The sequence below is a fragment of the Kribbella sp. NPDC104740 genome, assembly GCF_055583505.1.
Map to the genome: position 1 here is coordinate 169212 of NZ_JBVJNV010000007.1, position 54561 is coordinate 223772.

At 69.8% G+C, this 54561-nt stretch carries 56 protein-coding genes (2 of these 56 running past the window's edge); 33 read left to right on the forward strand and 23 right to left on the reverse strand.

Features of this window, described 5'->3' with window-relative positions:
* Together ACZ6Z4_RS31260 and ACZ6Z4_RS31265 are read left to right on the forward strand one after the other, a co-directional pair.
* Positions 1 to 939 carry the 3' portion of a nitronate monooxygenase gene (locus ACZ6Z4_RS31260; RefSeq protein WP_465572416.1) on the forward strand. Its footprint begins 78 nt before the window's first position, so 939 of the gene's 1017 nt are visible here — the last part of the coding sequence; its start codon lies off the left edge, out of view; its stop codon occupies positions 937 to 939.
* A 47-nt stretch (positions 940 to 986) separates the two neighbouring features.
* Entirely contained in the window at positions 987 to 1913 is a 927-nt protein-coding gene (locus ACZ6Z4_RS31265; RefSeq protein WP_465572419.1) for a pyridoxal-phosphate dependent enzyme, read from the forward strand.
* A gap of 84 nt (positions 1914 to 1997) precedes the next feature.
* Here the strand turns inward: ACZ6Z4_RS31265 and ACZ6Z4_RS31270 are convergent, their stop codons facing one another.
* Together ACZ6Z4_RS31270 and ACZ6Z4_RS31275 are read right to left on the reverse strand one after the other, a co-directional pair.
* A complete protein-coding gene (locus tag ACZ6Z4_RS31270; protein WP_465572422.1) occupies positions 1998 to 2942 on the reverse strand; it encodes a hypothetical protein in 945 nt (314 codons plus the stop codon).
* A gap of 42 nt (positions 2943 to 2984) precedes the next feature.
* Positions 2985 to 3494, reverse strand: a complete 510-nt coding sequence (locus tag ACZ6Z4_RS31275; protein WP_465572425.1) for a hypothetical protein — start codon at positions 3492 to 3494, stop codon at positions 2985 to 2987.
* 131 nt (positions 3495 to 3625) lie between these two features.
* Between ACZ6Z4_RS31275 and ACZ6Z4_RS31280 the strand changes: the two genes are divergently transcribed.
* Positions 3626 to 4600, forward strand: a complete 975-nt coding sequence (locus tag ACZ6Z4_RS31280) for a helix-turn-helix transcriptional regulator (RefSeq protein WP_465572428.1) — start codon at positions 3626 to 3628, stop codon at positions 4598 to 4600.
* On the opposite strand, the gene ACZ6Z4_RS31285 is transcribed toward ACZ6Z4_RS31280, so the two are convergent.
* Positions 4551 to 5537 (reverse strand): P1 family peptidase, encoded by a 987-nt coding sequence (locus ACZ6Z4_RS31285; RefSeq protein ID WP_465572432.1) that lies wholly within the window; start codon positions 5535 to 5537, stop codon positions 4551 to 4553. The two genes, ACZ6Z4_RS31280 and ACZ6Z4_RS31285, sit on opposite strands and share 50 nt — an antisense overlap.
* A gap of 19 nt (positions 5538 to 5556) precedes the next feature.
* On the opposite strand from ACZ6Z4_RS31285, the gene ACZ6Z4_RS31290 reads away from it, so the two are divergent.
* Positions 5557 to 6237, forward strand: a complete 681-nt coding sequence (locus ACZ6Z4_RS31290) for an MBL fold metallo-hydrolase (RefSeq protein ID WP_465572438.1) — start codon at positions 5557 to 5559, stop codon at positions 6235 to 6237.
* A gap of 2 nt (positions 6238 to 6239) precedes the next feature.
* Here the strand turns inward: ACZ6Z4_RS31290 and ACZ6Z4_RS31295 are convergent, their stop codons facing one another.
* Positions 6240 to 6854, reverse strand: coding sequence for a hypothetical protein (locus tag ACZ6Z4_RS31295; protein WP_465572441.1), 615 nt, complete (start codon positions 6852 to 6854; stop codon positions 6240 to 6242).
* Between the two features lie 55 nt (positions 6855 to 6909).
* On the opposite strand from ACZ6Z4_RS31295, the gene ACZ6Z4_RS31300 reads away from it, so the two are divergent.
* Complete coding sequence (locus ACZ6Z4_RS31300) at positions 6910 to 7347, forward strand: cupin domain-containing protein (protein WP_465572445.1); 438 nt, start codon at positions 6910 to 6912, stop codon at positions 7345 to 7347.
* A 3-nt stretch (positions 7348 to 7350) separates the two neighbouring features.
* Here ACZ6Z4_RS31300 and ACZ6Z4_RS31305 read toward each other — a convergent pair whose 3' ends face one another.
* Together ACZ6Z4_RS31305 and ACZ6Z4_RS31310 are read right to left on the reverse strand one after the other, a co-directional pair.
* Complete coding sequence (locus ACZ6Z4_RS31305) at positions 7351 to 8181, reverse strand: LLM class F420-dependent oxidoreductase (RefSeq protein WP_465572448.1); 831 nt, start codon at positions 8179 to 8181, stop codon at positions 7351 to 7353.
* 132 nt (positions 8182 to 8313) lie between these two features.
* Positions 8314 to 9183, reverse strand: a complete 870-nt coding sequence (locus ACZ6Z4_RS31310; RefSeq protein WP_465572451.1) for an alpha/beta fold hydrolase — start codon at positions 9181 to 9183, stop codon at positions 8314 to 8316.
* A gap of 243 nt (positions 9184 to 9426) precedes the next feature.
* Between ACZ6Z4_RS31310 and ald the strand changes: the two genes are divergently transcribed.
* The 8 genes from ald (at position 9427) to ACZ6Z4_RS31350 (ending at position 16759) form a co-directional block, all read left to right on the forward strand.
* Entirely contained in the window at positions 9427 to 10542 is a 1116-nt protein-coding gene (gene ald / locus ACZ6Z4_RS31315; protein ID WP_363664820.1) for an alanine dehydrogenase, read from the forward strand.
* Positions 10543 to 10564: 22 nt separating this feature from the next.
* A complete protein-coding gene (gene xerD / locus ACZ6Z4_RS31320) occupies positions 10565 to 11494 on the forward strand; it encodes a site-specific tyrosine recombinase XerD (protein ID WP_465572454.1) in 930 nt (309 codons plus the stop codon).
* A gap of 463 nt (positions 11495 to 11957) precedes the next feature.
* The gene (locus tag ACZ6Z4_RS31325; protein WP_363666180.1) at positions 11958 to 12833 is read left to right on the forward strand and encodes a ParA family protein; all 876 of its coding nucleotides are present in this window, start codon (positions 11958 to 11960) and stop codon (positions 12831 to 12833) included.
* On the forward strand, positions 12818 to 13201 hold the full coding sequence (locus ACZ6Z4_RS31330) for a hypothetical protein (protein WP_363664818.1): 384 nt from the start codon (positions 12818 to 12820) through the stop codon (positions 13199 to 13201). The genes ACZ6Z4_RS31325 and ACZ6Z4_RS31330 overlap by 16 nt, the downstream gene beginning before the upstream one ends.
* A 6-nt stretch (positions 13202 to 13207) precedes the next feature.
* Positions 13208 to 14218, forward strand: a complete 1011-nt coding sequence (locus ACZ6Z4_RS31335; protein WP_465572458.1) for a segregation and condensation protein A — start codon at positions 13208 to 13210, stop codon at positions 14216 to 14218.
* Positions 14215 to 15681: an SMC-Scp complex subunit ScpB gene (gene scpB, locus ACZ6Z4_RS31340; protein WP_465572461.1), complete on the forward strand. Its 1467-nt coding sequence runs from the start codon at positions 14215 to 14217 to the stop codon at positions 15679 to 15681. Before ACZ6Z4_RS31335 ends, scpB begins: the two co-directional genes overlap by 4 nt.
* The gene (locus ACZ6Z4_RS31345; protein ID WP_363664815.1) at positions 15674 to 16408 is read left to right on the forward strand and encodes a pseudouridine synthase; all 735 of its coding nucleotides are present in this window, start codon (positions 15674 to 15676) and stop codon (positions 16406 to 16408) included. Before scpB ends, ACZ6Z4_RS31345 begins: the two co-directional genes overlap by 8 nt.
* 27 nt (positions 16409 to 16435) lie before the next feature.
* A complete protein-coding gene (locus tag ACZ6Z4_RS31350) occupies positions 16436 to 16759 on the forward strand; it encodes a hypothetical protein (protein ID WP_465572465.1) in 324 nt (107 codons plus the stop codon).
* Here the strand turns inward: ACZ6Z4_RS31350 and ACZ6Z4_RS31355 are convergent.
* Positions 16756 to 17895: an alpha/beta hydrolase family protein gene (locus ACZ6Z4_RS31355; RefSeq protein ID WP_465572468.1), complete on the reverse strand. Its 1140-nt coding sequence runs from the start codon at positions 17893 to 17895 to the stop codon at positions 16756 to 16758. The genes ACZ6Z4_RS31350 and ACZ6Z4_RS31355 overlap by 4 nt on opposite strands.
* A gap of 184 nt (positions 17896 to 18079) precedes the next feature.
* On the opposite strand from ACZ6Z4_RS31355, the gene pafA reads away from it, so the two are divergent.
* Entirely contained in the window at positions 18080 to 19441 is a 1362-nt protein-coding gene (gene pafA / locus ACZ6Z4_RS31360) for a Pup--protein ligase (RefSeq protein WP_012922680.1), read from the forward strand.
* Positions 19442 to 19493: 52 nt separating this feature from the next.
* On the forward strand, positions 19494 to 19877 hold the full coding sequence (locus ACZ6Z4_RS31365; protein WP_465572475.1) for a VOC family protein: 384 nt from the start codon (positions 19494 to 19496) through the stop codon (positions 19875 to 19877).
* 42 nt (positions 19878 to 19919) lie between these two features.
* On the opposite strand, the gene ACZ6Z4_RS31370 is transcribed toward ACZ6Z4_RS31365, so the two are convergent.
* The 7 genes from ACZ6Z4_RS31370 to ACZ6Z4_RS31400 form a co-directional block, all read right to left on the reverse strand.
* Positions 19920 to 21647 (reverse strand): ATP-binding cassette domain-containing protein, encoded by a 1728-nt coding sequence (locus ACZ6Z4_RS31370; protein WP_465572478.1) that lies wholly within the window; start codon positions 21645 to 21647, stop codon positions 19920 to 19922.
* Positions 21648 to 21716: 69 nt separating this feature from the next.
* On the reverse strand, positions 21717 to 21935 hold the full coding sequence (locus ACZ6Z4_RS31375) for a hypothetical protein (protein WP_465572481.1): 219 nt from the start codon (positions 21933 to 21935) through the stop codon (positions 21717 to 21719).
* Positions 21932 to 22954: an ABC transporter ATP-binding protein gene (locus tag ACZ6Z4_RS31380; RefSeq protein WP_465572484.1), complete on the reverse strand. Its 1023-nt coding sequence runs from the start codon at positions 22952 to 22954 to the stop codon at positions 21932 to 21934. Before ACZ6Z4_RS31380 ends, ACZ6Z4_RS31375 begins: the two co-directional genes overlap by 4 nt.
* The gene (locus ACZ6Z4_RS31385; protein ID WP_465572487.1) at positions 22951 to 23970 is read right to left on the reverse strand and encodes an ABC transporter ATP-binding protein; all 1020 of its coding nucleotides are present in this window, start codon (positions 23968 to 23970) and stop codon (positions 22951 to 22953) included. The genes ACZ6Z4_RS31380 and ACZ6Z4_RS31385 overlap by 4 nt, the downstream gene beginning before the upstream one ends.
* A 5-nt stretch (positions 23971 to 23975) precedes the next feature.
* On the reverse strand, positions 23976 to 24827 hold the full coding sequence (locus ACZ6Z4_RS31390; protein WP_465572491.1) for an ABC transporter permease: 852 nt from the start codon (positions 24825 to 24827) through the stop codon (positions 23976 to 23978).
* Complete coding sequence (locus tag ACZ6Z4_RS31395; RefSeq protein ID WP_465572493.1) at positions 24824 to 25891, reverse strand: ABC transporter permease; 1068 nt, start codon at positions 25889 to 25891, stop codon at positions 24824 to 24826. Before ACZ6Z4_RS31395 ends, ACZ6Z4_RS31390 begins: the two co-directional genes overlap by 4 nt.
* A gap of 70 nt (positions 25892 to 25961) precedes the next feature.
* Positions 25962 to 27851: an ABC transporter substrate-binding protein gene (locus tag ACZ6Z4_RS31400; protein ID WP_465572496.1), complete on the reverse strand. Its 1890-nt coding sequence runs from the start codon at positions 27849 to 27851 to the stop codon at positions 25962 to 25964.
* 294 nt (positions 27852 to 28145) lie between these two features.
* Here ACZ6Z4_RS31400 and ACZ6Z4_RS31405 point away from each other — a divergent pair, with 294 nt between their 5' ends.
* Positions 28146 to 29096 carry an FKBP-type peptidyl-prolyl cis-trans isomerase gene (locus ACZ6Z4_RS31405; protein ID WP_465572499.1) on the forward strand — a complete coding sequence of 317 codons (951 nt, stop codon included), beginning with the start codon at positions 28146 to 28148 and terminating at the stop codon, positions 29094 to 29096.
* Between the two features lie 44 nt (positions 29097 to 29140).
* Here the strand turns inward: ACZ6Z4_RS31405 and ACZ6Z4_RS31410 are convergent, their stop codons facing one another.
* Together ACZ6Z4_RS31410 and ACZ6Z4_RS31415 are read right to left on the reverse strand one after the other, a co-directional pair.
* Positions 29141 to 29587, reverse strand: coding sequence for a hypothetical protein (locus ACZ6Z4_RS31410; RefSeq protein WP_465572501.1), 447 nt, complete (start codon positions 29585 to 29587; stop codon positions 29141 to 29143).
* Positions 29588 to 29618: 31 nt separating this feature from the next.
* Complete coding sequence (locus ACZ6Z4_RS31415) at positions 29619 to 30650, reverse strand: DUF3866 family protein (RefSeq protein WP_465572503.1); 1032 nt, start codon at positions 30648 to 30650, stop codon at positions 29619 to 29621.
* Between the two features lie 181 nt (positions 30651 to 30831).
* Between ACZ6Z4_RS31415 and ACZ6Z4_RS31420 the strand changes: the two genes are divergently transcribed.
* Positions 30832 to 31791, forward strand: a complete 960-nt coding sequence (locus tag ACZ6Z4_RS31420) for a helix-turn-helix transcriptional regulator (RefSeq protein ID WP_465572508.1) — start codon at positions 30832 to 30834, stop codon at positions 31789 to 31791.
* Between the two features lie 76 nt (positions 31792 to 31867).
* The gene (locus ACZ6Z4_RS31425) at positions 31868 to 32845 is read left to right on the forward strand and encodes a helix-turn-helix transcriptional regulator (RefSeq protein ID WP_465572511.1); all 978 of its coding nucleotides are present in this window, start codon (positions 31868 to 31870) and stop codon (positions 32843 to 32845) included.
* A 1-nt stretch (position 32846) separates the two neighbouring features.
* On the opposite strand, the gene ACZ6Z4_RS31430 is transcribed toward ACZ6Z4_RS31425, so the two are convergent.
* Entirely contained in the window at positions 32847 to 33218 is a 372-nt protein-coding gene (locus ACZ6Z4_RS31430; protein WP_465572514.1) for a nuclear transport factor 2 family protein, read from the reverse strand.
* A 636-nt stretch (positions 33219 to 33854) separates the two neighbouring features.
* Positions 33855 to 34943 carry a winged helix DNA-binding domain-containing protein gene (locus ACZ6Z4_RS31435; RefSeq protein WP_465572517.1) on the reverse strand — a complete coding sequence of 363 codons (1089 nt, stop codon included), beginning with the start codon at positions 34941 to 34943 and terminating at the stop codon, positions 33855 to 33857.
* A 218-nt stretch (positions 34944 to 35161) separates the two neighbouring features.
* On the opposite strand from ACZ6Z4_RS31435, the gene ACZ6Z4_RS31440 reads away from it, so the two are divergent.
* The 6 genes from ACZ6Z4_RS31440 (at position 35162) to ACZ6Z4_RS31465 (ending at position 41318) form a co-directional block, all read left to right on the forward strand.
* Positions 35162 to 35350, forward strand: a complete 189-nt coding sequence (locus ACZ6Z4_RS31440) for a hypothetical protein (protein WP_363664799.1) — start codon at positions 35162 to 35164, stop codon at positions 35348 to 35350.
* Between the two features lie 72 nt (positions 35351 to 35422).
* A complete protein-coding gene (locus ACZ6Z4_RS31445) occupies positions 35423 to 35707 on the forward strand; it encodes a twin-arginine translocase TatA/TatE family subunit (protein WP_465572523.1) in 285 nt (94 codons plus the stop codon).
* 76 nt (positions 35708 to 35783) lie between these two features.
* A complete protein-coding gene (gene tatC / locus ACZ6Z4_RS31450) occupies positions 35784 to 36545 on the forward strand; it encodes a twin-arginine translocase subunit TatC (RefSeq protein ID WP_465572526.1) in 762 nt (253 codons plus the stop codon).
* On the forward strand, positions 36545 to 37417 hold the full coding sequence (locus ACZ6Z4_RS31455) for a diacylglycerol/lipid kinase family protein (RefSeq protein ID WP_465572531.1): 873 nt from the start codon (positions 36545 to 36547) through the stop codon (positions 37415 to 37417). The genes tatC and ACZ6Z4_RS31455 overlap by 1 nt, the downstream gene beginning before the upstream one ends.
* Positions 37418 to 37524: 107 nt before the next feature.
* Positions 37525 to 38391, forward strand: a complete 867-nt coding sequence (locus ACZ6Z4_RS31460; RefSeq protein WP_465572534.1) for a chitosanase — start codon at positions 37525 to 37527, stop codon at positions 38389 to 38391.
* A 74-nt stretch (positions 38392 to 38465) separates the two neighbouring features.
* Positions 38466 to 41318 (forward strand): DEAD/DEAH box helicase, encoded by a 2853-nt coding sequence (locus ACZ6Z4_RS31465; protein WP_465572537.1) that lies wholly within the window; start codon positions 38466 to 38468, stop codon positions 41316 to 41318.
* Here the strand turns inward: ACZ6Z4_RS31465 and ACZ6Z4_RS31470 are convergent.
* Positions 41315 to 42601, reverse strand: a complete 1287-nt coding sequence (locus ACZ6Z4_RS31470) for a glycoside hydrolase domain-containing protein (RefSeq protein ID WP_465572542.1) — start codon at positions 42599 to 42601, stop codon at positions 41315 to 41317. The two genes, ACZ6Z4_RS31465 and ACZ6Z4_RS31470, sit on opposite strands and share 4 nt — an antisense overlap.
* Before the next feature lie 52 nt (positions 42602 to 42653).
* Complete coding sequence (locus tag ACZ6Z4_RS31475) at positions 42654 to 43166, reverse strand: SbtR family transcriptional regulator (protein ID WP_465572545.1); 513 nt, start codon at positions 43164 to 43166, stop codon at positions 42654 to 42656.
* 86 nt (positions 43167 to 43252) lie between these two features.
* On the opposite strand from ACZ6Z4_RS31475, the gene ACZ6Z4_RS31480 reads away from it, so the two are divergent.
* From ACZ6Z4_RS31480 to ACZ6Z4_RS31495, 4 genes are read left to right on the forward strand one after another with little or no spacing between them, the layout of a single operon-like run.
* A complete protein-coding gene (locus ACZ6Z4_RS31480; RefSeq protein ID WP_465572549.1) occupies positions 43253 to 43645 on the forward strand; it encodes a nuclear transport factor 2 family protein in 393 nt (130 codons plus the stop codon).
* A 25-nt stretch (positions 43646 to 43670) separates the two neighbouring features.
* Positions 43671 to 44144 carry a GyrI-like domain-containing protein gene (locus ACZ6Z4_RS31485; protein WP_465572552.1) on the forward strand — a complete coding sequence of 158 codons (474 nt, stop codon included), beginning with the start codon at positions 43671 to 43673 and terminating at the stop codon, positions 44142 to 44144.
* The gene (locus ACZ6Z4_RS31490) at positions 44145 to 45200 is read left to right on the forward strand and encodes an ArsR/SmtB family transcription factor (RefSeq protein ID WP_465572555.1); all 1056 of its coding nucleotides are present in this window, start codon (positions 44145 to 44147) and stop codon (positions 45198 to 45200) included.
* A 54-nt stretch (positions 45201 to 45254) separates the two neighbouring features.
* Positions 45255 to 46466 carry an MFS transporter gene (locus ACZ6Z4_RS31495; protein ID WP_465572558.1) on the forward strand — a complete coding sequence of 404 codons (1212 nt, stop codon included), beginning with the start codon at positions 45255 to 45257 and terminating at the stop codon, positions 46464 to 46466.
* On the opposite strand, the gene ACZ6Z4_RS31500 is transcribed toward ACZ6Z4_RS31495, so the two are convergent.
* Entirely contained in the window at positions 46405 to 47508 is a 1104-nt protein-coding gene (locus ACZ6Z4_RS31500) for an FAD-dependent oxidoreductase (protein ID WP_465572561.1), read from the reverse strand. The genes ACZ6Z4_RS31495 and ACZ6Z4_RS31500 overlap by 62 nt on opposite strands.
* Before the next feature lie 51 nt (positions 47509 to 47559).
* On the opposite strand from ACZ6Z4_RS31500, the gene ACZ6Z4_RS31505 reads away from it, so the two are divergent.
* Positions 47560 to 48456 carry a LysR family transcriptional regulator gene (locus tag ACZ6Z4_RS31505; protein ID WP_465572564.1) on the forward strand — a complete coding sequence of 299 codons (897 nt, stop codon included), beginning with the start codon at positions 47560 to 47562 and terminating at the stop codon, positions 48454 to 48456.
* Positions 48457 to 48465: 9 nt separating this feature from the next.
* Here the strand turns inward: ACZ6Z4_RS31505 and ACZ6Z4_RS31510 are convergent, their stop codons facing one another.
* Positions 48466 to 49221, reverse strand: a complete 756-nt coding sequence (locus tag ACZ6Z4_RS31510) for an SDR family NAD(P)-dependent oxidoreductase (protein WP_465572567.1) — start codon at positions 49219 to 49221, stop codon at positions 48466 to 48468.
* Positions 49218 to 49979, reverse strand: a complete 762-nt coding sequence (locus tag ACZ6Z4_RS31515; protein WP_465572570.1) for a VOC family protein — start codon at positions 49977 to 49979, stop codon at positions 49218 to 49220. The genes ACZ6Z4_RS31510 and ACZ6Z4_RS31515 overlap by 4 nt, the downstream gene beginning before the upstream one ends.
* Before the next feature lie 156 nt (positions 49980 to 50135).
* On the opposite strand from ACZ6Z4_RS31515, the gene ACZ6Z4_RS31520 reads away from it, so the two are divergent.
* The 4 genes in view from ACZ6Z4_RS31520 to ACZ6Z4_RS31535 are tightly spaced (at most 24 nt apart) and all read left to right on the forward strand, a layout consistent with a single transcriptional unit that may run on beyond the window.
* The gene (locus ACZ6Z4_RS31520; RefSeq protein ID WP_465572573.1) at positions 50136 to 51476 is read left to right on the forward strand and encodes a type 2 periplasmic-binding domain-containing protein; all 1341 of its coding nucleotides are present in this window, start codon (positions 50136 to 50138) and stop codon (positions 51474 to 51476) included.
* Position 51477: 1 nt separating this feature from the next.
* A complete protein-coding gene (locus tag ACZ6Z4_RS31525; RefSeq protein ID WP_465572576.1) occupies positions 51478 to 52398 on the forward strand; it encodes a carbohydrate ABC transporter permease in 921 nt (306 codons plus the stop codon).
* Positions 52395 to 53288, forward strand: a complete 894-nt coding sequence (locus ACZ6Z4_RS31530; RefSeq protein ID WP_465572579.1) for a carbohydrate ABC transporter permease — start codon at positions 52395 to 52397, stop codon at positions 53286 to 53288. The genes ACZ6Z4_RS31525 and ACZ6Z4_RS31530 overlap by 4 nt, the downstream gene beginning before the upstream one ends.
* 24 nt (positions 53289 to 53312) lie before the next feature.
* On the forward strand, positions 53313 to 54561 hold the 5' portion of the coding sequence (locus ACZ6Z4_RS31535; RefSeq protein ID WP_465572582.1) for a GH1 family beta-glucosidase. The gene runs 101 nt beyond the window's last position; 1249 of the gene's 1350 nt are visible here — the first part of the coding sequence; the start codon lies at positions 53313 to 53315; its stop codon lies beyond the right edge, outside the window.

A 54561-nucleotide genomic window follows, 5' to 3' on the forward strand; every position in this document is an offset into this window, starting at 1 on the left:
GTCGCGGCGGTCTCGGCCGCGGGTGGGTTCGGGTTTCTCGCCGGGGGTTACAAGACGCCTGAGACACTGGGTGCTGAGATGGCCTCCGTTGATGTGCCGTTCGGGGTGAACCTGTTCGTGCCGGGGCGGTCGGGGCTGACCGAGGCCGCGTTCCGGCGGTATGCGGAGGAGCTGGCGCCGGAGGGGTCGGCGTACGGGCTGGATCTGGCGGCGGCGCCGATGGTGGCGGACGACGATGATCACTGGGCGGCGAAGATCGCGCTGCTGGTGGAGCGGCCGGTGGAGTTCGTGAGCTTCACGTTCGGGTTGCCCAGCGCTGAGGTGGTGGGGGCGCTGACCGGGGTTGGGACGCAGGTGCTGGCGACAGTCACGTCGGTTGACGAGGCTCGGGCGGCAGTGCAGCTGGGGGTGCACGGATTGATTGCCCAGGGCACAGAAGCCGGCGGCCACAGCGGGACCCACACCCCGGAGAAGCCGGCCGTCGTCTCGCTGCGGGCGCTGGTCGAGCAGGTAGTTGCGGAAACCACAGTGCCGGTCATCGCGGCAGGCGGAATCTCCAAGTCCTCGCAGGTGCGTGACCTGTTGGACCTCGGATCCTCAGCCGTTGCCGTCGGCACCGTCCTGTTGCGGACCGACGAGAGCGGCGCGAGCGCCGTCCACAAGGACGCGCTCGCAGCGGCCGGGGCTGATCGGACCGTCATCACGCGGGCGTTCACCGGGCGGCCGGCGCGGGGGATCCGGAACGGCTTCATCGAGCGGCACGAGGCGGGGGCGCCGCTCGGGTATCCGGAGATTCATCACCTGACCCGGCCGTTGCGCGCTGCTGCCGCTGCCGCTGGGGAGCCGGATCAGGTGCATCTGTGGGCGGGGACGGGCTATGCCGACGCGCGGACTGGACCGGCCGGCGACGTCATCGCAGCACTCGCGGCCGGCGCCTAGGGCGGGTCGCGGATGACCTTGTCCGAGCGAGCTGTGGAGGAGAACGCATGAAGGTTTCACTCGGGACCTGGCCGACGCCGCTCGAGCACGCGCCGCGACTTGCCGCTGCGATCGGGCTGACCGATCTGTGGCTGAAGCGCGACGACCTCGGCGGGTTGGGGGCTGGGGGCAACAAAACCCGGAAGCTGGAGTGGACGCTCGGCGCGGCGCTCGCTGAAGGTGCGCAGACGGTGGTCACGACGGGAGCGCCGCAGAGCAACCATGCCCGGCTGACCGCCGCGGCGGCGGCGCGGCTCGGGCTGCGCGCCGTACTGGTGTTTCCTGGTGAAGCCGGTGCGTCGCGGTCGGGCAATCTCGCGCTGGACGGGTTGTTCGGGGCGCGGGTCGTGTGGGCGGGGGAGCGCGATCGGGCGGAGGTCGCGGCGGAGATCGTCGCCGAGTCGGCGACGACCGCGCTGATCCCGTTCGGCGGATCCAATGCGTTGGGGGCGCAGGGGTACGTCGAGTGCGGGCAGGAGCTGAAGCAGCAGTTGCCGGAGTTCACGACGGCGGTCGTCGCGCTGGGCTCCGGCGGGACGATGGCTGGCTTGGTCGCCGAGCTGGGGCCGGAGCGGGTGCTCGGCGTCGACACCGGCGCGCTGGCCGATCCGGTCGCGGTGGTCGCGGAACTGGCGAGCGAGGTCTCCGGCCGGACGATCGCCCCTGACGAGTTGCGCGTACGCCGGGAGCAGGTCGGCCTCGGCTACCCGCACTTCACCAAGGAGTCCGCGGCCGCGCTGACCGTTGCCGCGCGCACCGAAGGTGTCGTGCTCGACCCGATCTACACCGGGCGCGCGATGGCCGGGCTGATCGCCGCGGTCGAGGACGGGACGCTGCGGCCGGGCGACCGGCCGGTGTTCGTGCACACCGGCGGCCTCCCGGGCTTCTTCGGCAACGCCGACGCCGTCGCGTACGCGGAGTCGCACCTCAACTAGGCGGACCGGCTTGTTCGACCCGAGCCCGCGGGCAGCGGGCTCCCCGGCGCCCTCTCGGCGGGCTGACGCGTCGCGACGCCGCCGCTAGCTGGTGCGGGTGTGCGTCATCTCCCAGTTCGGCACCCACGTCTCCCCGCCGTCCGTCGAGAACGACTGCTGCCAGCTCGCCTGCTGATCGCCCGGCGTCCACCGGAAGCGCACGTCGATCTCCTGCCCCTCCCACACGTCCGGCCCCTCGAAGATCCCGACGCCGTCGGTGAACGAACCCACCACCGGAGTCTCCAGCTGCCCACGCTGGCTGTTGACCCAGTAGATCGACCACTGACCAGTCGCCGGGTTGAAGACGCGGAACGTCGCCCCCTGGAAGTTCAGCGACGGGAACCACCCCTCGTCGAAGCTGATCGCGCCGTCGAAGTACGACCAGACCTGCATCTTCGACTCCAGCTCGTACCACTCGGCCGGCTCCCCGAGCGCGGGCCGGCGCCGGCGGTTGTGCATGTCCCAGCTGCCGACCAGGAAGTCGAAGTCGCCGGTCACCTTCGGGACCTCGGGCGCGGGTGGTGCGGTCTCGCGGCGGGTGAAGTCCATCGTCCAGTTCAGCTCCCAGGTCTCACCGCCGTCCGCGGAGAACGACTGCTCCCAGTGCGCGGTCGTGTCGGTGATGTCCGACCAGCTGTAGCTGACCAGCACCGGCCGGCCGTCGTGCGTGTCCTCGCCGATCAGCCGGCACGAACCGTCGTCCCACTTGCCACGCACCGGCGGGAACACCTCGCAGGTCCTGCTGTTCACCCAGTAGATCGACCACTCCTCGGTCGTCGGGTCGAACAGCCGCAGCGAGAACCCGTACGAGCCCTTGGTCGGAAACTGCGTCTCGTCGAGACTGATCGCCCCGTCGAAGTGCGTCCGCGCGCTGCACGTCCCGGCGTACTCCTCCCACTCGTCACTCCCGCTCAGCGGCTTGAGCAGCTGCCGGTGCCGCACGTCGAAGTACCCGTTGAAGAAGTCGAAATCGCTGGTCACTTTGTCCATGCCCCGACCTTCCCAGCGAAACCTGACAGGTCGTGGCAGTGTTTATCCGGCAGTCAGGAGATCCCGGCGCCGCCGCAGCCGGCGCGGCGCGTGCCACTGGTCGACCAGGCCGGCCGTCCACAGCGCCGCGAGCAGCACACCGGCCCGGTTCCCGGCCGCGATGTTGAACCCGGCGATCGCGAGGTTGAGCCCGAACACGACCGTCATCCACCGGCGGGCGCGGAGCAGAGTGCGCAGCCGGAGGTCGACCAGGTCCAGGGCGGTGGCGCGGATGTCGGGCCGGGTGGGCACCGGGCCGCGCCAGGCGGCTCGGCGTGCCGCCTTCCAGTCGGCGACCGGCAGTGCGGCGAGGGTCTGACGCAGTTCGCGGCGGGGCCTGCGCGAGCCGAGGGCCATCGCGATGCCGACGAGCAGTCCGGCCGCTCCGCCCCCGATGAGCGCGGCCGGCGTCGTGTCGCCGGAGACCTTGATCATGACGGCGAGCGCGATACCGAACGGGACTCCGGCGAGCAGTCCGATCGTCCAGGTCGGTGCCTGCAGCAGCCTGTGCATCCGCGTCATCTTGCCGGGTGCGGCGCGGCGGCGCGAGTGGAATGCACGTTGCTGCAGTCTCCTCGGCCGACCGCAGGTGCGGAACCCAAACCTGACAGATCGTGGCAGTGTTCGGGCGTAGGGTCTGGGGCGTGCGTTCGAGTCGGTTGTTGTCGATCCTGCTGTTGCTGCAGACGCGGCGGCAGTTGACGGCGCGTGAGCTGGCAGACGAGCTCGAGGTGTCGTTGCGGACGATCTACCGGGACGTCGAGGCGCTCGCGGCGGCCGGCGTACCGGTGTACGCTGATCAGGGGCGGGCCGGCGGTTATCGGCTGGTCGACGGGTATCGGACTCGGCTCACCGGGCTGACCGAGCAGGAAGCGGCGGCGCTGTTCCTCGTGGGGATGCCGGGGCCGGCCGCCGCGCTCGGGCTGACGGCGGAGACGTCGGCGGCGGAGCTGAAGCTGCTCGCGGCGCTGGCTCCGGATCAGCGTGACCGCGCCGGGCGGTTGAAGAACCGGTTCTACCTGGACATGCCCGCCTGGTACTCCGACGCCGAGGACTCGCCGCAGCTCGCGCCGATTGCCGAGGCCGTGCTGCACGATCGGCGCGTCAAGGTGCTCTACCGGCGCTGGGAGGCGCCGCGTGAGGTCGAGCGGGTGCTCGACCCGTACGGGCTCGTGCTCAAGAACGGGAGCTGGTACGTCGTCGCGGCCGCGGGTGCGGCGGTGCGCACGTACCGGGTGTCGAACATCCTCGAGCTGACGATCACCGAGGAGGAGTTCAGCCGGCCGCGCGGGTTCGACCTGGCGACGGTGTGGCGGGAGCACCTGGAGGAGTTCGACCAGCGGCGGTTCACCGGGACCGCGACGGTCAGGGCGTCGGCGGGGCTGGTGCGGCGGTTGAAGGACGTGTCGTTTCCCCTGCTGGTGAAGGCGATCGAGGGCGTCGAGCCGGAAGCCGACGGGACCGTGACCGTGGAGGTGCCGATCGAGTCGGTGGGCAACGCGGCGTCGCAGTTCATCCGGCACGGCGACGAGCTGGAGGTGCTCGCACCGGAGGAGGTGCGGGCCGAGATCAGGCGGTTGGCGACGACGGTGGCTGCGCTCTATCCCGCGCCGCGGTGATCAGCTCGTGCGGTACGGCGTACTGGGTCCGGCCTTTGTAGCCGGTGGTCGTGCGGGCGGCGACGAGGGAGTTGAGCAGCGCCTCTTCGACGGCCTCGAGGGTGGCCTGGAAGACCGGGCGGAGGTCGCGGTCGGGCATCGGTGGCTGGTGCGTCGTCGCGAAGGCGATCGCGTAGTCGCCGCTGCCGGGGGCGTAGTCGGAGCCGATCAGGCCGAGCCCGAAGATCGCGCGGCGGGCGACGCGGCCGAGCCGGCGGGCGTCGAGCGGGAGGTCGGTGGCGACGACGATCATGCAGGAGTTGCCGTCGGGTTCGCGCGGGGGCGCGGGGATCTTGGTGCCGAGGATCTGGAGGGTGCCGGAGAAGTTGGACTGCACGAGCACACCGATGGTGCCGAGGTCAGTGCGCCGGGACGACGTTCCAATACCTGCCTTGAAGCCAAGAGCACACGTTCCGGTGCCGGCTCCTACGCAACCTTCCTCGGGGAGGTCGGCTGAGGCTGACGTGAGCGCGTCGAGCACGTGCTGCTCGGTGATCGGGCGGCGGCGGATGTCGGACAGGTAACCGTCGTTGGTCTCGCCGACGACCGGGTTGAGGCTGATCGCCTGCGGGTCGCGCTCCAGCAAGTAGGTCAGCAGCGCGTCCGCGGCCCGGAAGACCGAGAGCGTCCCGGTGAGCACGATCGGCGTCTCCAGCAGCCCGAGCTCCTCCAGCTGCGTCGACCCCACCAGCTTGCCATAGCCGTTGCCCACAGCAACAGCTGCCGGGAGGCCGCCGGTCACCCCGGCGGGGACGATCGCGGTGACCCCGGTCTGGAGGTCGCCGTCCGCGAGCGTCGTCTGCCCGACCAGCACTCCGGGGACGTCGGTGATCGCGTTCAGCGCCCCGGTCGGCAGGGTCCCGATCGCCACACCCAGGTCGCGCGCTCTCGTCTGCATGCGCACTATCGTCGTCCAGATGGAGCTGGAACATGTCGCCGGGCGGGTCTGGATCTACCCGCACGACCCCGATCCCGAGGCGATCGGCGCCGCGGTCGGCGTGATCGCGGACGAGCGCGGGTCGGTGCTGATCGACGCGGGCAACAGTCCGGCGCACGGTCGCGTCGTACGGCGTGCCGTCGAGGCCGCGGGGCTGCCGGCGCCGCGGTGGTTGGTGTTCACGCATCACCACTGGGACCACACCTGGGGTGCCGCGGCGTGGGAGGACGTGGAGATCGTGGCGCACGCTTCGGCGACAGCGATCCTGAAGGCGGAGGCCGAGCGGCCGTGGAGCCATCAGTACCTGCACGACCAGGTGCGGGAGAACCCCAAGCTCGGGCCGAGCTTCCGGGCGCGGGCGCTCGCCGTACCGGACTTCTCCGAGCTGCGGATCGTCGCGCCGGACACGACGTTCGAGGAGACGCTGACGCTGCCGACCGGGGTGGAGCTCCGGTACGTCGGGGGCCGGCACGCGCCGGACTCGATCGTTGCCGTGGACCCCGAGTCGGACGTGATGCTGCTCGGGGACTGCTACTACCCGCCGCCGTTCCATCTGCGGACCGAGGAGGACACGACGGACTTCGCGATGGCGCGGCGGTTGCTGGGGGAGAGGCACGCGTACTACGTGGACGCCCACTCGGCGCCGCGGAAGCTGCGCTGAGCTCAGCGGACTGCAACACCCATCGGTGTGCCTGACACCTCGGCCAACGCGTTCGCCACCGTCCGCGCGTTCGCCTGGAACTCCTCCTCCGGCACCGGCGGCAGGATGTCGCCCCACACCGACAGCAGCGGCCCGCGCAGCTGCTGCATCCCCACCGGGCGGGCGAAGAACCACACGTGGAAGTGCTCGCTGCCGTCGCCGAAGCGGCTGAAGTGCGTCCGCCCGACGCCCTCGATCCGCCCGACCGCGCCCGCGACCCGCTGGATCATCGGGCCGAGATCAGCGACCAGCTCAGGCGCCAGGTCGTCCAGCCGGTAGTGCTCGCGGGGCAGCAGCAGCGCGACCATCTGCAGCCCGGTCGGCTCGAAACCGGCCTTGACGACCCACCGCTCGTCCGCCCAGATCGCCAGCCCGTCCGGGTCGCTGCAGGTCGGGCACGGCGCGCCGCCCTCCTCACCCGCCCGCGGCGGCTCGGGCAGCACCGGCTCGTCCAGTACGACGACCTGCACGTCGCCGTCGAAGGCGAAGAAGGGGCTGCCGAGCAGCGGTGCGGGCGACACGCGTTCGCCGTACGGGAGGCGCTGGTGGTAGGCGGTCGGGCGCTGTGGCGAGTTCATGACCGAACTCTGCCTGCTGCCGGGCGCGACCGTCACGGGTATTACCGTTTCCGGCATGGCGACCCAGGAGCGGCCCGAGCTGGCCGAGGCGTTGGACCTGTCCCAGCACCCCGAGGGCGGTTGGTACCGCGAGACCTGGCGCTCCGACGTCACGTTCGAGCCCACCGGGTACGACGGCAAGCGCGCGAGCGCGACCGCGATCTACTTCCTGCTCGCGCCGGGCGAGGAGTCGCGCTGGCACCGGGTCCGCTCGGCGGAGATCTGGCTGTGGCACTCCGGCGGCCCGCTGACCCTCGACCTCGGCGGCACCGGTGACGACCCCGGGGCGGCGGAGTCGATCACGCTCGGGCCGGACGTGCGCGCGGGTCAGCAGCCGCAGTTCGTCGTACCGGCCGGGGCGTGGCAGAGCGCGCGGCCGGCCGGTGACGAAGCGGTGCTGGTGTCGTGCATCGTGTCGCCGGGGTTCGACTTCGCCGACTTCACGCTTCGCTAAGAGTCACATCAGGACCGTGGCCAGCGCCTCGTAGCCCGGCAGCAGGTCGGGCCCCTCCTTGCCGAGCTGCTGGATGACGACCTGGTCGGCCCCCGCGTCCAGGTGCGCCTTGAGCCCGTCGGCGATCTCGACCGCCGTCCCGTGCAGGACCAGCGCGTCGACCAGGTGGTCGCTGCCGCCGTCCTCGAAGTCGTGGTCGTGGTACCCGAGACGCTTCAGGTTACTCGTGTAGTTGCTGAGCTGCAGGTAGCTCGCCAGGTAGTCGCGCGCGATCGAGCGGGCGATGTCCGCGTCGATCTCCAGCACCACCTTCTGCTCCGGCGCCAGCAACGCGCGCGGACCGAGCGTGGCGCGCGCCTGCCGGGTGTGCTCGGGTGTCGTCAGGTACGGCAGGGCACCCGCCGTACGAGCCGCGGACAGCTTCAGCACCCGCGGGCCGAGCGCGGCCAGCGCCCGCCGGTCGACCGGGACCTTCGCGTCGTCGAGCGCGTCCAGGTAGTCGACGATGGTCTCGTACGGCGTCTTGTACTCGCCGGTGCGCTCCGGGTGACCGATCCCGACGCCGAGCACGAACCGGCCCGGGTGGTCCTCCTCGAGCCGGTGGTACGACGCGGCGACCGCGGCGGCGTCGTCCTTCCACATGTTCACGATGCTGGTGCCGACCTTCACGGTGTCAGTCGAGGCCAGCAGCACCTCGGCGTCGCGCAGGTCCGCGTCCGGCGAGGCACCGAGCCAGAGCGCGCCGTACCCGAGCTGCTCCAGACCGGCGGCCAGCTCCGGGCCCCATTTCTCCGCCTGGTGCCAGACCCCGAACCGTCCCAGATCGACCGCCACGTCGTGCTCCTTCCGTCAACGCTTCCCTTGGGGCAGCTCCGAGCGGAGAGCGACCATTCCGGCGACATCGTCAAGTCAACCTGTTACTCCGAAGTCACTCAACGATGGTTGCCCAAGCAACCAGATCCGCGGTCAGAGGAACCCGTCGAGCCGCGCGAGCAGCTCCTCCGGGGCTTCCTCGGGGACGAAGTGCCCGCAGTCGAGCGCCTCGCCCTGGACGCCCGGCGACCAGCGCTTCCAGATCTCCAGCGGGTCGAACCACTCGGGCAGGCCGCCGCCGCTGCCCCACAGCGCCAGCAGCGGGCAGGCGATCGTGCGGCCGGCCGCCAGGTCCTGCTCGTCGAGCGCACGGTCGATGGTCGCGCCGGCGCGGTAGTCCTGGCTCATCGCGTGGCGGACCGTCGGGTTCTCGAGCGCGGCCAGATACTCGGCGAGCGCCTCGGGAGCCAGCTTGATCGGGTGCGACGAGAGCGACGGGCTGCCGCCGGGGTACAGGTAGTCGCCGGAGATCAGCTCCTCCGGCTCGGGCTCGGGGCGAGTCAGCAGGTTCCAGTGCCACGCCCGCAGCTTCTCCTCGGGCTCCTTGGCGGCGGCGGCCCACATGTCGGCCGTCGGCACGATGTCGAGCGTCACCAGCTTCTCCACGCGCTCCGGATGATCGAGAGCCAGCCGGTAGCCGACCCGGCCGCCGCGGTCGTGCCCGACCACCGCGAACCTCTCGTACCCGAGCCGTTCCATCAACTCGACCTGGTCGCCGGCCAGCGCCCGCTTCGAGTATGCCGCGACGCTGTCGTCGTACGCCGGCGACGACCCGCCGTACCCCCGCAGGTCGGGCACGATGACCGTCCGCGTCCGCGCCAGCACGGGCGCGACCAGGTGCCAGCAGGCCCCGGTCTGCGGAAACCCGTGCAGCAGCAGCACCGGCGGCCCGTCGCCGCCCACCCGGTACCGAGCGGTCGTTCCGGTCAGGGCGATGCTCTGGTCAGCGAATCCTTCGAACATCCCCCTAGGTTGACCGACGACCGGCGCACCGGGCCGCGGATTTCTTGCAGGGCAAAACCTTTCGGGAAAAGTAACGAGATCGTGGAAATCTTGTCAGCGCGTCGTCCTCGGACAAGACCATCTGCTGAAGTGGTATGAACCCCGCGGGCTACACTCGCAGCGACTCGGCACCACCCCTCGACCGCCGGGCCGCGGACACGGCGTTGTGGGCCGCATTCCCTGGACACGGAAGAAGGGCGAGCAGTGAAGGTCGGAGTTCCGAAGGAAGTCAAGAACCACGAGTACCGGGTCGCGATCACCCCGGCCGGCGTGCACGAGTTCGTGCGCAGCGGGCACGAGGTCCTGATCGAGCAGGGCGCCGGGACCGGGTCGCTGCTGCCGGACGAGGAGTTCGTCGCGGCCGGGGCGCGGATCGTGCCGACCGCCGACGACGTGTGGGGCGAGGCCGAGCTGGTGCTCAAGGTCAAGGAGCCGGTGGCCGAGGAGTACCACCGGATGCGCCGGGACCAGGTGCTGTTCACCTACCTGCACCTGGCCGCCAGCCCCGAGACCACCAAGGCGCTCACCGACTCCGGGATCACCGGGATCGCGTACGAGACCGTCCAGCTCCCCGACGGCTCGCTGCCGCTGCTGGCGCCGATGAGCGAGGTCGCGGGCCGGCTCGCGCCGCAGGCCGGCTCGTACCACCTGATGGCCAACGGCGGCGGCCGCGGCGTCCTGATGGGCGGCGTCTCCGGCGTGCACTCGGCCCGGGTGGTCGTGATCGGCGCCGGTGTGGCCGGGATGAACGCGGCCGCGATCGCGCTCGGCATGCAGGCCGAGGTGCAGCTGTTCGACCGCAACATCGCCCGGCTGCGCGACGCCGACCGGACCTACCAGGGCCACCTGCGCACGGTCGCGTCGAACGCGTACGAGATCGAGCGCGCGGTGCTCGAGGCCGACCTGGTGATCGGTGCGGTCCTGGTCACCGGTGCGAAGGCGCCGAAGCTGGTCAGCAACGAGCTGGTCTCGCGGATGAAGCCGGGCAGCGTGCTCGTCGACATCGCGATCGACCAGGGCGGCTGCTTCGAGGACTCGCACCCGACCACGCATGCCGACCCGGTCTACAAGGTGCACAACTCGCTGTTCTACTGCGTCGCGAACATGCCGGGCGCGGTGCCGAACACCTCGACGTACGCGCTCACCAACGTGACGCTCCCGTACGCCGTGGAGCTGGCCAACCTGGGCTGGCGGGAGGCGCTGAAGAACGACCACAGCCTCGCGCTCGGCCTGAACACCTTCGACGGCCACGTCACCTACGGCCCGGTCGCCGAGGCGCACGGCCTCGACCAGCTGAAGCTCGACGAGGTCCTTGTCTGAGGCATCCGTCAGACTGCTCCGCGTGAGTGACATCGGCAGGGCGGTCAGTGCCTACCTCGACCACCTGACGGTCGAGCGGGGACTGGCCGCCAACACGCTGGCGTCGTACCGGCGGGACCTGCGCCGGTACGACGAGTACCTGGCCGGCTCCGGGATCACGGCGCTCGGCCGGGTCACCGAGGCGGTGGTCGGCGACTTCCTGATGCGGTTGCGGGAGGGCGACGCCGACCACCCGCCGCTGACCGCGTCCAGCGCGGGGCGGACCGTGGTCGCGGTCCGCGGGTTCCACAAGTTCTGCCTGCGCGAAGGGCTGACCGCCACCGACCCGGCGGCCGCGGTGAAACCGCCGGTCCCGCCGCAGCGGTTGCCGAAAGCGCTGTCGGTCGACGAGGTGACGCGGATCCTGACCGCGGCCGCCGGCGTCGAGGGCGAGTCCGGGGTGCTGGAGACACGCGACGCGGCGCTGCTGGAGTTCCTGTACGGGACCGGCGCGCGGATCTCCGAGGCGGTCGGCCTGGACGTCGACGAGATCGACCTCGACGCCGGGCAGGTGCTGCTGCGCGGCAAGGGCAGCAAGGAGCGCGTCGTCCCGGTCGGGTCGTACGCGCGCGACGCGCTGGCGGCGTACCAGGTTCGTGGACGGCCGGAGCTGGTCGGGCGGGGGCGCGGGTCGCATGCGCTGTTCCTGAACGCGCGCGGCGGGCGGCTGTCGCGGCAGAGCGCCTGGACGGTGCTGCGCCGGGCGACCCAGCGGGCCGGGATCAGCAAGGAGATCTCGCCGCACACGCTGCGCCACTCGTTCGCCACGCACCTGCTCGACGGCGGGGCCGACGTACGGGTGGTGCAGGAGCTGCTCGGGCACGCGTCGGTGACGACGACGCAGGTGTACACGCTGGTGACCGTCGACAAGCTGCGTGAGGTGTACGCGACGTCGCACCCACGAGCGCTCTGAACCGGGGCGCTCACGCTCCGGAGGGACCCCGCTGAGCAGGCGAATTCGACGGTGTGCGATCATCTGTGCACGGTCGGTCACCTTTCCTGGGTGATCGGCCTGCTGTGGAATGCCGACCGGAAACAGCCCGACCCGGCTGCGGAGTGGCCGCTTGAGAGTGCTTGAATGCACGCTTACAGTCGCTGGGATCGCCCGCATCGGTTGAAAGGTTTGACGAGTCATGAACGAGTCGACATTCCCGGGCACCCAGCACCTGCAGAACCTGCACCTCCAGCCGGCGACGGAACCGATGTCGCCGGCCCCCGAACCGAGCACGACGCAACCCAGCCCGGAGCCGAGCACGGACCCGGGCATGGCGCCGCAGGACCCGCCGGCCGGTGCCGACGCGAGCCAGCAGCGCCCGATCATCCCGAACAACTATGCGGAGATGCCCCGGCCGACGGCCAAGCTCACCGCGGAGGACATGGCACCTGTGAATGACCCGCACGGCCCGAGGCACAAGATCGGGCCGACCGGACGGCCGCTTCCCGATCTGCCGGAGGTGCTGCCGCCGACTCGTCGCGGGCCGGCCCAGGTGATCGCCATGTGCAACCAGAAGGGTGGCGTCGGCAAGACCACGACCACCATCAACCTGGGCGCCGCGATCGCCGAGACCGGGCGCAAGGTGCTGCTGATCGACTTCGACCCGCAGGGCTCGGCCTCGATCGGGCTCGGCGTACAGCCGCACGACCTCGAGCTGTCGGTCTACAACCTGCTGATGCAGCGTGACATCCGGCCCGACGAGGTCATCCAGGCCACCAAGGTCGAGAACCTCGACCTGCTGCCGGCCAACATCGACCTGTCCGCGGCCGAGGTCCAGCTGGTCCAGGAGGTCGCCCGCGAGTACACGCTGCAGCGCGTGCTCGAGCCGATCATCCCGCACTACGACGTGATCCTGATCGACTGCGCGCCGTCGCTCGGCCTGCTCACCGTGAACGCGCTGACCGCGTCGCACGGCATCGTCGTCCCGCTGGAGTGCGAGTTCTTCGCGCTCCGCGGCCTGGCGATGCTGACCGACACGATCGGCAAGGTCCAGGACCGGCTCAACCCCAAGCTGGAGATCGTCGGCATCCTCGGCACCATGTTCGACGGGCGGACCACGCACGCCCGGGAAGTGCTCGACCGGGTCGTCCAGGCCTTCGACGAGCGCGTCTTCCACACCGTCATCCGGCGTACCGTGAAGTTCCCCGAGACCACGGTCGTCGGCGAACCGATCACGACCTACGCTCCCTCGTCCCAAGCGGCTACCCAGTACCGCGACCTTGCCAAGGAGGTGCTGGCGCGTTGTCCCGCCGGGTGAGCCTGCCAGGTGCCAGCGAGCTGTTCGGGGGTGCGGCACCGAAACAGACCCGACCCGAGAAGCGCACCGCCACCGACGGCCCCGCGCTGTCCGACCGACCGGCTCCGGCCGGCCGGGCCCGGACCGCGGTCGTCGAGGACCGCAAGTCCAGTGGCCGGATCCGGCACGACACGAAGATCACCGTGTACGTGACGGAGGAAGAGCTGCTCGGACTCGAACAGACCAGACTCGCGCTGCGCGCCGAGCACGGCCTGACCGCCGACCGCGGCCGGATCGTCCGCGAGGCGATCGACGTGCTGCTGGCCGACTTCGTCGACCACGGCCCCGACTCGGTGCTGGTGCAGCGGCTCCGGGCTGCCGCGGAGTAGTTCGTCATGGCCGACACCTCGACCGACGTACCGCTCGACCTGGCTGAGGGTGAACCGTCCTCGTCGGGCAAGGGCTTCAGCGTCCACCTGGTCAACTTCGAGGGGCCGTTCGACCTGCTGCTGCAGCTGATCAGCAAGCACAAGCTCGACATCACCGAGGTCTCGCTGTCGAAGATCACCGACGAGTTCATCGCCTACATCAAGGCGCTGGGCTCGGAGTGGGATCTCGATCAGACGTCGGAGTTTCTGCTGATCGCGTCGACGCTGCTGGATCTGAAGGCGGCGCGGCTGCTGCCGCAGGGTGACGTCGAGGACGCGGAGGACCTGGCGCTGCTGGAGGCGCGGGATCTGCTGTTCGCGCGACTGCTGCAGTACCGGGCGTTCAAGCAGATCGCGGCGTTGATCCAGCAGCGGGTCGCCGAGGAGGGGCTGCGGTTCCCGCGCGCGGTGGGGATGGAGCCTCGGTACGCCGAGCTGCTGCCGGAGGTGCTGCTCGGGGTCTCGCCGGACCAGTTCGCGGCGCTGGCGGCGGCTGCGATGGCGCCGCGGACGATCATCCCCGAGGGGGTGTCGCTGGAGCATCTGCACGCGCCGGCTGTGACCGTGCGCGAGCAGGCCGCGGTCATCGTCGACCGGCTGCGGCGGCAGCGCACCACGACCTTCCGGACGCTCGTCTCTGATTCGCCGGACACGGTCACGACCGTCTGCCGCTTCCTGGCGCTGCTGGAGCTTTTCCGCGAGGCCGCTGTCGCTTTCGAGCAGGTGACGCCGCTGGGCGAGCTGACGATCCGCTGGACCGGCACTGACGAGGGCGACATCGCGGTGGGCGACGAGTTCGACGAGGTCACGCCGCCGGAGGACGCCGAGGGCGAGGCCCCCGAGGTCACCGACGACCACATCACCGCGTTCCTCGCCGAGGGCGAGTCCCTCACCGAGGACGAACCAGAACCTGAAACTCCAGCGGACGCTGACCCCGCCCCCTCCTCCCAAGCCCCGACCGAGACGGCAGACCAGTGACCGATTCCCACCCCCAGCCCGACCCGGCCACCGCCGACGCCCTGGACTCGGTCACCAGCACGGAACAGCCGGTGGAACAGCACGACGAGCCGACGGACGATGCTCCGGCGGACGGTCCCGCGGACGGTGCTCCGGCCGACGCCTCGGCCGACGTGTCGGCGGACGGCCCCGCCGAGGACGAGCCGGCCGACGACGTCCCGGGCGAGGACGCGCCTGCTGCGGACGTCTCTCAAGTACCGGCCACCGACGAGGAGTCGGACGGTGCTGAGGAGCTCTTGCTGCAACTGGAGGAAGAGCCGGCCGCCGGGGAGGTGGTGATCGACGACGTCGCCATGCGGCAGGCTCTGGAAGCCATCCTCATGGTGACCGACGAGCCGCTTCCCGCGCTCGTGCTCGCCCGCGCTGTCGGCCGTCCGCTCTCGGACGTCACCGAGGCGCTGAAGGAGCTCGCCAGTGAGTACACCGAGCAAGGGCGCGGGTTCGACCTGCGGGAAGTGGGCGGAGGCTGGCGGTACTACACGCGGCCCGCGCAGGCGCAGTACGTGGAGAAGTTCGTGCTCGACGGGCAGCAGGCGCGGCTGACCCAGGCGGCGCTGGAGACTCTCGCGGTGGTCGCCTACAAGCAGCCGGTCAGCCGGGCGCGGGTTTCGGCGATCCGCGGGGTGAACGTCGACGGTGTGATGCGGACGCTGATCAGCCGCGGGCTCGTCGAGGACGCCGGTGCCGACACCGAGTCGCAGGCGACGCTGTACCGGACCAGCTCTTACTTTCTGGAGCGGATGGGTATGCAGAGTCTGGACGACCTGCCGGAACTCGCCCCCTACCTCCCGGAGATGGACGACGTGGAAGAAGAGCTCGCCGCCCAGAACACCACCACCGAAGACGTCGCTGGTACGCCGGACGGAGTCACCACTCCGGAGCCCGACGAGGCGGTGACCTCCGACGTGGGAGCGGCGGGGATCGACGGCGACTTGAGCGCTGAGGCCGCGCCGCAGCTGGATCTGGAGCACGGCGAGCAGGAGCTGGAGCCGGCCGAGGAGCTGGAGGCCGGTGGGGAGACCGAGCTGGATCAGGAAGAGGCTGATCCGGCCGAGATCCCGGAGATCGGTGGCGCCGACTCCGACGACGAGGACGACACGGACTCGGATGACGACGACTCGGACGATGATGACGACTCGGACGACGACGATGACGACGCGGACGACGGCTCCAGCGACGACAGCGATGAGGATGACAGCGACGACGAGGACGACCTCGACGAGGACGACGACGAGGACGACGACGACCTGCTGCCGCCCGCCGAGGAGCTGATCGGCGAGACCGAGGACGTCCGGATGGACGCGGCCGAGGAGCTCGTCGACGAGGACAGCGCCGCTGACGGCGTACCGGCGGACAGTGCCCGCGAGGCAGGCGGCGACAGCGCCCCGGGGGCAGCGCAGTACCGTAGCGGTAGTGATGACTGAAGACACCGGGATCCGGTTGCAGAAGGCGCTGGCGCAGGCGGGGGTCGCGAGCCGGCGGAGTGCCGAGCTGCTGATCGAGCAGGGGCGCGTCGAGGTGGACGGCTCGGTGGTCACCGAGTTCGGGACGCGCGTCGACCCGGCCGTGTCCGTGATCCGCGTCGACGGTGAGCGGATCCCGCCGACGAGCGCGCACGCGTACCTGGTGCTGAACAAGCCGCGCGGTGTCGTCACCACGATGTCCGACCCGCAGGGCCGGCCGTGCATCGCCGACTACGTGCAGGACCGCGAGGAGCGGCTGTTCCACATCGGGCGGCTCGACACCGACACCGAGGGGCTGCTGCTGCTCACCAACCACGGTGAGTTCGCGCACCGGCTCGCGCACCCGTCGTACGAGGTGAGCAAGACGTACGTCGCCGAGGTCGACGGCAACGTGAAGCCGGTCGTGCTGCGCCGGCTGCTCGACGGTGTCGACCTCGAGGACGGGCCCGCGCGGGCCGACACGGTCAAGGTCACCGCGGAGATCAAGGGCCGCACGCTGATCCAGATCACGCTGCACGAGGGCCGGAACCGGATCGTCCGCCGGATGTTCGACGCGGTCGGTCACCCGGTCAAGCGCCTGACTCGTACGGCGATCGGCCCGGTGCGCCGCGGCAACCTGCACACGGGTGAGCTCCGCGAGCTCGACCCGAAGGAGCTCGGCCAGCTCCTCGACCTGGTCGACCTCTGATCCCATACTGGCGCCAGGGAGGGCGCCATGTGGGCAGTGATCGGAGTCTGGGACATCGACGCGGACCAGATCGAGGGGTTGCGTGAGCAGCTGACGCTGATGGCCGCGAGCAAGATCCCGATGCCGGGCTTCGTGCACGGCACGTGGACCCGCGACGGGCACATGGTCCAGGTGTACAACGACGAGCTGTGCGCGCGGCGCTACCACCAGGACATGCTCGACCAGCAGGTGGTCGACCGGCCCGGCGTACGCAACCTGGTCTGGGACGTCGCCGAGGTGGGCGCCGAGTCCGATGCGAAGGGCTGGACGGACCGGTCGGGGCGCCATCATCCGCCGGGGGTGCTGCCTTAGCAGGTGTGGTGCGCCAGGGCGCGGGCGAAGAAGGTGCGGAGCAGGGTGCGGACAGCGGTCGGGGTGTGGGGATTGTCGCCGACCAGTTGGGTGCGCTCCGCCGGGGTCATCAGGCCGGCGGCGACCAGCTGCGGGGCGAAGGCTGCGTAGTCGGTGAAGGCCCAGTGGTTGGCGTTGCTGAGCTGCGTACGGCGTACTGGGCCTCCGTGGGACTCGACTGCCGACCAGGTGCGGTCGAAGCGTGCGTTGGTGTAGCCATCGGTGCCGGCCAGGAGGAGGGGGCGGCGGGTGCCCTGCTGGGCGATCGGGTAGAGCTCGCCGTCGGCGAGGTCCAGGTAGCCCTCGAGGTTGGCGGCGGCGCGGATGCGGGGGTCGGCGTGCATGGACTGGGCTGCGGTGGCGCCGCCCGCTGAGTGGCCGTAGGTGCCGACGCGGCGGAGGTCGAGGACGCGGTGGAGTGGGTGTCCTGACAACCGGTGGAGCTCGTCGAGGACGAAGCGGGTGTCGGCGAAGCGGGTCGTCATCATCGTGCGGTTGAGCACGGGATCGGTCTGGACGTCGGGGGTGATCTCGATGATGCGCGGCGGGCGGCCGGGGAAGTCGACCTCGCTGGTTTCGCCCGGGTGATCGATGGTGACGACGACGTAGCCGTGGCTTGCGAGGTCCTCGGCGAGGGACGTGCCGATGGTGCGCGGATCGGCGCCGCCGGGGCTGTAGAGGAGGACCGGACGGCGTACGGGGATCGCGGGGGCGTCGGCGTACGCGTGGGTTCGGGTAGCTGACCAGTCGACTCCTGTGCTGGGCAGCTCGGGGTGGAGGAGGCCGGCGTCGAGGCCGCTGAAGATCGCGGCGGCGGTGGGGGTGAGGTGGGGGACCCGGGTGTGACCGTGGGTGTGCAGGGCCGGGTAGTAGATCGTTGTCATCAGCTCGCGAGTTGTTGCCGCGTTCCACGGATCGGGACGGGAGCGGTCGGTGAGGTGGAGCATCGTGGTGCCGACCGGGTATCGGCCGGTCGGTCGTGGGAGGTCGAGGACCAGGCCGGTACGGGACGAAGCGAGGGCGGATGCGGGCGTGGCCGGAAGGCCTGCTGCGCAGGCGGTTGATGCGGCGGCGGCGAGGAAGGTTCGGCGTCTCATGGCCCCGACGGTGGCAGTTGCAACCATCGCCGTCACTGCTGTCGAACGGACCTCCACCGAAGATCCACCACCCGCCGGAAAGCGCTCTCGAACCAGGGGCGGTTGACATCAAAGGGGTAACGCCCCGAAACGCCGCGCCTGGGACAGGGCACGGATGTCGGAGGGGCGCCGTAGTGTGGGTGATGTGAACCGGCGAATCTTCGGCCTGGAGAACGAGTACGGAGTCACCTGCACTTTTCGCGGTCAGCGCCGACTGACCCCCGATGAGGTGGCGCGGTACTTGTTTCGGCGCGTCGTGTCCTGGGGGCGGAGCAGCAACGTCTTCCTCCGCAACGGGGCACGCCTCTACCTCGACGTGGGCTCCCACCCGGAGTACGCCACCGGCGAGTGCGACTCGGTCACCGACCTGATCGCGCACGACAAGGCCGGTGAGCGGATCCTGGAGGGACTGCTGGTCGACGCCCAGAAGCGGCTGCACGACGAAGGCATCTTCGGGGACGTCTACCTGTTCAAGAACAACACCGACTCGGCCGGCAACAGCTACGGCTGCCACGAGAACTACCTGGTCAGCCGGCACGGCGACTTCGCGAAGCTCGCCGACGTGCTGATCCCGTTCCTGGTCACCCGGCAGCTGATCTGCGGTGCGGGCAAGGTGCTGCAGACGCCGCGCGGCGCGGTCTACAGCGTCAGCCAGCGCGCGGAGCACATCTGGGAAGGGGTGTCGTCCGCGACCACCCGGTCCCGCCCGATCATCAACACCCGCGACGAGCCGCACGCGGACGCCGAGCGGTTCCGCCGGCTGCACGTGATCGTCGGCGACTCGAACATGTCCGAGACCACGATGCTGCTCAAGGTGGCCAGCACCGACCTGGTGCTGCGGATGATCGAGGCCGGCATCGTGATGCGCGACCTCACCCTGGACAACCCGATCCGCGCCATCCGCGAGATCAGCCACGACATGACCGGCCGCCGCGAGGTCCGGCTGGCCAACGGCCGCGAGGCCAGCGCACTGGACATCCAGGGCGAGTACCTGTCGAAGGCGCGCGACTTCGTCGACCGCCGCGAGCTCGGTACGCCGGCGGTCGAGCGCGCGCTGTCGCTGTGGGAGCGGACGCTGAAGGCGATCGAGTCCGGTGACCTGTCCGGCATCGAGCGCGAGATCGACTGGGTGATCAAGTACCGGCTGATCGAGCGCTACCGCGCCCAGAACAACCTCGGCCTGGCCAGCCCGCGGGTCGCCCAGCTCGACCTGGCCTACCACGACATCCACCGCCCGCGCGGCCTGTACTACCTGCTCGAGCGCAAGGGCGCCGTCACCCGCGTCGTCGACGACCTCCGGGTCTTCGAGGCCAAGTCGGTCCCGCCGCAGACCACCCGCGCCCGGCTGCGCGGCGAGTTCATCAAGCGCGCCCAGGAGCGCCGCCGCGACTTCACCGTCGACTGGGTGCACCTGAAGCTGAACGACCAGGCCCAGCGCACGGTGCTGTGCAAGGACCCGTTCAAGTCCCACGACGAACGCGTCGAGAAGCTGATCGCGAGCATGTGAGGCGAACACCCGGTACGGCGGACAACCCGCCGTGCCGGGTTAGGTTGGAGCGGTGATCAGGCTCGGATATCCCGTGGTCGGTGTGGCCGACGTGACGGTTGCTGCTGCGTTCTGGACCGAGGCGTTGGACCTGCTGGAAAGCCCCGAGTGGTCCCGCGACACCTGGCGCACGCTCGTACGGCGTACTGACGGTGAGCGCGTCCTCGGGCTGATGCACAGCGAGTCACCGCCCGAGCCGCACCCGCGGATCCATCTCGATCTGCTCGTGGACTCGACAGCCGAGCAGGAGTCCGAGGTCGAGCGGCTGGTCCGGCTCGGCGCCCAGCGCGTCGCCTGGGACAGCTACCCGCCGAAGCCCGACTTCGTCGTCCTGGCCGACCCCGACGGGAACCTGTTCTGCGTCGTAGACCTGAGCCGAGCGCCGTCAGGCTCCTGAGGCCGCGACCGCGATCTGCCTCACGGTTCGCACTGGGCCGCCTTACTGATCTGAGAACAGTTGGCGGAACCGCCCTTCCGCCGCCAGAAGGTCTTCGTACGTGCCGCACTGAACGATCCTCGCGTTGTCGATCACGTAGATCCGGTCCATACCGCGCAGGGTCCACGCGCGGTGGGAGACGACTACCGTGATGCGATCACGGCGCGATTCGAGAAGCTCCTGGAAGATGTCTCGTTCGGCCTCGGCGTCGACGGCCGATGTGGGCTCGTCGAGGATCCAGATGCCCGCTCCACGGACAGCGATTCTGGCCAGGGCGATCCGTTGCCACTGGCCTCCCGACAGGCCGATGCCGCCGAACTGTTCGCCGATCTGTGTATCCAGTCCTTCATCGAGGTTCCTGACGAAGTCATCCATCCGTGCCACCGTCAGGGCGCGCCAGATGTCGTCCGCCGTCACCTCGACCCCATCGGGCGCGCCGAGCGCGACCGCGTCTCGAATCGAAAGCTCGTAACGGCCGAACTCCTGGGTCATCAGTCCGAAGTGGGCCAGTCGCGCGGGCAGTGCCAGATCGCCGGCCGGTCGTCCGTCGAGGAGGACCTCACCGCCGGCGGTCGCGACGATGCCGAGAAGGGCGCGGACCAGCGTGGTCTTTCCGGCCCCGTTGGCACCCACCAAGGCGATCGCCTCCCCGCGGCGAACAGCGATGGTCGCCGACTCCAGCGAGCAGGTTGTCGCCCCGGGATACCGAACGGATACGTCGCGCGCCTCCAGTGAGTCCACCCGGCGGACGATCGCAGCGCCGACGTGCGCGTCTGCTGAAGCAGAAGTGACTCGCCGAAAGATCTTCACCCTCGGCGTGGCCGACAGAACTTCCCCGATGGCGAATCCCGCACCCCGCGTTGCTTCGATCCCTGCCAGCACCCCCAGCAGGCCGGCAGCAATCCCCGCACCACCGGCACCGCTGAAGACAATCATCGACAACGCGATACCCAGGAGTGCCGCACCCACGAGACCGCCGCCAAGGGATCCGTGGATCAACTGCGCCAGCAGCCGATCCAGAAGCTGATCGGCGCGCCCCTGGCTCTGGGTGATCTGGCGGGCCAGGCGCGCTCCAGATCCGAACGTCGCGATCTCGGTGCCGGAACGCTGCTGGGCCAACTGTTCGATCAGGTACGTCGTGCGCCGCAAGTGGCCACCCACCGCATCGAAGACTTTCGATTGGCGAGCCTGCGCCCACGAGAACAAGACCATGCTGGGCAGCAACGACAGCACGATCACGATCGCGGCACGGGGCGCGATGGACCACACCGACACGAACAGGGCCACAAACGTTGCCAAGGAGGCGATCGCGGAGATGACTGACCACGGCAGCCGTCCCAGGTCCGGCAAGGAATCGCGTCCTACTTGCACGTCAGCGCTCACCGAGCTGTCAGCGATGTCCTCCGGAGACATCTTCGCCAAGCTGCGAACGAGACTGTCTTGCAGTGTCCGTTGCAATCGAATCCCAGCACGCTGCCGAGCGAACAGATCCACAGTGGCAAGCACCTGCCCGGTGCCCACCAACAGGATCAGCAGCACCAACGGGACCACAGCGGTCGAGAACGTCCCGGCGTCGCGGATCAACCAGGCGACTGCCTGCACTTGTGCCGCCGGCGTCAGCGCCAGCATCAGGGCCGACAGAACCGCCAGCCCCAATGCGATGGGCGTGCGTCGCGCTGCCTCACCCAGACCCCAGCGTGCCGACTGTGCGGCCTCCGGCAGCCCGGCCAAGACGTCCAGGATCGCGCGTCGTACCCCGCCTTGGCCGTACCTCAGCATCGTGGCGAACTCGCTCTCCCCTCAATCGAGATGGTCGCCTTGGTGCTTCCTGCCGGCGCCGTCGTCCGGCGCGAACCTGATGCCGAGCGCGGCGGTGGCGATCAGGGCCAGGCAGGCGATGATGGCGAAGTTGTCGCCCATCATCCCGTGTGGGGTCTTGATCGCCGGCCGGATCAGCAGGGACATGATCAGCAGGCCGATGCCGATCCGCAGCAGGACCCTGGCCGCTGTCCGCGTCATGAGCCGACCTGCGATCGCGCCGGGCTCGGCTCGTCGGCGGCGAGGTGCTGCAGTGGTGGGATCTCGTCGGAGAAGAAGCAGGCGGTCCGGTGGCCCGCGCCGATGTCGACGAGCGGTGGGGCTTCCTTGCGGCAGACGTCCTGGACCAGCGGGCAGCGGTTGGAGAAGACACAGCCCTTCGTCGCGGGCTCGCCGGCCAGCCGTTCGGAGCCGCCGCCCTCCGCGTCGCGCTTGCGCACCAGGACCGGGTCCGGGACGGGGATCGCCTGGAGCAGCATGTGCGTGTACGGGTGGCTGGGGGTCTTGATCAGGTCCTCGACCGGGCCTTCCTCGACGATGTGGCCGTAGAACATGACCGCGATCCGGCCGCCCTGCGCGAAGTACCGGACGACTCCGAAGTCGTGGCTGATGAACACGAACCCGATGCCCCGGTCGCGCTGGAACGAGAGCAGCAGGTCGAGGATCGCGACCCGCATCGAGACGTCCAGCATGCTGGTCACCTCGTCGGCGACGATCAGCTTCGGCTGCAGGCTGATCGCGCGGGCGATCGACACCCGCTGCCGCTGGCCACCGGACAACTGGTGCGGGTACCGCTGCAGGAACGCCGGCGTCGCGTCCAGCCCGACCTGCTGCAGCAGCTTGATCATCTCGGCCTGGACCGTACGCCGGTTCGCCAGCTTGTGCCGCAGGATGCCCGGCGCCAGCGTGCTGCCGATGGTCAGTCCCGGGTTCAGCGATCCGTACGGGTCCTGGTGGACCATCTGGACCTGGCGCCGCCAGTCCTGGCGCTGCTTGCCCTTCAGGCCCGCGATGTCGCTGCCCTCGAAGGCGATGCTGCCGCTGCTGGGTTCGTGCAGCCCGGCGATCAGCCGGCCCAGCGTGGTCTTGCCGCAGCCGGACTCGCCGACCAGGGCCACGATCTCGCCCTCGCCGGTGGACAGGTCGACGTTGTGCAGGACCGGCCGGCCGGTGCCCGTGTCGTAGGTGTGCGTCACGTTCCGCACGTCGAGCAGGCTCATGCCTTCGACACCTCCATCGGTACGACGTCGCGATTCGCGACGTGGCAGGCCACCAGGTGGCCACCACCGTCGCCGAGCAGTGCGGGCTCGGTGTGCAGGCAGATGTCCTCGGCCGACCGGCACCGCGGAGCGAACCGGCAGCCGGGCGGCAGCTCGGCGAGGTTCGGTACCGCGCCGCCGATCGGCTTGACCGTGAGACCGGCGTCCAGCACGCTCGGGATCGCGTTGATCAGCGCCTCGACGTACGGATGCCGGCGTTCGGCCTTGAAGATCTCCTCGACCGTGCCGGTCTCGACCAGGCGCCCGGCGTACATCACCGCGACCCGGGTGGCCACCTCGGCGACGACCGCGAGGTCGTGGGTGACGAAGACGATCGTCACCCCGAGGTCGCGGTGCAGGTCCTTGAGGATGTCGATCACCAGGCGCTGGTTGAGGACGTCGAGGGCCGTGGTCGGCTCGTCGAGGACCACCAGGGACGGCTTCAGCAGCAGGGCGACGGCGATCGCCACCCGCTGCTTCATCCCGCCGGACAGCTGGCTCTCGTACGCCTTCCAGATCCGCTGCGGCGGGAGCTGGACGAGTTCGAGCAGGTGCTCGAAGTGCTTGCGGCCCGCTTTCTGGTCGGGGAAGACCTCGGGGTGCGCCTGCAGGATGTGGTCCACCTGGGCGCCGATGGTGACGACCGGGTTGAACGCGTTCATCGCGCCCTGGAAGACCATCGCCAGCTCGGCACCGCGCAGCGCGTTGAGCTCGCGCTTCGACATCGCGACCATGCCCCGGCCGCGGAACCTCACGTCGCCGCCGGTCACCCGGCCGGGCTGCGGGACGATCTGCAGCATCGAGTACGCCAGGGTGGACTTGCCGCAGCCCGACTCGCCGACCAGGGCGTAGATCTCGCCGGGGGCGACCGAGAGGGTGACGTTCTCGACGGCGCGGACCGAGCCGGCGCCGTCGCCGAAGGCGACCGTCAGGTCGTCGATCTCGAGCAGGGTCCGGTCGTCGGTGTTCCCGTTCACGCTGTTCACTGGACACGCAGCCTCGGGTTGAACACGCTGTCGAGCGCGCGGGAGAAGAACACGAACGCGACCTGCAGGATGACGATCGCGGCCATCGGGGAGAACAGGTAGAACGCGCTGTCGGTGGTGTACAACGCTCCCTGGGCCATCGCCAGGTTGATCATGATCCCCCAGTTGTTGCCGCTGATCGGAGCGATGCCGAGCAGGAACAGGCCCACCGACGCGTAGATCGCGCCGGTGATCGCCAGCAGGAAGTGGATCGCGACGTACGGGCCGACGTTCGGGAGCAGTTGCCGCCCGACCATGTTGGTCAGCGAGACGCCTTGGAGCTTGGCGGCCTCGACGAACTCCCGGCTGCGCAGGCTCATCGCCTGCGACCGGATCGCCCGGGCCAGTCCTGCCCAGGCGGTGATCGACAGGATCAGGGCCAGTACGACGGGGTTGGTGGTGTTGATGACGCTGGCCAGGACGATGATCAGCGGCAGGCCGGGGATGGTCAGGAAGATGTCGGTGACCCGCATGATGACCGTGTCGGCCACACCGCCGACGTACCCGGTCAGCAGGCCGATCGCCACACCGACGAAGACCGTGACCACCGCGGACAGCACACCGACGATCATGATCGGCCGGGTGCCCACGATGATCTGGGACAGCACGCCCTGGCCGAGGGAGTCGGTGCCGAGCGGGTGCTGCCACGACGGCGCCAGGTAGGCCTGGTTCGCGTCCTGCTCGTTGCCCACCTGGACGAAGATCGGGCCGAAGATCGCCGCCAGGCAGTAGAGCAGGACGATCGCCCCGCCGATCAGGGCCCCCTTGTCGTGGCGCAGGATCCGCCACAGGTCGCTGAGGAACCTCATGCCATCGAACCTCCTGCCGGGAGCACTTCCTGGTCGGGGTCGGCGGGCTGGTCGGTGGCCCGGGCCCGCGCGGCCGGGTTGGCGATCCGCGGATCGACCAGCGGGTAGAGCAGGTCGACCAGCAGATTGGTGATGATCACCGACACGGTGATCAGGACGAAGCAGCCCATCATCAGCGAGTAGTCGCGCTGGCCGACCGACTGGATCATGTAGAACCCGATCCCCGGGTACTGGAAGTAGGTCTCGATGAACACCGAGCCGCCGAACATGAAGCCCACCGACAGGGCCAGCTGCGTCACCATCGGCAGCATCGAGTTCCGCCCGACGTACGACTGGGTGATCCGGCGGTCGCTGAGTCCGCGCGACTCGGCCGCGCGGACGTACTCGGCTCCGAGCACCGACACCGCGCTGCCCTTCATGCCGAGCGCCCAGCCGCCGAACGAGGTGATCACCGACGCGGCGATCGGCAGGACGGCGTGGTAGAGCACGCTGACGATGTACGGGCCGTTGAACCCTGGTGTGACGTCGACTCCGTAGGCGCCACCGGACGGGAACACCTGGTAAACGCTGGTCAGGACGTAGAGCAGTGCGATCGCCACCAGGTAGCTCGGTACGGCGCTGAGGAAGGAGACGACGAACGTCATCGCCTGGGAGAACCGGCTGTTCTGGAAGGCGGCCATCACCGCCCCGACCGCGATGCCGATCAGGAAGCTGATGATCAGCGAGACCGCCACCACCATGATCGTCCAGGGCAGCGCCTCGGCGATCACCGCGACCACGGTGGTGCCCGGGTTGGTGATCGGGCGGCCGAGATCGCCGCGGACCGCGCCCCAGACGTACCGCACGTACTGCTCCCAGACCGGAGCGTCCGGGGTCACGCTGTAGACGGCGCTGATCCGTTGCTGGATCTCGACCTCGCTCAGGCCGCCCTGCATCCGGAGCTGCGCCTCCAGCGCCGCCATCGGGTTGCCGGGCATCAGCCGGACCATGAAGAACGACAGCGAGATGACGATGTAGATGATCAGCAACGACATCGCCAGTCGTTTCAGGACGTAGGAAACCATCAGCGCCTTCCGGGGTCGGGCCGGGACCGGACGGCACCCGGGTGCGGGTGCCGTCCGGGGAGTCCAGGACTTACTTGGGCGTGATGAAGCCCTGCTGCATCGCCAGCGAGAGGCCGCCGTTCATGTCGGCGCTGATGATGTCCCAGAGCTCACTGGACTTGTTGTCGCCCAGGGGCGGCCAGTTCGTGAACTCCTTGGTGGAGAACGGGAACTGGTAGACCTTGGTCGCGTACCAGATGTAGGGCACCTCGTCGTTGATCAGCTGCGCCCAGTTCCAGACCTGCTTGTTCATCTCCTCGCCCGGTTCGACGCTGCGGACCTGCTGGTCGATGGTGCTGACCACGTCGACCTCGCCGAGACCGGGAACGTTCTTCTTCGGGCCGAAACCGATCCCGCGCTTGCCGGCGTAGTTGCCCTGGCGGGTGAAGTTGTAGCCCGGGCCGAGCAGGAAGTTGTACATCGCGATCGGGTTGCTGCCGCCGACGAACGCCATCCCGGCCTGGAAGTCGCCGTTGTGCTGGTCGGCGTCCTGCTGGGCCCCCGAGGTCGCGTTCACGTCGGACTTGATCCCGAACGCGGTCAGGGCCTTGGCCGCGGAGTTGAACGACGTGACGATGTCGGTGGTCTCGGCGTTGACGGTGAACCTCATCGTGAACGGCTTACCGTCCGGCTTGATCCACTGGTCGCCCTTCTTGGTGAAGCCCTCGCCCTGCAGCAGTGCGGTGGCCTTGGCCAGGTCGACCGGGTACTTGTTCAGCTTCGCGACCTGGTCCGGCTTGAGGTAGAGCTCCTCGAGCGTCGGCGAGATGCCGGTGTTGACTTCCTTCCAGGTACCGCCGGCCGCGTCGTCGGTGCCGTACGCCGCCTCGCTGATCTGCTGCCGTGGGATCACGTACGCCAGCGCCTGGCGAACCGCCTTGGAGTCGAGCGGCTTCTGGTTGCTGTTGAAGATGATCGCGAACCCGAACCCGAGCGGAAGCGCGGTGTTGGACTCGGGGGTCGTCTTCCAGCGGTTCAGGATCGGCGGCGGCATGTACACGTTGGACAGGTGCACGTTGCCGCTGAACAGCTGCGGGTAGACGGTCTGGGTCGAGCCGTTCAGGTACCGGATGCCGGCGAACTTGATCTTGCTCGAGTCCCAGAAGTCCTTCCACTTGACCAGCTTGGCTTCCTTGGTGGTGATGTTCTCCAGCTGGAAGGGCCCGTTGCCGATCAGCTTGTCGACCTTCATCGCGGCCAGGTCCTTGAACGCGTCGCCCATCCGCTTGGACTCGGGCAGCTTCGCGGCCTGCTCCGGGCTCTTCTGCAGCGTACGGAAGTACGTGAGCACGTCCTGCTTCAGCGCGTCGGTGACGAGCTTGCCGTACACGCTGGACGGGTACGGGCGGATCGAGTTCAGGATGTCCAGTTTCGCCAGCGACTCGGGCTGGCCCTGCTTGAGGGTGAAGGCGACCGTCTTCTCGTCGACGATCGCCACGTCGGTGATGTCGTTCCAGAACCCGTCGCCGCGCAGGCCGTTCAGGATCGCGGTGTCGTGCAGGTCCTTGCTGGTCAGCGGCGTACCGTCCTGCCACTTCGCGTCGTCGCGCAGGTGGACGTTGAGCTTGCCGCCCTCGACCGTCCACTTGTCGGCCAGCTGCGGCACGAACTCGGTCAGGCTCGGCGACTTCACCAGCGCCAGCCGCATCGAGATGAAGTCGTTCTGGATGCCGAGCTGGTTCACGTTGTACGGGTTGTAGGACCACGTCGTACCCCAGCTGCAGCAGGGGAAGAACGTGAGGAACTTGCTGGAGTCACCGGCGGCGGTCCCCGTGCGACCGGAGTTCCCGCCGGAGTTCCCGGCCGGGCCTCCACCCGCCGTACCCGCGGTACAGGCCGCCACCAGCGCGACCACCACGCAGGCCGAGACCAGGGCTAGCAGGCGCCTTCTGGCGCGACTGATCACTCGCGACAACTTCATCGTCGATCCTCTCGACCGGGGCGGACGTGGGTCCTGATCTTGTCTAGGTAAAGCGAATTAGTAAAGAGGATGGGGAAAGTAACTTGTTTGCGAAACGGCCACATTCGTTCGCGCGACGGCCATCCCGATCGCGGATCGCGACGTCCGGACCGTGACGGTCGACGCTGCGTGACGTGACCGAACGGTGACGCAGGCGGCTGATCCGCGGCTTGGGCGTGCCCGCTAGGGTGGGCGCGTTCATGGCCGTCCAGCAGGCGCGGGGTCCGCGCCGGGATTTTTCGAGGTGCTTCGTTCGTGCGCAAGCTGTTGAGTGTCGTCGCGGTGATCGCGCTGGGGTCGTCCCTGGCCGCCTGCGGCTCGGAATCCGGCGGGAGCAAGGACTTCGGGGCCGGCGGGGTCAAGGTCGAGTCGGAGTTCGGGAAGAAGCCGACCGTCACGCACCGCGAGGGCGAGCCGGACAAGACCCTGGTCACCGAGGTCCTCAAGGAGGGCGACGGCCCCGAGGTCAAGAAGGGTGAGCTGCTCACCGCGAACTACCTCGGCCAGATCTGGCGCGACGGCAAGGTCTTCGACAACTCCTACGACCGCGGCGCGCCGTCGTCGTTCCCGATCGGTGTCGGCGGCGTCATCGCCGGCTGGGACGAGGGCCTGGTCGGCAAGAAGCTCGGCAGCCGCGTGATGCTGTCGATCCCGTCCGACAAGGGTTACAAGGAGCAGGGCAACGAGCAGGCCGGCATCAAGGGCGACGACACCCTGATCTTCGTCGTCGACCTGGTCTCCGCGGCCGCCAACGACACCAAGCTCGAGGCCGACCCGGTCGCCGCCCCGGCGACCAAGTTCAAGGTCACCGGTGAGCTGAACGCCGAGCCGAAGGTGACCGTCCCGGCCGGTTCGAAGCCGCCGGCCAAGCCCGGCAAGCCGGTCGTGATCGCCACCGGCAAGGGCAAGCCGGTCGACAAGTCGAGCACGGTCGTCTCGCGCTACGTGATCTTCGACTACACCGGCAAGAAGCAGGCCAGCACCTGGGACGGCCAGCAGGGCCAGGCCGGCGCGCCGGCCGAGCTGCAAGTCGGCCCCGGCCCGACCGGCCAGGCGGGTGCGCTCGACGGCCTGGCCGGGATCCCGGTCGGCAGCCGCGTGCTGGTCGAGCTGCCGCCGTCCAAGGACGACAAGGGCAAGACCGTGAACGCGTTCGCGGTGATCGACCTGCTGAACAACTTCCCGGCGGGCAAGCAGCAGCAGTAGCGACTTCTTCGAAGGGCCGGCTCCGAGACGGAGCCGGCCCTTCGTCATGCCCGGCGGAACCAGCGGCTGGTCTCCGGCTGCCAGCTGAGCGCCAGGGCGGTGATCAGGGCGACCAAGTGGACAGTCCTGAGGGCGGCGTCGGTGACGAAGCCCGCGGTGAAGGAGAGGTCGGTCAGGTGGTGGTCGGCGAGCCAACTGATCGGGCCGATCAGCAGACTGGCCATCCCAGCGGTGCCGAGCAGACCGGTCAGCAGCAGCCGCGACCAGCGGACACCGTGGCGGAAGTAGCGGTCGATCACCAGGAACAGGCCGCCGTACAGAATTGCGCGCAAGGCGACCTGGGCGATCAGCGCCAGCGCGGGGGCGCCGTCGTGGATGGCGCCGGCCAGGCCGACGACGGACTCGGCGATGCCCGCGCCGACGGCGAGCAGCCACGCGCCGGTGGCCGCGCGGGCGGTCAGCGGCGGGACAGGGAGGCGTGTGGTTTCCATACTCCGAGCCTGCGCCCGGCCGCGGCGAAGATCAGGAGTACTGGGACCCCGGCGCCGGTGGTGGTACGTCCACCAGCCGCGCCGCGTGCCGCCCCGACGCGGCCGCCGCCTCGAAGTACGCGCGGTCGCCGTCCAGGTCGCGGCCCATCGTCGACAGCTGGACCGGCGCCGCCTGCAGGGCGTCGTACAGGCCCTCGACACCGACCCGTACGACGCGGTGCCGCGCCTTCAGCGGCTCGGCGGCGTCGCGGACGGCGTCGCCGAAGTCGCCCTCGAGATCCGGGACGACGACGTCGGCCGGCTGCAGCGCCACCCGCCCGTACGCCGTGAGGCTGTGGTGCGAGATGCCGCGGTGCCGCGGCCGCGGGTCGGCCTCGGAGATCCGCAGCGACGCGACCGCGCGTCCACCGAGCGTGCCGACCGCGTTGACCGCCTCGCCGGACTGGACGCCGGAGAAGCCCCAGCGAGTGCCGGTGCCGAGGTTGCCGGGGCCCTGGGTGATGACGATCAGCTCGGCGGCGAGCACGTGGACCGCGGTGAGCAGGCCGGTGTGCACGGTGACGGCCTCGCGGTCGCCGCCGTACGCCTGGCCGACGGTCACCGTCCCGGCGAGCCAGCCGCTGTCGCGCAGCGACGCGACCGTGCGCGAGAACGCGAGCGGGAGCGCGCCGCCGTCGGTCATCACGTAGACGACGCGGGTGGTCGGGCGCATCTCGTAGACGCCGGCCAGGACGGCGGGCAGCGCGGAGTGCAGGTCGGCGACGACGACCGGCGTACCGAAGAGGTCGTCGGCGTCACGCAGTACGGCGTGGTCGGGGGAGTCCTGCTCGTCGGCGCCCAGCACCATCGCCTGGAGCGGCGTGTAGCGGGCCTTGACCAGGTGGCCGTTCTCGGGCGGATCGGCGGGGAGGCGGTCGGGGATGGCGACGACGAGGGCGTAGCCACCGGTGCCGAGGCCGCGGTCGAGGGCGCCGACGTTGAGCAGCACGCGGTCGCCTGGCTCCGGCTGACCGACCAAGTCGGGGTAGGCGAGGGCCTTCACGTTCTGCTCACCGACCGTCACCCGAAGCTCTTGAGCGCCGGACCATGCTCGGCCCAGCTCAGCCACCGTTCCTTCACGCCACCGGATCACGCGCCGACTTTAGCGGGGTAAAGAAAGTTGACCGCGGTAAACCCTCGACGATTAGAACACCTGTTCGGCGCGCAGTACGTGATTCGGACCCGCGACCCCGTAAGGTGGTCGGGTGTCGGCGCGGAAGAGTGAGCGGCTGCTCAACCTGGTGATCTGCCTGCTGGTCGCGCGCACGTACGTGACCAAGGAGCGGATCCGCGAGGTGGTCGAGGGCTACGCCGGGCAGACCGACGACGCCTTCGAGAAGATGTTCGAGCGCGACAAGGACGAGCTGCGCGACCTCGGCATCCCGATCGAGATGGGCACCATCGACAAGTTCTTCTCCGACGACGTCGGCTACCGGATCCGCCGGGACGTCTTCGAGCTGCCCGAGGTGCACCTGGAGCCCGACGAGGCCGCGGTGCTCGGCGTCGCGGCGCGGGTCTGGCAGCACGCCAGCCTCGCCGAGGCGACCACGTCGGCGGTGCTGAAGCTGAAGGCCGCGGGGATCCAGACCGACCAGTCCGCGCTCAGCGCGATCGAGCCGCACGTCGGTGCGTCCGAGCCGGCCTTCGACCCGCTGTGGTCCGCGGTCGTCAGCCGTACGGCGGTCCGCTTCGAGCACCGGCGCTCCGGCGCCTCCGAGGCGACCCTGCGCACGCTGGAACCGTGGGGGATCGTGTCGTGGCACGGCCGCTGGTACGTCGTGGGCCGCGACCGGGACCGCGAGGCGACCCGGATGTTCCGGATGTCGCGGATCGGCGGCAACGTGAAGACCGTCGGGCCGGCGGGCGCGTTCACCGTGCCCGAGGGGACCGACCTGCGCTCGCTCGTCGCCGAGCTGGCGCCGCCCCGGCCGACGTCCGAGGCGAAGGTCCGGGCGCGGACCGGCTCCTGCGTCAGCCTCCGTCGCCGCGCGAACGCGATCGAGCCGTACGAGGAGGGCTGGGACCTGCTGCACGTCCCGTACGCCGACTCCGGGGTGCTGGCCGAGGAGATCGCGTCGTACGGGCCGGATGCGGTGGTCGAGGGTCCGGGGGACGTGCTGGACGGAGTGCTGCGTCGTTTGCGGACGGTGGCGGGGGTTTCATGAGCGAGCGGACAGCGTTGGTGACCAGGGCTCGCGGTGCGGCCGGGCGAGCGGCGGCCGGCGCGGAGCGAGGCCGCGGATGAGCAACGCACGTGACCAGGTGCAGCGGCTGCTGGCGCTCGTGCCGTACCTGCGCGAGCACGACGGCGCACGGGTGGACGACGTCGCGGCCGACTTCGGCGTACGGCCGAAGCAGATCATCGCGGACCTCAAGGTGCTCTGGTTCTGCGGGCTGCCCGGCGCGCAGATGGGCGACCTGATCGAGATCGACATCGACGCCGCCGAGGGCGAAGGCGTCATCCACCTGAACAACGCCGACTACCTGGCCCGCCCGCTGCGCCTCGCCGCCGACGAAGCGCTCGCCCTGCTGACCGCGCTCCGGACGCTCCGCGAGGTGACCGCCGGCGCCGACCGCGACGCCGTCGACCGCGCGATCGCCAAACTCGAAACAGCCGCCGGCGCCGGCGCCGCGGCCGTCGAGGGCGCCGCCGCGCACGTCCACGTCGAGCCGGCCGCGCCTGAGATCGCCGACACCGTCAACCGCGGCCTGGCCGGCAAGCGCCGCCTCCACCTCACGTACGACGTACCGTCCCGCGACGAAACCACCGAACGCGACGTCGACCCGATGCGCCTGGTCGTCTCCGAGGGCCGCACGTACCTGGAAGCCTGGTGCCGCCTCGCCGAAGACGTCCGCCTCTTCCGCCTCGACCGCATCGCCGCCGTCAAGCTCCTCGACCTCCCCAGCGAGCCCCCACCGGAGGCGACACCGCGCGACCTCTCCAACGGCATGTTCCAGCCGTCGGAGTGCGACTTGCTCGCGACGGTCTCGCTGGCGCCGCCGGCGCGTTGGGTGGCTGAGTACTACCCCACGGAGTCGGTGAAGGAGGGCCCGCAGGGTTCGCTGATCATCCAGCTTCGCGTCGCCGACACCTCATGGCTCCAGCGCTTGGTCCTCCGCCTTGGGGGCTCGGCGACTGTGCTGGAGCCCGCCGACTTGGGGGCGCAGATCGCCAACACCGCCCGAGAGGCGCTGTCGGCGTACGACGACCAGCTCTGACCTACTCCAGCGCGGTTGTCTGGCCTGCCACGTACAGCCATTGGCCTTCTCGGAGCAGGTAGGTCTGGGTTGAGCGGAAGACCGCCTCGAAGGGGTCGCCCTGCCAGGTGCCGGTGTCGTGGACGAGGCAGGTGACGACCGCCGTGTCGCCGTGGGCGCGGATGGCTAGCTCGTCGGTTGTCTGCTGGTCGAAGCGCAGCGGGCCGTGCGCGATGAAGTCCAGGTAGGCCTGTTTGGTGAGCAGGGCGCCTTGGGAGTTCACGTAGGTGAAGTCGTCGGCGAACAGTTCGGCCAGCGTGGCGATGTCGCGCGTGCGGAGAGCCTCAGCTCGGCGGGTGATGGCTTCGGTCAGTGCCGTTTCGACGGACGACATGGCTGGAAAGTACCACCGGGGATCAGGCGGCAGGTGCCCAAGCTCGCGACGGAGAGCACCTGGCCGGGTGAAAGACCAGCCATCGGTCCATGCGGCTGAAGCACACCTCGCTCTGTTTCCGGCCGGTGCGGCCTCAGCCCGAGGCGACCGTGTCGGCCGCATCGGCACCTCGGTCACCACAGATCTGTTTGTTGATGGTTGTGGCTGAGCTTGCGGGCATGCGGCCGGTGAGGTCGGCTTGGGCTGAGGTCGCGGCGGCCGGAGGGAAGGCGGGGTGTCGGAGTGTGGTGGAGCGCGGGTGGTGGAGTGCGAGTGGGTGGAGCACCGGGTGGTGGAGTGCGAGTGGGTGGAGCACCGGGTGGTGGAGTGCGAGTGGGTGGAGCACCGGGTGGTGGAGCGCGACTGCTGGAGCACCGAGCGGTGGAGCGTGAGCGGTGGGCGGGGCGGTGGCCCGGGTGGTGGAGCACCGAGCGGTGGACACCGAGCGGTGGGCGGGGCGGTGGCTCGGGGGTGCGTGGTGGGCGGGGCGTTCGCCTCGGGCGTGGGTGCAGTGTGGGCGGGGCGTTGGCTCGGCCTGGGTGGTTGGTGCGGTGTAGGTGGGGCGTTGGCTCGGGGGGAGGAGGGTGGCCCCGGCGGTCAGCCCTGGCTGAGGATTCTTTCCAGGGGTGTGCGGAAGCGGGGAGTGATGCGGACGCCCGCGAGCCAGGTGGTCCAGGCGGCGGCTTGGGCTTCGATGGCTAGGGCGGTTTCCTGGCCGACGTCTTCCAGGAGTTGGTAGCGGACTTCGCCGGACTCCGGTTGGCCCCAGGCGCCGACGATGCGGCCGTTGGACCAGATTGTCGGGCCGATGTTGCCGGTGGTGTCGAAGAGGCGGGTTTTGTGGTCGCCGAGGTACCAGTGGCGGTCTTTCCAGCCCATGGGGGTGGGGTCCAGGCCGGGGAGGAAGGCGACCCAGGGCTCGACCGGGACCTCGGGGGACTCGTCGCCGGGGAGGACGTAGCCGACCGTGCCGTCCAGGTCGACTTCTACTGCTTCTACGGCGAGCAGTGCCTTGCGGGACTGGCCGAGGGTCCAGCCGGTCCACCACTGGAGGTCGGGGAGGGTGGCTGGGCCGAAGGAGTTCAGGTACGCGCGGGCTAGCGTCGTACGGGCCTCATCGGCTGACAGGTCGCTGGCTAGACCACCGGGGAGCCAGGCCTCCACCGGTGACCACTGGTGCTGGCTGCTCAACCAGGTGCCCAGCGGGCGGCCTCGGACGATGCGGCCTTCGGCTGCGAGCTGGAACAGCACGCGGCTCGTCACGTACGGCTGGGCCGCGTACGACTTGCCAGGGGCCATCGCCAGCCGGCTGCGCAGCCGGGGCTCGTCCTGGGCGAGGTCCTGCGCTGTCGCTGAGCCGCGCAGGCTCAGCGCGGTCGCCGTGGACTCCTCCACGGTCCGCAGCCACTGCCCAGCCGCCTCGGCCTCACCCGCGATCCCCGCCTCGACCAGGTGCTTCACGAGCAAGCGGCGCTGCTTCACCGCGATCTCGTCACTCGCAGCAGCCTGTACGACGGGCGCGAACGCCGTCGGTACGACGAAGACCGTACGCCGCATCCCGAGCATCCGGATCAGCGTGCGGTCGTCGTACAGGGCACGCTCGGTCAGTACGACGTCACCGTCCGGCATCCGGGCAGCGACCGAGAGGTGCACCGTCGCCGGGTCCGTCGCGTGCAGAACGACCACCGAAATCGCCGCCTGAACCGGGTCCGTCGCCTGACAGGAAGTCGCCAGCCGGTGCCGGCGTCCCAGCCTGGTTCGCCGCTCCTCGATCCCGATCCGCAGCACTCTGCCCCCTCGATCCCTCGCCGGACACCAATTCTTACCATCACGTTCCGACACCGTTGCCCGTGACGAACACCCATCCGCGTGGGCAGCGGCCCCGAACCGGATAAGGTCGGAACATGTACTGGTTCCTGCTCTTTCTCGCGGTCGTGGCGGTGTGGCTCCTGGTCCTCGCCCTGCTCGCGAAGAAGCTGTGGGGCCAGACCAAGGCGCTGACGCGTGAGTTGGGCGCCGCCCAGTCGAAGCTCGAAGCCGCCCAGAGGCCAGGTCCGGACCGGACCGGCGGGTCTGTGCGGTCGCGGGCGTAGTATCGGCGACGTCTCACCGTTGAGCCATCAGTCAGTCGTGAAAGGGAGATCCTCATGCCCCCGCTTCTCGGTATGCCCCAGGGCGCAGAGTGGCTCGTCATTCTCGCGATCGTCGTGCTGCTGTTCGGGTCGGCCAAGCTGCCGGCCCTGGTGAAGCAGCTCGGCAAGTCGAAGAAGATCTGGGAAGAAGAGGTCGGCCCTGGCAAGAAGAAGGACGCCGAGCTGACCGAGACCGCCCCGCCGCCGGCCCAGCCGGTGCAGCCGCCGGTGCAGCAGGCGCAGCCGGCCCCGCAGCAGAACCAGGCGAACGGTCAGGCCCCGGGCGACGGCATGCCGCCGACGCACACCGCCAACTGATTCCCGCGCACCACCTGTGACGATGGTGAGGTTCGGACGGCGGAAGGAAGAACGTCCGAAGGACGAAGAGGGTCGGATGACCCTGCGCGAGCACATCGCCGAGCTGCGCAACCGCCTGCTCATCTCGGTGCTCGCGATCGTGGTGCTGACGGTCGTCGGGTACGTCTTCTACGACCAGGCGCTGGACTTCCTGGTCAAGCCGTTCAACAACGGTGTGCGCCAGCTGCTCGCGGACAACAACGGCGGCAAGCGGCCCGAGCTCACGTTCAACAACGTGACCTCGCCGTTCACCTTCCAGATCAAGATCTCGCTGGTCTTCGGCCTGATCCTGGCTGCGCCGATCTGGCTGTACGAGCTGTGGGCGTTCATCGCCCCCGGCCTGCACCGCTCGGAGCGGCGCTGGGCGTTCCTGTTCGCGGGGATCGCGACGCCGCTGTTCGTGGCCGGCCTCGCGGTGGCGTACTGGACGCTGCCGAAGGGCATCGAGATCCTGATCGGCTTCACGCCGGACTTCGCGCAGAACCTGATCACCCTGCCGGAGTACCTGGACTTCGTCCTGCGCACGATGTTGGTCTTCGGGATCGCGTTCCTGCTGCCGCTGGTCGTGGTGCTGCTGAACATCGTCGGTGTGGTGCCGGCCAAGGCGCTGGCCAAGTTCCGGCCGTACATCATCCTGGCGATCTTCATCTTCGGCGCGGTGGCGACGCCGTCGGGTGACCCGTTCTCGCTGATGTTCCTGGCGGTGCCGATGTGTGCGCTGTTCTTCGGCGCCGAGATCATCGCCCGGATCCTCGACAAGCGGAAGGCCCGCAAGGCCGAAGCACTGCTGGCCGACTGATGGGCCGCAAGATCGCGCTGGTGGTGAACCCCACCAGCGGCCGCGGCCTGGGTGCCCGGGTCGCTCCGGTGGTCCGGCGGCGGCTCGAGCAGGGTGGGCTGAGCGTCGACCTGTACGAGACCACGTGCGCGGAGGACGTCGGCCGGATCTCGGCCGAGGTGATCGCCTCCGGCGCGGACGGCGTCGCTCTGGTCGGCGGCGACGGCACGCTGCACCTCGGCGCGCAGGTGCTGGCCAAGTCGGGGATGCCGTTCGGCGTCATCCCCGCCGGGACGGGCAACGACTTCGCCCGCGGGCTCGGCGTACCGCTGAAGGATCCTGAGGCGGCCGCCGACCTGATCGTCGCGGGCAGGACCCGGACGGTCGACCTCGGGGTCGCGGCGGGGGAGTTCATCACCACGGTCGTGGCCGGCGGCTTCGACTCGCTGGTGAACAAGCGCGCCAACGCGATGACGTGGCCGAAGGGCAACGCCCGCTACACCGTCGCGACGCTGGCCGAACTGCGTACGTTCACCCCGCTCTCCTACGTTGTCACCGTGGACGGCGAGCGGATCGAGACCGACGCGATGCTGGTCGCGGTCGGCACCGGTCCGACGTACGGCGGTGGGCTGCAGATCTGCGCCGGGGCGGAGATCGACGACGGCCTGCTCGACCTCACGATCATCAAGCCGGTGTCCCGGCTGACCTTGCTGCAGCTGTTCCCAAAGCTGTCCAAGGGCACCCACGTCGGGCATCCGGCGGTGCACGCGCTGCGCGGCCGCGAGGTCCGGCTGGAGTCGCCGACGGTCACCGCGTACGGCGACGGCGAGCTGCTCGGCCCGCTGCCGCTGGACATCACGATCGCCCCGGGCGCGCTCACCGTCTACGCCTGAATCCATCGGTCACGAAAAGAATTCGCTCGATCTCTGTTCGTCACGATCCAGATCTGATAGGAAAGCTTCCTAACAGATACCTCTCGACGCCCCTCAGAGGAGAGATCGTGCTCAACCGCCCCAGCACCACTCGCCGGTTCGCCGCCGTCCTGCTCGGCCTCGCCGTCGCAGCCGCCCCGGCGACCGCCTTCGCCTCGCCGTTCCAGCCCCTGCAGCAGCACCAGGCCGGCACGCAGTACCAGGACCAGGTCCAGGCTCCGGCCGCCGTCGGGCTCGACGACCCGGCGAAGAAGGAGATCGCGATGAAGATCGTGTCCAGCGCGGAGAACTCCTCGCTGGACTGGAAGGCGCAGTACAAGTACATCGAGGACATCGACGACGGCCGCGGCTACACGGCCGGCATCATCGGGTTCTGCTCCGGCACCGGCGACATGCTCGACCTGGTCGAGCTGTACCAGCAGCGCAAGCCGGGCAACGTGCTGGCCAAGTACCTTCCGGCGCTGCGCGAGGTCGACGGCACCGACTCGCACGACGGGCTCGACCCGAACTACACCCGGGACTGGAAGACCGCCGCCAACGACTCGGTCTTCAAGGCCGCGCAGGACAGCGAGCGGGACCGGGTCTACTTCAACCCGGCCGTCAACCAGGGCAAGTCCGACCAGGTCGGCGTGCTCGGTCAGTTCATGTACTACGACGCCATCGTGATGCACGGCGACGGTGGCGACTCGACCAGCTTCCGCAACATCCGCAAGCGCGCCCTGACCAAGGCCAAGCCGCCGGCCCAGGGTGGCAACGAGACCACCTGGCTGAACGCCTTCCTGGACGCCCGGGTCTGGGCGATGAAGCAGGAGGAGGCGCACAGCGACACCAGCCGGGTCGACACCGCCCAGCGGGTCTTCCTGCGCAACGGCAACCTCAACCTGAACACCCCGCTGGACTGGAAGGTGTACGGCGACAGCTTCCACATCAGCTAGTTGTGATCATGTGAAGCCCCCGTGCCGTGCGGCACGGGGGCTTCACTCTTTCCCTCTTTAGTAGCCTGTGCCCTATGAGCACTCCGTCCGAGAAGTACGCCCTTTTCCGCTCGGACCAGGAGCACCCGGCCGTGAAGGAGTTCCGGTCGCTCTACGACTTCCAGCTGGACGAGTTCCAGCTCCGGGCCTGCGCCGCGCTCGAGGACGGCCACCAGGTGCTGGTCGCGGCGCCGACCGGGTCCGGCAAGACGCTGGTCGGCGAGTTCGCGGTGCACCTGGCGCTGCAGCGCGGCCAGAAGTGCTTCTACACCACCCCGATCAAGGCGCTGTCCAACCAGAAGTACTCCGACCTCGTGCACCGCTACGGCGCCGACAACGTCGGGCTGCTGACCGGGGACAACTCGATCAACTCCGAGGCCCCGATCGTGGTGATGACGACCGAGGTGCTGCGCAACATGCTGTACGCCGGGTCGCAAACCCTGCTCGGCCTGTCGTACGTCGTGATGGACGAGGTGCACTACCTGGCCGACCGGTCCCGCGGCGCGGTCTGGGAGGAAGTGATCATCCACCTGCCGGACTCGGTCGCGGTGGTCTCGCTGTCGGCGACGGTCAGCAACGCCGAGGAGTTCGGCGACTGGCTGGAGACCGTCCGCGGCAACACCGTCGTGGTGCTGGAGGAGAAGCGGCCGGTGCCGCTGTTCCAGCACGTGATGGTCGGCAAGCGGCTGCACGACCTGTTCGCCGGCGAGACCCCCACCGCCGGTACGGCGCAGGCGCAGTTCGGCCCGTCGGCCGGTCGCGCGAGCCGCTCGGGGAACCCGGCCAAGGCGGCCAAGCCGGGTGCGCCCGACCTGCGCGACCTGGTCAACCCACAGCTGGTCCGGATCGCCCGGGACGACAACCGGATCTTCCGCGACGACTCACGCAAGCCGCGGCGCCGCCGGGACCTGCCGAAGAACCGGCCGGCCCGCTCGCACTTCACCCCGTTCCGGTCCGACGTGGTCGAGGAGCTGGACGCCGGCGCGCTGCTGCCGGCGATCTACTTCATCTTCTCCCGCAAGGGCTGCGAGGACGCGATGCTGCAGTGCCTGCGGTCCGGGCTGCGGCTGACCAAGCCGAGCGAGCGCGACGAGATCAAGCGGGTGCTGGCCGAGCGGACCGTCGACCTGCCCGACGAGGACCTCGGCGTGCTCGGGTACCACGACTTCGCCGAGGCGCTCAGCCGTGGCATCGCGGCGCACCACGCGGGCATGCTGGCGGCGTTCAAGGAGGTCGTCGAGGAGCTGTTCGCGCGCGGCCTGATCAAGGTCGTCTTCGCCACCGAGACGCTTGCCCTGGGCATCAACATGCCGGCCCGCACGGTGGTGCTGGAGAAGCTCAGCAAGTGGAACGGCGAGGCGCACGTCGACATCACCCCGGGCGAGTACACCCAGCTGACCGGCCGGGCCGGGCGGCGCGGGATCGACGTCGAGGGGCACGCGGTGGTGCTCTGGCAGCCCGGGTTCGACCCGCGCGAGGTGGCCGGTCTGGCGTCGACGCGGACCTACCCGCTGCGGTCGTCGTTCTCCCCGTCGTACAACATGGCGGTGAACCTGGTCCGCCAGGTCGGGCGGTCGCGCGCCCGGGACATGCTGGAGCTGTCGTTCGCGCAGTTCCAGTCCGACCAGGCCGTGGTCGGGCTGGCCCGGCAGGTGCAGCGCAACACCGAGGCCCTGGAGGGCTACAAGGAGTCGATCGACTGCCACCTCGGCGACTTCCTCGAGTACGCCGACCTGCGCCGCCGGATCGGTGAGCGCGAGTCGTCGGGCTCGAAGCGGCGCAAGCTGGACCGCCGGGTCGAGGCCCAGGAGTCGATCGAGAAGCTCCGGATGGGCGACATCATCCGGATCCCGGCCGGCCGCAGCGCGGGCTGGGCGCTGGTGATCGACCCGGGGATGCGTTCGGAGCGGGAAGGGCCGCGGCCGACCGTGCTGACGCTGGACCGTCAGGTCCGCAAGCTGTCGATGGTCGACTTCCCGACGCCGGTGGAGTCGATCGGCGTGCTCCGGATCCCGAAGAAGTTCAACGCGCGCAACCCGCAGCAGCGCCGCGAGCTCGCCCAGGTGCTGCGGAACCGGACCGACATGCACGGCGACGAAGGCCCGCCGTCGTACCGGAGCCGGGCCGGCGACGTGATCACGCACGCCGACGACCCGGTGCTGCAGGAGATGCGGGCGCAGCTGCGCGCGCACCCCTGCCACGGCTGCTCCGACCGCGAGGACCACGCCCGCTGGGCCGAGCGCTACTACCGGCTCGACCGGGAGAACCGCGAGGTGCAGCGCAAGATCGAGCAGCGGACGAACACGATCGCCCGCCAGTTCGACCGGGTCTGCCAGGTGCTCGACGCCCTGCACTACCTGGACGGCGACAAGACCACCGAGGCCGGTGACCGGCTGTCGCGGATCTACGCCGAGCTCGACCTGGTCGCGGCCGAGTGCCTGCGCCAGGGCGTGTTCGACGACCTGGACGTGCCGCAGCTGGCGTCGGCGCTGGCCGCGCTGGTCTACGAGTCGCGCTCGAAGGACGAGCCGACCTCACCGCGGCTGCCGCGCGGTGAGGTGCGGGACGCGCTGGAGAAGATGGGCGCGATCTGGCGCGACCTGTCCGCGCTGGAGCGGGACATGAAGGTCGACTTCCTGCGCTCGATGGATCTCGGCTTCTGCTGGGCGGCGTACCGGTGGGCCTCGGGAGCGTCGCTGGCCGAGGTGCTGTACGAGTCGGACCTGGCGGCGGGCGACTTCGTGCGCTGGGTGAAGCAGCTGATCGACCTGACCGAGCAGGTCGCCGACGCGGCCGGCCCGACACCGCTGCGCGCGACGGCGCGTGCGGTGACCGATCAGATCCGTCGCGGCGTCATCTCTTACGCGTCTGTCGTCGACGAGCCCTAACAGCGCCTGATGGCCGCGCTGCCGGCGGTGGCTACGTAGTAGTTGGTGACGTAGCTGCCGTCGGTGAGGCGGTCCCAGAGGTTCGTCGTACCGACGGTGCTGCCGGGGCGTTGGCAGGTGACCCAGGCGAGCGAGCCGCTGGGGAGCGTGCCGACCACGCCGTACGACGTACCGGGGCCGCTGCGGCGGCTGAGTGAGGTGGTGGTCTGGTAGGCCACGGAGCAGCCGGGGATCGGGGACGAGTACGTCGTGTTGGACGGGGTGCTGACGTAGTAGTCGGTGACGTAGGCGCCTGAGGTCAGCTTGTTCCAGACCGTCGTGGTGCCGACCTTGGTGCCGTAGGTCTGGCAGGCGACGCGGACGGTCGCGCCGGCGGCGTACGTGGCGACGACCGGGTGACTGGTGGTCGGGCCGCTGCGGGCGCTCAGCGTGGTGGTGGTCGTGTAGTTGAAGCCGACGGAAGCGACGGGTGCGTGGAAGCGGTCGGCGTCGATGTTGAGGGTGACGCCGCCCCAGGTCTCGTTGTGGTCGCCCCAGTACTGCTTGGCGCGCTGGCCTGTCGCCCAGTAGCTGTTATCGATCAAAGGCCAGTCTGTGAGTGCCGTCCTCATGTCCCACCGGGCGATCCACAACGCATCCGGTCTCGCATAGGCGCTGTTGTTGTAGACCTCCGCCAGATGCCGCGCCCCGCTGTCCTGGTGTGCGTACACCGCCGACAGGTACCCGTGCCGGTGCAGCTCTTTCGTCCACGCCGACAGGTAGCTCAGTACGGCGGCCCGGCAGCTCGCGTTGCCCAGGTCGTAGTGCTCCATGTCGCCGTAGATCGCGCTCCCACCGATCAGCCCGAGCGCCCGCGCCTTCGTCACCGCGTCCGCCGCCGAGCCTCTCGCCTGCGTGGCAGCCGTTGCTGTCGACGACGACATCTTCAACGCGTTGGTCCGGTGCGTGCAGGTCGCCTGCCAGCCCAGGTAGATCGGGATCAGCCGCCAGCCCTGCCTGGTCACCGTGCTCACCCAGCCGGCCGTCAGCTGCGGCTGCGCACAGCTCCGGTTGCCGCCGCCGATGTAGATCCCCACCGCCTGGTACGGCGAGGAGGCCTTCCATGCCGCCATCTGCGCAACGGTCGGCGCCGTACAGGTGTCGAACGCCCACCCGTTCACCCGCGTCGCCGTCGCCCCCGCCGGGTAGGCCACCCCCGTAGCCGGCTCAGCTCCCGCCGTACCGGCCGTCCCCACCACCAGCGCCCCCGCCACCACCAACACCTTGAGCCGCCACACTGTCATCCCCTCCCACCAGCAGTACACGCCCGAAAATCGCGGGCGGCAATGGGGGATTTCAGCGCAGGCCGGTGAGCACGATGTTCAGCGTCCTGCGCCGCAGATCCGGCGTCCAGGAGGCCTGCTGGGTCGCCTGTGCGAGGGCGGTCAGCAACGCCATCACCTCGTCGATCCGTACGTCGCGCCGCACGTCGCCGGTCTTCTTGGCGGCGGTGAGCAGCCGGGCCGTGGACTCGCGGAGACCACCGAGCGCTTCGCCGACGTCCAGCCCGCGCGGCGCCAGTGCTTCGACGACGGTCCGCGTTGCCGCCGCCTCGTCGACCACCGCCGCGAAGAAGTCCGCCAGCGTCGTTCCGTCGGCCAGCGCGGTGAGCCGTTCCAGTGACTCCTTCATGATCGCGACCAGCAACGCGTCCTTGGTCGGGAAGTGCCGGAACACCGTCCCGACCGCGACGCCGGCCTCCCGCGCGACCTGCTCGGTCGTCGCCCGGGGACCGTGCTCGGCGAAGACCCCGGCCGCGGCGGTGAGGATCGCCGTCCGGTTCCGCTGCGCGTCCGCTCTGAGCTCCACGGTCCTCCTGAGGCTGGAAACCTGAGTGCCAACTCACTATAGTCCTGAGGAAACCTGAGTGGTGACTCACTTTCGAGGAGGCCGTGATGCTGGAACAGGTGCTGGACCGGATGGGTGAGGCCTGGACGAGCGACCCGGCGGGGATGGACGAGCTGCTGGCCGACGACGTGGTGATCGAGGTGCCGTTCGCGGCCGGTGGAGCGCGGCGGTGGGTGGGCAAGGCCGAGTGGCTGGCGTTCGCGACGCCCAGCCGGGCGCAGTTGCCGGTGCGGTTCGACGCGTTCGTGAAGCACGCGGTGCACCTGACCGCCGACCCGGAGGTGGCGGTGGTCGAGTACGAGCTCGGCGGGGTGGTGACCACGACCGGGCAGCGGGCGAGTGCGCGGTTCGTCGGCGTCCTGCGGGTGCGGGAGGGGCGGATCGTGCAGTGGCGGGAGTACCAGGACACCGCGGCGATCCAGCGGGTCCTGGCGTCCTGAGCGGCTGCCGGGCAGGATGTCAGGCATGCCGGAGATCGTGGAGCGGGACGAGCAGCCGTACGTCGCCATCAGGGCGAAGGTGCAGATGAACGAGATCGCGACGTTCGCGCGCCGCGGCGGGGAGGTGTTCGGCTGGCTGGCCGCGCGGGGGATCACGCCGGTGGACGCGCTGTTCTTCAAGTACGACGTGGTCGACATGGAGAACGGGCTGGTGATGGAGATCGGGATCCCGGTCGAGGAGCGGCACACCGGGGAGGGGGAGATCATCACCGGGGTGCTTCCGGCTGGGCGGTACGTCAGTCACACCCATCACGGGCACCCGGACGGGCTGTACCAGGCGACCGGTGACCTGCTGGCCTGGGCGGAGAAGGAGGGGCTCGAGTGGGACGCCGACGGCGACCACTGGGGTGCCCGGCTCGAGGTCTACAAGTCGGACCCGATCGAGGTACCGGACATGGACCAGTGGGAGACCGAGCTGCTGTTCCGGCTGCGGGGTTAAGTGCCGACGGTTCTCGCCGGCCTCACCAAGCTGGACCCGGAGCGGATCCGGCACGTCGCCTCACCACTGATCGAGCTGGGCTGCGCACTGCACGTGCTGGCCGAGCCGCGGCACCACGACAAGACCGACTGGGCCGCCGGCATCGAGCTGAGCAAGCCGCTGCGCAAGGAGTTGGCTGCCTGGAGCTGGACGGTCCGGGCTGTCCGCGCCCGCTTCTTCGCCACCAGCTCCGCTACTGGTGTGCCGACCTGGCAGGACGAGCTGGACGCACTCCGAGCCCGTACGCCGGAAGACCTCGCCGCTGAGCTGGTCCGCCCGCTCCGGGGCCGCCCGCTCAGCTCCCGCACGACAGACACCGAAGCCGTACGCCGCTGGGCGCGCAGCCGCGGCCGGGAGGTCGAGGTGCTGGTGGAGTCGTTGCTGACGGCTCCGGCCGAGCCGGTGCAGCGCTTCCTGGCTCTGCTCGACTCCTGCTGGCATGAGTGGTTCGGTGAGCTGTGGAGCGAGTCACGCGACCAGCTGGCAGCCCGTGGCCGGCAGGACCGGGACCTGGCCGCCCGGGACGGGGTGGAGACGATGCTGCGGTCGCTGGACGGTTCGGTGCACCCGCGGGACCCGGACAGCGTGGTGGTCCAGAAGGTGCAGAACAAGCGCATCGACCTGTCCACCCGGTCGCTGCTGCTCGTACCGAGCAACTACATCGCGCCGCACGTCTTCCTCGGTGAGGTGCCGGGGGAGCCGCTGACCGTCATCTACCCGGCGGGGGCCAAGCGGACCGGCGTACCAGCGGCACAGGTGGTCAGGGCTCGGCTGGAAGCACTGGCAGCGCCCGACAGGCTGCAGATCTGCCGTGCGGTCGCCAGCGAGCCCAGGACGGCCGGAGAGATCGCAGCGCTCTGGGGACTCAACTCCACACAGGTCACTCGGCACCTGCGCGTGCTGACCCGTGCCGGCGTGGTGACGGCCGAGCGGCAGGGTAGGTTCGTCGCGTACCGGCTGGACGAACAGGTGATGCGTGCCCTCGGCACAGATCTGCTGGACCTCGTCATGCGTTGACGGATCCCGTCAATCCACCAGCTGCCCGGCCGCCGGAGCTGTTGGCTGGCTGCTATGACTGCTTCCCTTCCGCCTGAGGTCCGCCGGCTGGTGGTCGCCACACTGGTCAACACGTTCGGCAACGGCGTGTACGCCGCTGTCGGCGCGCTCTACCTGACCCGCGCCGCCGGTCTGTCCGTCCACGAGGTCGGCCTCGGCCTGACCGTCGCCGGACTGGTCGGCCTGATCGCCAGTACGCCGCTCGGCGTCGTCGCCGACCGCCTCGGCCCGAACCGCGCGTACGTCGGCTTCCTGCTGCTGCAGGCCGTCACGATGACCGCGCTCACGCAGGTCCGGTCGTTCGCGCTCTTCGTCGCGGTGGTCGGCGTGACCGCGATCGCCGACTCCGGGCAGCGCGGCGCGAAGGGCGCGCTGATCGCCGGGCTGGTGCCGTCCGACCAGCGGGTGCGGACGCGGGCGCTGCTGCGGGTCACCACCAACATCGGCATGGGCGTGGGGATGGCGCTGGCCGGCATCGTGCTGGCGGTGGACCAGCGCGAGGTGTACGTGATCGCGCTGCTCGCCAACGCTGCGACGTACATGGTGACTGCTGGGCTGGTGCAGTGGGGGATGACGCGGGTCGCTCCGGTTCCGTCGGCTGCTGGGCCGTCGGGGATGACGGCGCTGAAGGACCGGCCGTTCCTGGCGTTCGTGGCGCTCGACGGGCTGTTGAGCATGCACAACGCGATGGCGCAGGTGGCCATCCCGCTCTGGGTGGCGACGGCGACGGACGCGCCGACCTGGTTGATCTCGGTGCTGCTGGTGGTCAACGCGGCGTCGGTGATCCTGCTGCAGCTCCGGGTCGCGCGGGGGACCGAGCACCTGGCTGGTGCGGCGCGGGCTGGTCGACGGGCTGGGCTTCTGCTCGCGCTGGCGTGTGGGGTGCTGGCTGTCACTGACGTCACCTCTGGTGCGGTGACGATCGTGCTGCTGGTCGCGGCTGCGCTGGTGCACGTGCTGGGGGAGATGCTGCAGTCCGCCGGTGGCTGGGGGATCAGCTTCGAGCTGGCGCCGCCGGGTGGGCAGGGGCAGTACCAGGGGGCCTACGCGATGGGGACGCAGCTCGGGGACCTGATCGCGCCGGCTGTGCTCACGGTGGTGGCCGTGAGCTGGGGCTGGCCAGGATGGTTGCTTACGGCCACGATCTTCCTGGTTGCGGGCAGTTTCATTCCGGTGGCGGTCCGGCGGCACCAGCAGTGGCAACCCCAAGTACCTGTTCCTGCTTAGGGTGCAGCAGGTCTCTCAGCTCGCGGGCAGCTGCGAAGCCGGCGCGGTTGCCGCCGATCGTGCTGGCGGACGGGCCGTAGCCGACCAGGTGAATCCGCGGGTCGAGCACGGTGTGCGTGCCGTCCATCCGGATCCCGCCGGACGGTTCGCGCAGGTGCAGCGGCGCCAGGTGCGCGAGGTCGGCGCGAAAGCCGGTCGCCCACAGGATCGCGTCGGCCTTCTCCTCGCGGCCGTCCGCCCACACGACGCCGTCAGGCGTCACCCGCGCGAAGATCGGCAGCCGCGTGTAGACCCCACGGTCAGCGGCGGCCTGCTCCTGCCGCCGTAGCTGCAGGCCGGTCACGCTGACCACGCTCTTCGGCGGCAGCCCGGCGCGCACCCGCTCCTCGACCTTCGCGATGATCTTGCGGCCCAGCTCCGGGCCGAACTCCTCGTCGGTCCGCCAGACCGGCTCGCGGCGTGTCACCCAGGTCGTCGTGGCGACCTCGGAGATCTCGGCGAGCAGCTGTACGGCGGAGGCGCCGCCGCCCACCACCAGCACGTGCTTCCCGGCGAACTCCTCGGCGCCGCTGTAGTCAGCGGTGTGCAGCTGCCGGCCCCGGAACGTCTCGATGCCGGGATACCAGGGGATGAACGGCCGGTTCCAGGTCCCGGTCGCGTTCACGATCGCGTCGGCCGTGTAGATGTCGCCGTCGGTGGTGAGCTCGAAGCGGCCGTCCTGCGCCTTCACGCTCTCGACTGCGACGGGCCGTACGACCGGCAGCGCGAAGCGCCGCTCGTAGTCGGCGTAGTACCTCGGCACGAACACGTTCGCGCGCTCCGCGCCGATCGCCGGCGGTACGTCGGCGCCGGGCAGGTTCGCGATGCCGTGCACGTCGTCCATGGTCAGCGAGTTCCAGCGGTGCTGCCAGGCGCCGCCGGGGGCGTCGTTGCGGTCGAGCACCAGCACCTCGTCGTACGGCGTGAAGCCCAGCCGGACCAGGTGGTACGCCGCCGACAGCCCGGCCTGGCCGGCCCCGATCACCACGACTTGGGTATCCACAGTCTGTGCAACGCCCGGTCCGGGGCGAGTCTTCCCGGATAACCTCACTGCATGGATCTCACGACGGCGTACGGCTACCGGCTGGACTGGGTGGTCAGCTTCGTCGCGGTCGCCCGGAACGGTGGGTTCTCGGCGGCCGCGAAGGCGGTGTTCCGCGGCCAGTCGCGGATCAGCGAGCACGTCGCCGAGCTCGAGAAGGCGCTCGGCGTGCAGCTGTTCGACCGGTCGGCGCACCCGGTCGCGCTGACCCCGGAGGGCCGCGCGCTGCTGCCCGCGGCGGAGGAGATCCTGCACCGCCTGGGTGAGCTGGCGACCGTGCAGGGCCAGGTCCGCTTCGGGACGTACCCGAGCGCGGCCGCGTGGCTGTTCCCGCAAGTTGCCGTACGAATCAGAGACGTTCGGCTGTTGCTGGTCGAAGGCCCGAGCATCGAGCTGGAACGCGCGCTCGTCCAAGGCGAGATCGACCTCGCGATCCGTCCGGTGCATCCGCTGGTCGCATCAGAGTCGCTGGAGCACCGGGTGCTCTGGCGAGAGCCGCTGGTCGCGGTGTTCGCGGCGAATCACCCGCTGGCCGCCCAGCCATCGGTCGGTCTCGCGGACCTGGCCGCGCTGCCGCTGATCTCGATCGGCGAAGCCTCGGGCGGGCGCCAGTTCGAGTCGCACCTCGCGTTCGCGTCGGCCGGCCTGAGCCCGGCGAGCGTCTACCGCACCAATCAGCCCCAGACGCTGCTGTCGCTGGTCCGGCACGGCCTCGGGACCGGCGTCACCAACGCCCTCGCGGTGACCACCGCGAACCTGGACGGCGTCCGCCTGGTCCCGATCCACGACGCGGGCGTCGAGCGCCAGGTCGCGCTCTTCCTGCACCGCGACCGCCCGAGGACTCCCGCGCTCACCGCGGTGATCGATACGGTCACCGCGATAGAGCCACCCATGTCCAGCGGGAGGTAGGCAGCGAGCTCAAGCCTCCGGAAGCGTCACTCCGGCTAGCTCCAAACACCGCGCGAGCAGCTTGTCCTGCACCTCCGTGTCGTAGGCCTGCTCGTTCAGGTTCACCACCGCCCGCTTCAGGAAGAACCGCCCCGACACCATCGCCTCCGGCTCCTCCGACACCGCCAGCCACACCGGCGTGTCAGCGCCCTCGGCAACGGTCAGCGGTGCGGCGTACCCGCTCATCTTCGTCGACACCCACCCCGGGTGCACCGCGTTCACCAGCGACCCCGGCCACCGCCGGGCCAGCGCGAACGCGAGCGCCGCCATCACCAGCTTCGAGTCCGCGTACGCCGCGTCACCGGTCCAGTCGTCGGCGTGCTGCAGGTCGTCGAGCCGGATGTTGCCGCGCACGATCGAGTCCGAGCTGACGAACACCAGCCGCCGCGGCACCGGCAGCAGCGCGGTCAGCAGCAGCGGCGCCAGTGCATTCACCTGGAACAGCAGCTCCAGCCCGTTGACGGTCACCGGCCGAGTCGTCGCGTCGGTCCCCGTCCCGGCGTTGTGCACCACGACCTCCGGCGCACCCAACGCCCGTACGGCGCCCGCCAGGTCCCGGGTCGACTGCAGCGACGCGAGATCACCGAGCACCACCTCACCGGACATCCCCGCGGCACGCTCCGCGTTCCGCGCGTGCCGGATCACGTCGTGCCCCTGCCGCGACAGCTCGGCGGCGATCTCCGCGCCGATCCCGTCGTTCGAGCCTGTCACCAAGATGCGTGTCATCGCTGTCCTCCCACCAGAACCGGTACGCCGTCCGGCGCGACCAGGCGTTGCCCACCCGGGGCACCGTCGACCATCAGCTGCCGAGGCCCGAGCACAGCCGGCCCGGCCGCGCTCAGATCCCACGCCTCGATCGGTACGTCGAAGCTGAACACCTCGAGCACCGCGTCCCCCGCCTGCAGGTAGGTCATCAGGAATCCGCGCGGATCGCCGTGGTGCCGGATGTCGCCGATCACCGTGAACCCGAACCGGTCTCGCCAGAACGCCAGCGCGGCGTCCAGGTCGGACACCGTCACCGCGACGTGGTCGAACCGCGGCCGCGCGTCCGGAACCTGCCGCGCCTCGGCCTCGGCCAGCGCCTCCGACCCGATCCGCTGGTAGGCCAGGTTCCCCTGGATGAACTCCAGCCGCGCGCCGTCCGGGTCGAGGAAGAACGCGATCCGGACCTCCCCGAGCACGTCGGCCGGCTGCGACAGCACCGTCACGCCGGCGGCCGCCAGCCGGGAGATCTCGGCGTCGACCGCCTCGACCTTGAACCCCAGATGCCGGATCCCACCCTGCAGATCCTCGTTGCGCCACCCACCTTGGTTGCCGTCAGCACCGACCTCGACCAGGTCCAGCAGTACCGTGCCGCGGCCCACCGTCAGCCGGCCGTCCTGCACCGGCCCGGTCGGGGAGAAGCCCAGCAACCCTTCGTAGAACGCCTGTGACCGTTCGAGATCACGGCAGCCGAGCTCGACCCGGCGCAGTCCGTTGAGCATGCCCGGACCCTACCGTGACCGCTCACAGAATGTCTGCCCCCGAACCCCGGAAATCTCCCGCCGGAGCCTTGACAGCAGTGCGCCGGGCGCCCAATTCTGTGATCGCTCACAGAATCCTGTGAGCGTTCCCAGTCTCGACCAGATCGTGAGGGCACCATGGATCTCTCTTTCGACCGACGCAGGTTCCTGCGCGGGGTCGGCGGGCTCGGTCTGGCCGCGGCGCTACCTGGTGGGCTCGCCGCGTGCTCCGGCTCCGGCGACGACCAGGCCGCCGCACCGCAGCCGTCCGGTGACCCGGACGCCCCGGCCAAGTTGACGTTCTGGACCTGGACGACCGGGATCGACAAGGTCGTCGCGATCTGGAACCAGCAGAACCCGACCCAGCAGGTCACCGTCAGCGCTCAGGCCCAGGGCGAGGAGCTACTGACCAAGATCGTCACCGCGCACCGCGCGGGCAACCCGCCGGACCTGATCCACGCGGAGTACCAGGCGCTGCCGGTGCTGATCACCAACGGCGTCACCGCCGACCTGAGCGGGCTCGCGGCCGAGGTGAAGGGTGCGTTCACCGACGGCACCTGGGGGCTGACGTCGTTCGGCGGCAAGACGTACGCGATCCCGCAGGACGTCGGGCCGATGATGCTCTACTACCGCGAGGACCTGTTCCAGCAGTTCGGGCTGACCGTGCCGAAGACCTGGGACGAGTTCGGTGCCTTGGCGGAGCAGGTGCGCAGCAAGGACTCCAAGCGGTACCTGGCGACCTTCTCTTCCGGCGACCCGGGCTGGTTCGCCGGGCTGGCCGAGCAGGCCGGCGCGAACTGGTGGACCAACGACAACGGCTCCTGGTCGGTCGCGATCAACGACGAGCCGACCAAGAAGATGGCGAAGTTCTGGGGCGACCTGGTGAACGCCGGAACCCTGCAGGGCAAACCGATGTACACGCCGGAGTGGAACAAGGCGATGAGCGACGGCACCCTGCTGGCCTGGCCGAGCGCGGTCTGGGGCGCCGGGGTGCTGCAGGGCGTCGCGCCGACCACCAAGGGCAAGTGGAAGATGGTCCCGATGCCGCAGTGGGACGCGACGCCGGTGACCGGCTTCTGGGGTGGTTCGGCGACGGCGATCGCGGCCAAGTCGCAGCAGAGCGCGCAGGCGCAGAAGTTCGTCAAGTGGCTGAACACCGACCCGGCCGCGCTCGAGGCGTTCGTGACGTCGGGCGGCATCTACCCGGCCGCGACGGCCGGCCAGTCGACACCCGCGCTGAGCAAGGCCCCGGCGATGATGCCGAACCAGCCCACCTTCTTCACCGAGGCCGCCGCGATCGCGAAGACCGCGCGCGGGTTCACCTGGGCGCCGAACGTCAACGTCACCTACAGCCAGTACTCCGACCTGTTCGCCAAGGCGGTCCAGACCAAGGGCGACTTCGCCGCCACGGTCGACCAGCTGCAGGCGGCCTCGGTCGCGGACCTGAAGAAGCAGGGCTTCCAGGTCAAGGAGTCCTGAGGTGACGGCCGTTCCGCTCAAGGTCCGCCGGCGGCAGAGCAGTCCAGCGCCGTACGTGCTGATGCTCCCGGCGATCGTCCTGCTGGTGCTGTTCCTGCTGATCCCGATCGGCTACACGCTCTGGCTCAGCCTGCGCGCCTCCCGGGTGACCGGTGGCGGGCTCGGCCTGCGCAAGGAGACGTTCGTCGGGCTGGCCAACTACGCCGGGGCGATCACCGACTCGGCGTACGCGCAGTCGGTGCTCAGGATGCTTGGGTACGGCGTGATCGTGGTCCCGGTGATGCTCGGGCTGGCGCTGCTGTTCGCGCTGCTGCTCGACTCCCAGGGCGCCCGGCTGAAGTCGTTCACCCGGCTCGGCATCTTCCTCCCGTACGCCGTACCGGGCGTGATCGCGTCGCTGCTGTGGGGCTTCCTCTACCTGCCCGGCGTGAGCCCGATCCGCGCCGCGGTGGAGAAGATCGGCCTGCCCGCGCCGGACTTCCTCGGGCCGGACACCGTGCTGTTCTCGGTCGCCAACATCGGGATCTGGGGCGGGGTCGGCTTCAACATGATCGTGCTCTACACCGCGCTGCGCGGGCTGCCCGAGGAGCTGCAGGACGCGGCCCGGGTGGACGGCGCGAGCGAGCTGCAGATCGCGCTGCGGATCAAGGTGCCGCTGATCGCGCCCGCGCTGGTGATGACCGGGATCTTCTCGCTGATCTCGTCGCTGCAGGTGTTCAGCGAGCCGTCCACGCTGCAGCCGCTGACCGACTCGATCTCGTTCACCTGGGTGCCGCTGATGACGATCTACCGCGACGCCTTCGTGAACAACGACATCTACACCGCGGCCGCCGCCTCGGTGCTGCTCGCGGCCGGCACGCTCGCGGTCTCGCTGGCGGTGCTGAGCTTCCTGCAGAAGCGCGCCTTCGGGGAGGACCGATGACCACCGCCGTCCTGGACCGCCCGGCGTCCGTCGTCCAGACGTCCGCGCGCAAGCCGCGCAAGACCCGCTACATCTCGACCGCGATCTTGTTGCTCGGGGCCCTCTACTGCCTGCTGCCGGTGGCCTGGGTGGTGATCGCGGCGACCAAGGGCCCGAACGACCTGTTCACCACCTTCTCGTTCTGGCCCAGCTTCAACGGCGGCTTCGAGTACAACCTGCGCACGCTGCTGGGCTTCCGCGACGGCATCTTCTGGAAGTGGGCACTCAACAGCCTCCTGTACGCCGGCGCCGGCTCGCTGCTCTCGGTCGCGGTCTCGGTGACCGCGGGCTACGCGCTGGCCAAGTACCGCTTCGCCGGGCGGGAGACGATCTTCCGCTGCATCCTGGCCGGAGTCCTGGTCCCGCAGATCACGCTGGCCGTCCCGCAGTACCTGCTGATGTCCAAGCTCGGTCTGGTGAACTCGTACTGGTCTGTGCTGCTGCCGAGCATCATCAGCCCGTACTGCATCTACCTGTCCCGGATCTACGCCGCGGCGGTGGTCTCCGACGACATGCTGGAGGCGGGCCGGATCGACGGCGCGGGGGAGTACCGGCTGGCCTGGTCGATCGGGTTGCCGCCGATGATCCCGGGCATGATCACGGTGTTCCTGCTGCAGTTCGTCGCGATCTGGAACAACTTCCTGCTGCCCTACATCATGATCTCCGACGACCGGCACTTCCCGATGACGGTCGGGCTGTTCTCGATGCTCAACCAGGGCGCCAGCCAGCCGGCCCTGTACTCGCTGGTGATCATGGGCGCCTTCCTCTCGGTGCTGCCGCTGATCGCGCTCTTCCTGTTCCTGCAGCGCTACTGGCGGATCGACCTCGTCAGCGGCGCCGTCAAGGGCTGAACCCACACTCTCTGGAGGACTTGGATGACTGACGCACGTTTCCCCGACGGCTTCGTCTGGGGTGCCGCGACCGCGGCGTACCAGGTGGAGGGCGCGGTGGACGCCGACGGGCGCGGCCCGTCGATCTGGGACACCTTCTGCAAGGTTCCCGGAGCCGTCGCCGGCGGGGACACCGGGGACGTCGCGTGCGACCACTACCACCGCTACCCCGAGGACGTCGCGCTGATGGCCGGGCTCGGGCTCGGCGCGTACCGGTTCTCGATCGCCTGGCCGCGGATCCAGCCCGATGGGTCGGGCGCGGTCAACCAGAAGGGCCTCGACCACTACCGCCGCGTGGTGGACGAGCTGCTCGCGCGCGACCTCACGCCGTACGTGACGCTCTACCACTGGGACCTGCCGCAAGCCCTGCAGGACAAGGGCGGCTGGGCCGCGCGCGACACGGCGTACAGGTTCGCTGAGTACGCCGGGGTCGTGCACGAAGCGCTGGGCGACGTGGTGAAGCAGTGGATCACGCTCAACGAGCCGAAGGTTTCCAGCCACGCCGGGTACGGCGACGGCATCCACGCGCCGGGCATCAAGGACCAGGACCAGCGCAACCGGGCTGTGCACCACCTGCTGCTGGCACACGGGCTCGGCCTGCAGGTGCTGCGTGACGGGCGGCATGCGGCCGGGCAGTCGGTCGGGCTGACGCTGGACGTCAGTCCGGTCGAGGCAGCAACGGCATCTGACGCTGACCGGGCTGCTGCTCGCAGGCTGGACGGCGACAGCCACCGCCTCTTCCTGGACCCGGTACTGCGGGGCGCCTACCCGGAGGACGTGCTGGAGCAGCTCGGCGGCTTCGACTGGGTGCAGGAGGGCGACCTGCCGCTGATCAGCGCGCCGATCGACTTCCTGGGCATCAACTACTACCGGCGGATGCTGGTGGAGGCCAGCGAGACCGGACCGCTGTTCACCAGGACAGTGCTGCCCGAAGGCGTCCCGGTCACATCTGTCGACTGGCCCGTCCAGCCGGACGGCCTGCGGGAGGTGGTCGCCGGGCTCACCGCGACGTACGACGGGCTGCCGCCGCTCTACATCACCGAGAACGGCGCGGCGTACGACGACGTACCGGCTGCTGACGGTTCGGTCGACGACCCGCTGCGAGTGGACTACCTGCACGGGCACCTGCTCGCGCTGCACCAGGCGATCCAGGAGGGGGTGGACGTGCGCGGCTACTTCGTCTGGACGCTGCTGGACAACTTCGAGTGGGCAGAGGGGTTCGCCAAGCGCTTCG

Excerpts from the sequence above, each read along its gene's own strand:
- ACZ6Z4_RS31390 (WP_465572491.1), bottom strand. The coding sequence starts at position 24,827 with ATGAGGTTCCTCAGCGACCTGTGGCGGATCCTGCGCCACGACAAGGGG.
- ACZ6Z4_RS31290 (WP_465572438.1), top strand. The coding sequence starts at position 5,557 with ATGGAGCTGGAACATGTCGCCGGGCGGGTCTGGATCTACCCGCACGAC.
- ACZ6Z4_RS31335 (WP_465572458.1), top strand. The coding sequence starts at position 13,208 with ATGGCCGACACCTCGACCGACGTACCGCTCGACCTGGCTGAGGGTGAA.
- tatC (WP_465572526.1), top strand. The coding sequence starts at position 35,784 with ATGACCCTGCGCGAGCACATCGCCGAGCTGCGCAACCGCCTGCTCATC.
- ACZ6Z4_RS31505 (WP_465572564.1), top strand. The coding sequence starts at position 47,560 with ATGGATCTCACGACGGCGTACGGCTACCGGCTGGACTGGGTGGTCAGC.
- ACZ6Z4_RS31485 (WP_465572552.1), top strand. The coding sequence starts at position 43,671 with ATGCCGGAGATCGTGGAGCGGGACGAGCAGCCGTACGTCGCCATCAGG.
- ACZ6Z4_RS31395 (WP_465572493.1), bottom strand. The coding sequence starts at position 25,891 with ATGGTTTCCTACGTCCTGAAACGACTGGCGATGTCGTTGCTGATCATC.
- ACZ6Z4_RS31400 (WP_465572496.1), bottom strand. The coding sequence starts at position 27,851 with ATGAAGTTGTCGCGAGTGATCAGTCGCGCCAGAAGGCGCCTGCTAGCC.
- ACZ6Z4_RS31425 (WP_465572511.1), top strand. The coding sequence starts at position 31,868 with ATGAGCAACGCACGTGACCAGGTGCAGCGGCTGCTGGCGCTCGTGCCG.
- ACZ6Z4_RS31440 (WP_363664799.1), top strand. The coding sequence starts at position 35,162 with ATGTACTGGTTCCTGCTCTTTCTCGCGGTCGTGGCGGTGTGGCTCCTG.
- ACZ6Z4_RS31325 (WP_363666180.1), top strand. The coding sequence starts at position 11,958 with ATGGCACCTGTGAATGACCCGCACGGCCCGAGGCACAAGATCGGGCCG.
- ACZ6Z4_RS31375 (WP_465572481.1), bottom strand. The coding sequence starts at position 21,935 with ATGACGCGGACAGCGGCCAGGGTCCTGCTGCGGATCGGCATCGGCCTG.
- ACZ6Z4_RS31295 (WP_465572441.1), bottom strand. The coding sequence starts at position 6,854 with ATGAACTCGCCACAGCGCCCGACCGCCTACCACCAGCGCCTCCCGTAC.
- ACZ6Z4_RS31285 (WP_465572432.1), bottom strand. The coding sequence starts at position 5,537 with ATGCAGACGAGAGCGCGCGACCTGGGTGTGGCGATCGGGACCCTGCCG.
- ACZ6Z4_RS31495 (WP_465572558.1), top strand. The coding sequence starts at position 45,255 with ATGACTGCTTCCCTTCCGCCTGAGGTCCGCCGGCTGGTGGTCGCCACA.
- ACZ6Z4_RS31515 (WP_465572570.1), bottom strand. The coding sequence starts at position 49,979 with ATGCTCAACGGACTGCGCCGGGTCGAGCTCGGCTGCCGTGATCTCGAA.
- ACZ6Z4_RS31480 (WP_465572549.1), top strand. The coding sequence starts at position 43,253 with ATGCTGGAACAGGTGCTGGACCGGATGGGTGAGGCCTGGACGAGCGAC.
- ACZ6Z4_RS31470 (WP_465572542.1), bottom strand. The coding sequence starts at position 42,601 with ATGACAGTGTGGCGGCTCAAGGTGTTGGTGGTGGCGGGGGCGCTGGTG.
- ACZ6Z4_RS31345 (WP_363664815.1), top strand. The coding sequence starts at position 15,674 with ATGACTGAAGACACCGGGATCCGGTTGCAGAAGGCGCTGGCGCAGGCG.
- ACZ6Z4_RS31510 (WP_465572567.1), bottom strand. The coding sequence starts at position 49,221 with ATGACACGCATCTTGGTGACAGGCTCGAACGACGGGATCGGCGCGGAG.
- ACZ6Z4_RS31380 (WP_465572484.1), bottom strand. The coding sequence starts at position 22,954 with ATGAGCCTGCTCGACGTGCGGAACGTGACGCACACCTACGACACGGGC.
- ACZ6Z4_RS31310 (WP_465572451.1), bottom strand. The coding sequence starts at position 9,183 with ATGTTCGAAGGATTCGCTGACCAGAGCATCGCCCTGACCGGAACGACC.
- ACZ6Z4_RS31530 (WP_465572579.1), top strand. The coding sequence starts at position 52,395 with ATGACCACCGCCGTCCTGGACCGCCCGGCGTCCGTCGTCCAGACGTCC.
- ACZ6Z4_RS31270 (WP_465572422.1), bottom strand. The coding sequence starts at position 2,942 with ATGGACAAAGTGACCAGCGATTTCGACTTCTTCAACGGGTACTTCGAC.
- ACZ6Z4_RS31275 (WP_465572425.1), bottom strand. The coding sequence starts at position 3,494 with ATGCACAGGCTGCTGCAGGCACCGACCTGGACGATCGGACTGCTCGCC.
- ACZ6Z4_RS31350 (WP_465572465.1), top strand. The coding sequence starts at position 16,436 with ATGTGGGCAGTGATCGGAGTCTGGGACATCGACGCGGACCAGATCGAG.
- ACZ6Z4_RS31465 (WP_465572537.1), top strand. The coding sequence starts at position 38,466 with ATGAGCACTCCGTCCGAGAAGTACGCCCTTTTCCGCTCGGACCAGGAG.
- ACZ6Z4_RS31265 (WP_465572419.1), top strand. The coding sequence starts at position 987 with ATGAAGGTTTCACTCGGGACCTGGCCGACGCCGCTCGAGCACGCGCCG.
- ACZ6Z4_RS31355 (WP_465572468.1), bottom strand. The coding sequence starts at position 17,895 with ATGAGACGCCGAACCTTCCTCGCCGCCGCCGCATCAACCGCCTGCGCA.
- ACZ6Z4_RS31300 (WP_465572445.1), top strand. The coding sequence starts at position 6,910 with ATGGCGACCCAGGAGCGGCCCGAGCTGGCCGAGGCGTTGGACCTGTCC.
- ACZ6Z4_RS31430 (WP_465572514.1), bottom strand. The coding sequence starts at position 33,218 with ATGTCGTCCGTCGAAACGGCACTGACCGAAGCCATCACCCGCCGAGCT.
- ACZ6Z4_RS31445 (WP_465572523.1), top strand. The coding sequence starts at position 35,423 with ATGCCCCAGGGCGCAGAGTGGCTCGTCATTCTCGCGATCGTCGTGCTG.
- ACZ6Z4_RS31410 (WP_465572501.1), bottom strand. The coding sequence starts at position 29,587 with ATGGAAACCACACGCCTCCCTGTCCCGCCGCTGACCGCCCGCGCGGCC.
- ACZ6Z4_RS31520 (WP_465572573.1), top strand. The coding sequence starts at position 50,136 with ATGGATCTCTCTTTCGACCGACGCAGGTTCCTGCGCGGGGTCGGCGGG.
- ACZ6Z4_RS31455 (WP_465572531.1), top strand. The coding sequence starts at position 36,545 with ATGGGCCGCAAGATCGCGCTGGTGGTGAACCCCACCAGCGGCCGCGGC.